Annotated in this window: 50 protein-coding genes and 3 pseudogenes (2 of these 53 cut by a window edge); 22 read left to right on the top strand and 31 right to left on the bottom strand. The window is 71.8% G+C overall.

Annotated elements, in window-relative coordinates:
* Together ACH5AC_RS15810 and ACH5AC_RS15805 are read left to right on the top strand one after the other, a co-directional pair.
* Positions 1 to 920, top strand: the 3' portion of a protein-coding gene (locus tag ACH5AC_RS15810) for a glutamine synthetase family protein (protein WP_398862365.1). Its footprint begins 436 nt before the window's first position; the window shows 920 of its 1356 coding nt (coding positions 437–1356); its start codon lies beyond the left edge, outside the window; it ends in the stop codon at positions 918 to 920.
* 36 nt (positions 921 to 956) lie between these two features.
* On the top strand, positions 957 to 2273 hold the full coding sequence (locus tag ACH5AC_RS15805) for a cytochrome P450 (protein ID WP_398862364.1): 1317 nt from the start codon (positions 957 to 959) through the stop codon (positions 2271 to 2273).
* 6 nt (positions 2274 to 2279) lie between these two features.
* Here ACH5AC_RS15805 and ACH5AC_RS15800 read toward each other — a convergent pair whose 3' ends face one another.
* Complete coding sequence (locus ACH5AC_RS15800) at positions 2280 to 2852, bottom strand: TetR/AcrR family transcriptional regulator (RefSeq protein ID WP_398862363.1); 573 nt, start codon at positions 2850 to 2852, stop codon at positions 2280 to 2282.
* A gap of 195 nt (positions 2853 to 3047) precedes the next feature.
* Here ACH5AC_RS15800 and ACH5AC_RS15795 point away from each other — a divergent pair, with 195 nt between their 5' ends.
* Both ACH5AC_RS15795 and ACH5AC_RS15790 read left to right on the top strand, forming a co-directional pair.
* Positions 3048 to 6257 (top strand): family 78 glycoside hydrolase catalytic domain, encoded by a 3210-nt coding sequence (locus ACH5AC_RS15795; RefSeq protein WP_398862361.1) that lies wholly within the window; start codon positions 3048 to 3050, stop codon positions 6255 to 6257.
* Positions 6258 to 6434: 177 nt separating this feature from the next.
* On the top strand, positions 6435 to 11612 hold the full coding sequence (locus ACH5AC_RS15790; RefSeq protein WP_398862360.1) for a family 43 glycosylhydrolase: 5178 nt from the start codon (positions 6435 to 6437) through the stop codon (positions 11610 to 11612).
* Positions 11613 to 11619: 7 nt separating this feature from the next.
* On the opposite strand, the gene ACH5AC_RS15785 is transcribed toward ACH5AC_RS15790, so the two are convergent.
* Both ACH5AC_RS15785 and ACH5AC_RS15780 read right to left on the bottom strand, forming a co-directional pair.
* Positions 11620 to 12456 (bottom strand): endonuclease/exonuclease/phosphatase family protein, encoded by an 837-nt coding sequence (locus ACH5AC_RS15785; RefSeq protein ID WP_398862359.1) that lies wholly within the window; start codon positions 12454 to 12456, stop codon positions 11620 to 11622.
* 114 nt (positions 12457 to 12570) lie between these two features.
* Complete coding sequence (locus ACH5AC_RS15780) at positions 12571 to 13584, bottom strand: LacI family DNA-binding transcriptional regulator (protein ID WP_398862358.1); 1014 nt, start codon at positions 13582 to 13584, stop codon at positions 12571 to 12573.
* A gap of 288 nt (positions 13585 to 13872) precedes the next feature.
* On the opposite strand from ACH5AC_RS15780, the gene ACH5AC_RS15775 reads away from it, so the two are divergent.
* From ACH5AC_RS15775 to ACH5AC_RS15765, 3 genes are all read left to right on the top strand, one after another.
* The gene (locus ACH5AC_RS15775; RefSeq protein ID WP_398862357.1) at positions 13873 to 17535 is read left to right on the top strand and encodes a LamG-like jellyroll fold domain-containing protein; all 3663 of its coding nucleotides are present in this window, start codon (positions 13873 to 13875) and stop codon (positions 17533 to 17535) included.
* Between the two features lie 103 nt (positions 17536 to 17638).
* Positions 17639 to 18700 carry a nitrous oxide reductase family maturation protein NosD gene (locus ACH5AC_RS15770; protein ID WP_398862356.1) on the top strand — a complete coding sequence of 354 codons (1062 nt, stop codon included), beginning with the start codon at positions 17639 to 17641 and terminating at the stop codon, positions 18698 to 18700.
* A gap of 40 nt (positions 18701 to 18740) precedes the next feature.
* On the top strand, positions 18741 to 19769 hold the full coding sequence (locus ACH5AC_RS15765) for a methyltransferase (RefSeq protein ID WP_398862355.1): 1029 nt from the start codon (positions 18741 to 18743) through the stop codon (positions 19767 to 19769).
* Between the two features lie 84 nt (positions 19770 to 19853).
* On the opposite strand, the pseudogene ACH5AC_RS15760 reads toward ACH5AC_RS15765, so the two are convergent.
* From ACH5AC_RS15760 to ACH5AC_RS15695, 14 genes and pseudogenes are all read right to left on the bottom strand, one after another.
* Positions 19854 to 20174, bottom strand: a pseudogene (locus tag ACH5AC_RS15760) (TcmI family type II polyketide cyclase); the annotation flags it as partial.
* Between the two features lie 22 nt (positions 20175 to 20196).
* Positions 20197 to 20676, bottom strand: a complete 480-nt coding sequence (locus ACH5AC_RS15755; protein WP_398862354.1) for an SRPBCC family protein — start codon at positions 20674 to 20676, stop codon at positions 20197 to 20199.
* Between the two features lies 1 nt (position 20677).
* Positions 20678 to 20935, bottom strand: a complete 258-nt coding sequence (locus ACH5AC_RS15750; protein WP_398862353.1) for an acyl carrier protein — start codon at positions 20933 to 20935, stop codon at positions 20678 to 20680.
* Positions 20928 to 22193: a ketosynthase chain-length factor gene (locus ACH5AC_RS15745; RefSeq protein WP_398862352.1), complete on the bottom strand. Its 1266-nt coding sequence runs from the start codon at positions 22191 to 22193 to the stop codon at positions 20928 to 20930. The genes ACH5AC_RS15750 and ACH5AC_RS15745 overlap by 8 nt, the downstream gene beginning before the upstream one ends.
* Positions 22190 to 23458 carry a beta-ketoacyl-[acyl-carrier-protein] synthase family protein gene (locus ACH5AC_RS15740; protein WP_398862351.1) on the bottom strand — a complete coding sequence of 423 codons (1269 nt, stop codon included), beginning with the start codon at positions 23456 to 23458 and terminating at the stop codon, positions 22190 to 22192. Before ACH5AC_RS15740 ends, ACH5AC_RS15745 begins: the two co-directional genes overlap by 4 nt.
* Positions 23455 to 23865 (bottom strand): cupin domain-containing protein, encoded by a 411-nt coding sequence (locus ACH5AC_RS15735; protein WP_398862350.1) that lies wholly within the window; start codon positions 23863 to 23865, stop codon positions 23455 to 23457. The genes ACH5AC_RS15740 and ACH5AC_RS15735 overlap by 4 nt, the downstream gene beginning before the upstream one ends.
* 89 nt (positions 23866 to 23954) lie before the next feature.
* Positions 23955 to 25130 carry a SchA/CurD-like domain-containing protein gene (locus tag ACH5AC_RS15730; protein ID WP_398862349.1) on the bottom strand — a complete coding sequence of 392 codons (1176 nt, stop codon included), beginning with the start codon at positions 25128 to 25130 and terminating at the stop codon, positions 23955 to 23957.
* 147 nt (positions 25131 to 25277) lie between these two features.
* Positions 25278 to 25943 (bottom strand): class F sortase, encoded by a 666-nt coding sequence (locus ACH5AC_RS15725; protein ID WP_398862348.1) that lies wholly within the window; start codon positions 25941 to 25943, stop codon positions 25278 to 25280.
* A 112-nt stretch (positions 25944 to 26055) separates the two neighbouring features.
* The gene (locus tag ACH5AC_RS15720; RefSeq protein ID WP_398862347.1) at positions 26056 to 26634 is read right to left on the bottom strand and encodes a hypothetical protein; all 579 of its coding nucleotides are present in this window, start codon (positions 26632 to 26634) and stop codon (positions 26056 to 26058) included.
* Between the two features lie 152 nt (positions 26635 to 26786).
* The gene (locus ACH5AC_RS15715) at positions 26787 to 28442 is read right to left on the bottom strand and encodes an FAD-dependent oxidoreductase (protein ID WP_398862346.1); all 1656 of its coding nucleotides are present in this window, start codon (positions 28440 to 28442) and stop codon (positions 26787 to 26789) included.
* A gap of 474 nt (positions 28443 to 28916) precedes the next feature.
* Positions 28917 to 30131 (bottom strand): Na+/H+ antiporter NhaA, encoded by a 1215-nt coding sequence (gene nhaA, locus ACH5AC_RS15710; RefSeq protein ID WP_398862345.1) that lies wholly within the window; start codon positions 30129 to 30131, stop codon positions 28917 to 28919.
* A gap of 414 nt (positions 30132 to 30545) precedes the next feature.
* Entirely contained in the window at positions 30546 to 31541 is a 996-nt protein-coding gene (locus ACH5AC_RS15705) for a PP2C family protein-serine/threonine phosphatase (RefSeq protein ID WP_398862693.1), read from the bottom strand.
* 179 nt (positions 31542 to 31720) lie between these two features.
* Entirely contained in the window at positions 31721 to 31843 is a 123-nt protein-coding gene (locus ACH5AC_RS15700; protein WP_398862709.1) for a hypothetical protein, read from the bottom strand.
* Positions 31844 to 31883: 40 nt separating this feature from the next.
* Positions 31884 to 32129: pseudogene (locus ACH5AC_RS15695) on the bottom strand (PP2C family protein-serine/threonine phosphatase); the annotation flags it as partial.
* Here ACH5AC_RS15695 and ACH5AC_RS15690 point away from each other — a divergent pair.
* Positions 32016 to 32390, top strand: a complete 375-nt coding sequence (locus ACH5AC_RS15690; RefSeq protein ID WP_398862344.1) for a four-helix bundle copper-binding protein — start codon at positions 32016 to 32018, stop codon at positions 32388 to 32390. The pseudogene ACH5AC_RS15695 and the gene ACH5AC_RS15690 sit on opposite strands and share 114 nt — an antisense overlap.
* Before the next feature lie 269 nt (positions 32391 to 32659).
* On the top strand, positions 32660 to 33394 hold the full coding sequence (locus ACH5AC_RS15685) for a hypothetical protein (RefSeq protein WP_398862343.1): 735 nt from the start codon (positions 32660 to 32662) through the stop codon (positions 33392 to 33394).
* A gap of 144 nt (positions 33395 to 33538) precedes the next feature.
* Here ACH5AC_RS15685 and ACH5AC_RS15680 read toward each other — a convergent pair whose 3' ends face one another.
* The 3 genes from ACH5AC_RS15680 to ACH5AC_RS15670 all read right to left on the bottom strand — a co-directional run bounded on the left by ACH5AC_RS15680 (position 33539) and on the right by ACH5AC_RS15670 (position 36191).
* Positions 33539 to 33664, bottom strand: a complete 126-nt coding sequence (locus ACH5AC_RS15680; RefSeq protein WP_398862342.1) for a hypothetical protein — start codon at positions 33662 to 33664, stop codon at positions 33539 to 33541.
* 335 nt (positions 33665 to 33999) lie between these two features.
* Positions 34000 to 34515: a hypothetical protein gene (locus ACH5AC_RS15675; RefSeq protein ID WP_398862341.1), complete on the bottom strand. Its 516-nt coding sequence runs from the start codon at positions 34513 to 34515 to the stop codon at positions 34000 to 34002.
* 1100 nt (positions 34516 to 35615) lie between these two features.
* Positions 35616 to 36191 carry a TetR/AcrR family transcriptional regulator gene (locus tag ACH5AC_RS15670; RefSeq protein ID WP_398862340.1) on the bottom strand — a complete coding sequence of 192 codons (576 nt, stop codon included), beginning with the start codon at positions 36189 to 36191 and terminating at the stop codon, positions 35616 to 35618.
* A 121-nt stretch (positions 36192 to 36312) separates the two neighbouring features.
* On the opposite strand from ACH5AC_RS15670, the gene ACH5AC_RS15665 reads away from it, so the two are divergent.
* Positions 36313 to 36468: a hypothetical protein gene (locus tag ACH5AC_RS15665; protein ID WP_398862339.1), complete on the top strand. Its 156-nt coding sequence runs from the start codon at positions 36313 to 36315 to the stop codon at positions 36466 to 36468.
* Positions 36468 to 37028, top strand: coding sequence for a hypothetical protein (locus tag ACH5AC_RS15660; RefSeq protein WP_398862338.1), 561 nt, complete (start codon positions 36468 to 36470; stop codon positions 37026 to 37028). Before ACH5AC_RS15665 ends, ACH5AC_RS15660 begins: the two co-directional genes overlap by 1 nt.
* Positions 37029 to 37044: 16 nt before the next feature.
* Here the strand turns inward: ACH5AC_RS15660 and ACH5AC_RS15655 are convergent, their stop codons facing one another.
* Positions 37045 to 37209, bottom strand: a complete 165-nt coding sequence (locus tag ACH5AC_RS15655; RefSeq protein WP_398862337.1) for a hypothetical protein — start codon at positions 37207 to 37209, stop codon at positions 37045 to 37047.
* 362 nt (positions 37210 to 37571) lie between these two features.
* On the opposite strand from ACH5AC_RS15655, the pseudogene ACH5AC_RS15650 reads away from it, so the two are divergent.
* Positions 37572 to 37844 (top strand): annotated as a pseudogene (locus ACH5AC_RS15650) (hypothetical protein); the annotation flags it as partial.
* Positions 37845 to 38211: 367 nt separating this feature from the next.
* On the opposite strand, the gene ACH5AC_RS15645 reads toward ACH5AC_RS15650, so the two are convergent.
* Positions 38212 to 39177, bottom strand: a complete 966-nt coding sequence (locus ACH5AC_RS15645; protein WP_398862336.1) for a pirin family protein — start codon at positions 39175 to 39177, stop codon at positions 38212 to 38214.
* Between the two features lie 151 nt (positions 39178 to 39328).
* Here ACH5AC_RS15645 and ACH5AC_RS15640 point away from each other — a divergent pair, with 151 nt between their 5' ends.
* From ACH5AC_RS15640 to ACH5AC_RS15625, 4 genes are all read left to right on the top strand, one after another.
* On the top strand, positions 39329 to 39820 hold the full coding sequence (locus ACH5AC_RS15640) for a MarR family winged helix-turn-helix transcriptional regulator (RefSeq protein WP_398862335.1): 492 nt from the start codon (positions 39329 to 39331) through the stop codon (positions 39818 to 39820).
* Complete coding sequence (locus tag ACH5AC_RS15635) at positions 39817 to 40260, top strand: MarR family transcriptional regulator (RefSeq protein WP_398862334.1); 444 nt, start codon at positions 39817 to 39819, stop codon at positions 40258 to 40260. Before ACH5AC_RS15640 ends, ACH5AC_RS15635 begins: the two co-directional genes overlap by 4 nt.
* Before the next feature lie 107 nt (positions 40261 to 40367).
* Positions 40368 to 40733 carry a tetratricopeptide repeat protein gene (locus ACH5AC_RS15630; protein ID WP_398862692.1) on the top strand — a complete coding sequence of 122 codons (366 nt, stop codon included), beginning with the start codon at positions 40368 to 40370 and terminating at the stop codon, positions 40731 to 40733.
* Between the two features lie 213 nt (positions 40734 to 40946).
* Positions 40947 to 41633, top strand: coding sequence for a peptide deformylase (locus tag ACH5AC_RS15625; protein WP_398862333.1), 687 nt, complete (start codon positions 40947 to 40949; stop codon positions 41631 to 41633).
* A 24-nt stretch (positions 41634 to 41657) separates the two neighbouring features.
* On the opposite strand, the gene ACH5AC_RS15620 is transcribed toward ACH5AC_RS15625, so the two are convergent.
* The gene (locus ACH5AC_RS15620; protein ID WP_398862332.1) at positions 41658 to 43079 is read right to left on the bottom strand and encodes a dihydrolipoyl dehydrogenase family protein; all 1422 of its coding nucleotides are present in this window, start codon (positions 43077 to 43079) and stop codon (positions 41658 to 41660) included.
* 143 nt (positions 43080 to 43222) lie between these two features.
* Here ACH5AC_RS15620 and trxA point away from each other — a divergent pair, with 143 nt between their 5' ends.
* Positions 43223 to 43606, top strand: coding sequence for a thioredoxin (gene trxA, locus ACH5AC_RS15615; protein WP_398862331.1), 384 nt, complete (start codon positions 43223 to 43225; stop codon positions 43604 to 43606).
* Positions 43607 to 43613: 7 nt separating this feature from the next.
* On the opposite strand, the gene ACH5AC_RS15610 is transcribed toward trxA, so the two are convergent.
* The 4 genes from ACH5AC_RS15610 to ACH5AC_RS15595 all read right to left on the bottom strand — a co-directional run bounded on the left by ACH5AC_RS15610 (position 43614) and on the right by ACH5AC_RS15595 (position 47676).
* On the bottom strand, positions 43614 to 45050 hold the full coding sequence (locus ACH5AC_RS15610; RefSeq protein WP_398862691.1) for a benzaldehyde dehydrogenase: 1437 nt from the start codon (positions 45048 to 45050) through the stop codon (positions 43614 to 43616).
* A 255-nt stretch (positions 45051 to 45305) separates the two neighbouring features.
* Positions 45306 to 45788 (bottom strand): FAD-dependent monooxygenase, encoded by a 483-nt coding sequence (locus ACH5AC_RS15605; RefSeq protein WP_398862690.1) that lies wholly within the window; start codon positions 45786 to 45788, stop codon positions 45306 to 45308.
* An 86-nt stretch (positions 45789 to 45874) separates the two neighbouring features.
* Positions 45875 to 46921: a LacI family DNA-binding transcriptional regulator gene (locus ACH5AC_RS15600; protein ID WP_398862330.1), complete on the bottom strand. Its 1047-nt coding sequence runs from the start codon at positions 46919 to 46921 to the stop codon at positions 45875 to 45877.
* A gap of 92 nt (positions 46922 to 47013) precedes the next feature.
* On the bottom strand, positions 47014 to 47676 hold the full coding sequence (locus ACH5AC_RS15595) for a TetR/AcrR family transcriptional regulator (protein ID WP_398862328.1): 663 nt from the start codon (positions 47674 to 47676) through the stop codon (positions 47014 to 47016).
* A gap of 119 nt (positions 47677 to 47795) precedes the next feature.
* On the opposite strand from ACH5AC_RS15595, the gene ACH5AC_RS15590 reads away from it, so the two are divergent.
* The gene (locus tag ACH5AC_RS15590) at positions 47796 to 48359 is read left to right on the top strand and encodes an NADPH-dependent FMN reductase (RefSeq protein WP_398862327.1); all 564 of its coding nucleotides are present in this window, start codon (positions 47796 to 47798) and stop codon (positions 48357 to 48359) included.
* A 239-nt stretch (positions 48360 to 48598) separates the two neighbouring features.
* Entirely contained in the window at positions 48599 to 50266 is a 1668-nt protein-coding gene (locus ACH5AC_RS15585; RefSeq protein WP_398862689.1) for a protein kinase, read from the top strand.
* A gap of 29 nt (positions 50267 to 50295) precedes the next feature.
* Here the strand turns inward: ACH5AC_RS15585 and ACH5AC_RS15580 are convergent, their stop codons facing one another.
* Positions 50296 to 51315, bottom strand: coding sequence for an RNA polymerase sigma factor RpoD/SigA (locus ACH5AC_RS15580; protein WP_398862326.1), 1020 nt, complete (start codon positions 51313 to 51315; stop codon positions 50296 to 50298).
* On the opposite strand from ACH5AC_RS15580, the gene ACH5AC_RS15575 reads away from it, so the two are divergent.
* Positions 51314 to 51607 (top strand): hypothetical protein, encoded by a 294-nt coding sequence (locus ACH5AC_RS15575; RefSeq protein WP_398862325.1) that lies wholly within the window; start codon positions 51314 to 51316, stop codon positions 51605 to 51607. The genes ACH5AC_RS15580 and ACH5AC_RS15575 overlap by 2 nt on opposite strands.
* A 334-nt stretch (positions 51608 to 51941) precedes the next feature.
* Here ACH5AC_RS15575 and ACH5AC_RS15570 read toward each other — a convergent pair whose 3' ends face one another.
* On the bottom strand, positions 51942 to 53390 hold the full coding sequence (locus ACH5AC_RS15570; protein ID WP_398862324.1) for an FAD-dependent oxidoreductase: 1449 nt from the start codon (positions 53388 to 53390) through the stop codon (positions 51942 to 51944).
* A gap of 300 nt (positions 53391 to 53690) precedes the next feature.
* Complete coding sequence (locus tag ACH5AC_RS15565) at positions 53691 to 54998, bottom strand: polysaccharide pyruvyl transferase family protein (RefSeq protein WP_398862323.1); 1308 nt, start codon at positions 54996 to 54998, stop codon at positions 53691 to 53693.
* A 177-nt stretch (positions 54999 to 55175) separates the two neighbouring features.
* On the opposite strand from ACH5AC_RS15565, the gene ACH5AC_RS15560 reads away from it, so the two are divergent.
* Positions 55176 to 55739 carry a hemerythrin domain-containing protein gene (locus ACH5AC_RS15560; RefSeq protein WP_398862322.1) on the top strand — a complete coding sequence of 188 codons (564 nt, stop codon included), beginning with the start codon at positions 55176 to 55178 and terminating at the stop codon, positions 55737 to 55739.
* Positions 55740 to 55958: 219 nt separating this feature from the next.
* On the opposite strand, the gene ACH5AC_RS15555 is transcribed toward ACH5AC_RS15560, so the two are convergent.
* Positions 55959 to 56099, bottom strand: a complete 141-nt coding sequence (locus ACH5AC_RS15555) for a hypothetical protein (RefSeq protein WP_398862708.1) — start codon at positions 56097 to 56099, stop codon at positions 55959 to 55961.
* Here ACH5AC_RS15555 and ACH5AC_RS15550 point away from each other — a divergent pair.
* Positions 56041 to 56156: the 5' end (the start) of an MFS transporter gene (locus ACH5AC_RS15550; RefSeq protein ID WP_398862688.1), read on the top strand. Its footprint extends 1144 nt past the window's final position; 116 of the gene's 1260 nt are visible here — the first part of the coding sequence; its start codon is at positions 56041 to 56043; its stop codon lies off the right edge, out of view. The two genes, ACH5AC_RS15555 and ACH5AC_RS15550, sit on opposite strands and share 59 nt — an antisense overlap.

Genomic DNA, 56156 nt, shown 5'->3' with positions numbered 1-56156 from the left:
ACTTCCTGCTGGAGTCCGCCCCCGGCACCCCCACCGGCTGGCGCCGCGCCCCGGAGACCACCGGCGCCGTCTACACCGCCGGACTGCGCGCCGACCCGGGCAACCACCTGCTGCGCACCCTGCGGCAACTGCGCGACCTCGGCATCGGCGTCGTCACCGGCAACCACGAGTTCGACGGCGGCCAGTACGAGATCAACCTGACCCACTCCGAGGCACTCGACGCCGCCGACCGCGCCTTCCGCTTCAAGTCGGCGGTCAAGGAACTGGCCCGCCAGGAGGGCCGGCTGGCCACCTTCATGGCCAAGCCGTTCACCGACGCGGGCGGTTCCGGATTCCATCTGCACTTCTCCTGCGAGGACGCGGACGGCCGCAACGCCTTCGACGACCCGTCCGGCACGTACGGCCTGTCGGCGACCGCCCGGCACGCCATCGCCGGCATCCTGGCGCACGCCCCCGCCCTCGCCGCCCTGGCCAACCCGACGATCAACTCGTACAAGCGCTTCGGCCCGGACACCCTCGCCCCCTGGCTGATCGACTGGGGCCTGGACAACCGCAGCGCCATGGTCCGCGTCCCGCCGGAGCGCGGGCCCGGCGCCCGGATCGAACTGCGCCTCGGTGACGCCGGCGCCAACCCGTACCTGCTGTTCGCGGGGACCGTCGCCGCCGCCCTCCTCGGTGTGCGCGCGGGCGAGGAACCGCCCGCCCCGCTGGAGGGGTACGGCTACGACACCGCACGGTCCGCCGTCCTGCCGACGAACCTGTCGGCCGCCCTGGACGCGCTGGAGGCCGACACCGCCCTGACCGACGTCCTCGGCAAGGACTTCGCCCTGTCCTTCCTCGCCTACAAGCGGAACGAGGCCGAACGCTTCGGGCGGCACGTCACCGACTGGGAGTTCACCGAGTACGCCTACCACCTCTGAGCCGGACACCGCCGCCCTCTCCAGGAGAACCGCCACATGACCAGCCCCACCGTGCCCGCCACCCCCACCACCGCCGCCGAGCTGCGCGAACGCCTCGCCGAACCCCTCCCGCTGGGCGAGGTGGACCTCGCCCACCTGGACAACTTCACCGACCCCACCAAGCCCTGGCGGATGTTCCACACCCTGCGCCACGAGGACCCCGTGCACTGGACGCCCGAGGACGCCCCCAACTCGGGCTTCTGGGCGGTCACCCGGCACGCGGACATCGCCCGGGTCGACCGCGACGCGGAGACCTTCACCTCGACGAGGTTCGTCAACCTCGAAGAGGTCGACGACGACCAGATCAAGAAGCGGGCGTCCATCCTGGAGATGGACGGGGTGCGCCACCGCGCCCTGCGCAGCGTCATCCAGCGCCAGTTCGGCGCGAACGTCATCAACGGCTACAGCGACTTCCTGCGCGGCCTGACCGCACAGACCCTCGACGCCGCACTCCCCAAGGGCACCTTCGACTTCGTCAAGGAGGTCTCCGCCGACTTCCCCATCAACGTCCTCGCCCGCCTCCTCGACGTGCCGCCGGAGGACAACCAGCGGCTCATCGACTGGGGCAACCGCATGGTCGGCAACACCGACCCCGACTACGCGGACGTCCTGCTGGGCAGCGCGGAGAGCGAGCAGTACAAGGACCTGCCCTTCCGCTCCCCCGCCGCGCTGGAGGTCTTCGAGTACGGCCGCGAGCTCGCCCGGCAGCGGCGCGGCAAGGACGGCACGGACATCGTCTCCCGCCTCGTCAACGACACCCCGCGCGACGGCGTGCCGCTCTCCGCCCAGGACTTCGACAACTACTTCCTGCTGCTGGTCGTGGCCGGCAACGAGACCACCCGCCACACCATGTCCCACGCCATGCTCGCCCTGCTCCAGCATCCCGAGCAGCTGGCCCGCCTCAAGGACGACCCGTCCCTGATCCCGTCCGCGGTGGAGGAGTTCCTGCGCTGGGCCTCCCCGGTCTACCACTTCCGCCGCACCGCGACCCGGGACGTCGAGCTCGGCGGCAAGCGGATCAGGGAGGGCGACAAGGTCGTCATGTGGTTCGCCTCCGGCAACCGCGACGAGGAGGTCTTCGGCAACCCCTGCGACTTCGACGTCGCCCGCACCGGCAACGACCACGTCACCTTCGGCAAGGGCAGCCCCCACCTGTGCCTGGGCAACCTGCTCGCCCGCACCGAGATCCGCATCATGTTCGAGGAACTGATCCCCCGCCTCGCCGGCATCCGCCTGGCCGGCGACGTCCCCCGCGTCCGCTCCAACTTCGTCAACGGCATCAAGAAACTGCCGGTCGAGGTGACCCTCGCCTGACGCCCGTCACCTCACGATGCGCTCGACCGCCGCCGTCACCAGTCGCTCCCGCTCGGCCTCCGTGAAGACGTCCGGCAGGGTGAGCTGCTCGACGATGAGCCAGTTCAGGGTGAGCATGAGCAGCTTGACGGCCATGGCGTCGCCGGGGAGGCCGGACGCCTCGTGGTAGGCGACGTTGGCGTCGACGTCGGCCCGGACCCGCTCGGTGAGGACCTTGCGCAGCTCCGGTCGGCGGGTGGCCTCCAGGCGAAGTTCCAACAGGGCGAGGTAGCCGGTGCGGAAGGAGGCCACGCGGCCGACGAGTTCACGCATCAGCTCCGCGTACGTCTCCCGGTCCCGGGCGGCGGTCCGCTGGCGGGCGAGGGTGGCCTCGTCGGGCTGCAGCCGCTCATAGACCCGGGCGCCCGCCTGGGTGAGCAGGTCGTCCCGAGTGGCGAAGTAGTTGGACGCGGTCCCGGCGGGCACGGCCGCCTCGGCGTCCACCGCCCGGAAGGTCAGCCCGCGCGCCCCTTCCCTGGCCAGCACCTCGATCGCCGCGTCGACGAGCGCGGCTCGCCGCTGGTCGTTCCGCCTCACCATCGACACCACTCCATCCGTAGTACTACGTTCACGCACTATAGGGCGAGTGCTACGGAGGGAGTCACGCGAGCCGCATCTATATCGATTCAGAACCCCGGCGGATCCATTCCCGGCCAAGCCATTGACCTCAACGAAGCGGAACCCTAGCCTCCCGGCAACACGTTTGAAACCTTTCACACGGCCGAGGGTGCGCGGATGTCCTGGGAACTGTCACGTCGAAGACTTCTCCGAATCGGTGGGGCCACGGCCGCCTCGGTCGTGCTGGGCGGTCCCCGCGCGTTCGCGGCCGACGGTCCGGCGGGCGCCGCCCCGGCCGTCGGGGGGCCGCCCGGGCCCACCGGCACCCTCGCCGATCTGCTCCCGCAGGCACTCGTCGCGGGCGCCGGTGAGCGCCCCCGGTTCAGCTGGCAGGTGCCCGACTTCGGCGCCGGTACCCTCCAGCGCGCCTACCAGTTGCAGGTGGCCGCCACCCCCGGCGGCTTCGAGGACGACCGGCTGGTCTGGGACTCGGGCAGGCGGACGTCCGCCGAGTCCGTCGCCGTGCCGTACGGCGGGCCGCCGCTGGAGCCCCGTACCGCCTACTGGTGGCGGGTCGCCAGCTGGGGCGAGAAGCGGTACGCCTGGTCGGAGCCGGCGCTGCTCGCCACCTCGGTCGAGGACGAGTGGGAGGGCCGGCCGATCTGGGTGCCGGCCGGGCCGGTCATGACCGACGGCACCCTCACCGCCCGTCTGCGGATCACCGCCGTCGCCGCCGGACTGTGGTTCCGCGCCGCGAACACCTCCAACAACTACATGTGGCAGCTGCGGGCCGGCAGCCCCGGCGTCCTGCGCAAGCACGTCTGTGTGAACGGCACGTACACCGTCCTCGGCGAGGTCCGGCTGCCGTTCGCGGTCGCCACCGGGGAGTGGCTGGACTTCACCGTCACCCTGACGGGCGCCACCTTCACCACGTCCGTCAACGGCACCGTCGTCGACACCACCACCGACACCCGCTACTCCTCGGGCAACATCGGCCTGCGCAACGGTCTCACCGAGTCCCAGGTCTACGACCGGGTCACCTTCACCGCTGCCGACGGAACCGTCCTCCTCGACGACGACTTCGCCTTCGACAGGGGCACCTTCTCCGCCGGCACGGTGTCCGGCGGCACGCTCACCCTCCCGACCGGCGCCTCCTCGCTGTCCTCCTACGGCGCCGACGACACCTGGGCCCTGCTGCGCCACGAGTACACCACCGCCCCGGGCAAGGCGACAGCCGCCGCCGTCCTCTACGTCGCCGCCGCCTCGCCCGGCCCGGCCCGGCAGTACGCGGCCAAGGTGTGGAGCAACGGCGAGGTGGTCGGCCACGCCTCCGTGCGCTCCGGCAGCGGCACCGCGTACCAGGCGTACGACATCACCTCCACGCTCCGCGGGGACGGCGGGGCGAACGCGCTCGCCGCCCTGTGCTGGACCACCTCGGAGCAGAAGTTCCTGGCCCAGCTGGAGATCACGTACACGGACGGCAGCCGTACCACCGTCGCCTCGGGCCCGCACTGGAAGGCGCGCCGCCAGGCCGGGCTGCTGCCCGCGAAGGGCAGCGCGGGCAGCAGCTACTTCACCGTCCCGCAGGAGTACTGGGACCTGCGACAGGAGCCCGTGGGCTGGACCCGGCCCGGATTCGACGACGGCGACTGGCACACCCCGGCGGTCCGCACCGCGATCAGCGGACTCGTGCCGGCCCCGATCGAGCCCGTCCGGCTCCACGACGTCACCCCCGCCTCCGTCACGAAGGTCGCCGACGGCCGCTGGCTGGTGGACCTCGGCCGGGAGATCGTCGGCGGACTGGCCCTGGAGGTCACCGGCCACGCCGGAGACACCGTCGAGGTGCGCCTCGGCGAGGAGCTCAACAGCGACGGGACGGTCAGGTACCAGCTGCGCGCGAGCAACACGTACCGCGAGGTGTGGACCCTGCGCGACGGCGCCCAGCGCTTCGAGCACTGGGGCTACCGCGGCTTCCGCTGGGCCGAACTGCGCACCGCGCTCGACCTGTCCGAGGCCGTCGTCACCGGACGCGCCTGGAAGCTCGACTGGGACGACAGCCACGCGTCCTTCCGCAGCTCCGACCCCGCTCTCGACCGGGTCTGGGAGCTGTGCCGCTACTCCATCGAGGCCACCCGCGGCGACCTCTACACCGACACGCCCACCCGGGAACGCGGCCCCTACGAGGGCGACGCGCTGATCAACCAGCTCTCCGAGTACGGCGTCCAGCGCTCCTACGCCCTGGCCCGCTGGTCGAACGACTACCTGGTCCGCAAGGGCACCTGGCCCACCGAGTACCGGCTGATGTGCGCGCTCTCCGCCTGGGAGGACTACCTCGCCACCGGTGACGACCGGCAGCTCGCCAAGGACTACGACCTGCTCGACGCGAAGAACCTCACCAGGTACCTGGACTCCCGAGGGCTGGTCCGCAAGGCGCCGGGCGGCAGCAGCCAGGATCTGGGCGACCTCGTCGACTGGCCGGTCGCCAGCCGCGACGGATATGTCTTCACCCAGGTCAACACCGTTGTCAACGCCTTCCAGTACGCGGCCTTCGACGCCCTGGCCAAGTGCGCGGCGGCGCTCGGCAAGGACGACGAGGCGGCCGCCCTGCGCTCGCGTGCCGCCACCCTCGCCACGGCCATGCGCGCCACCCTGCTCGACAGCGCGGCCGGCCGGTTCGTCGACGGCGAGGGCACCACGCACAGCGCCCAGCACGCCACCGCCTTCCCGGTCGCCCTCGGCGTGGCGGACGACCTGGCCGACGAGGTACGGGCCCGGCTCGGCAACACCCTGGCCGCCGGCGGCATGCGGATGAGCGTGTACGGGGCGCAGTTCCTCCTCGACGCCCTCTTCCGGCTCGGCCGCGCCGACGCCGCGCTCGCACTGCTCACCTCCACGGCCACCAACTCCTGGCTGCACATGCTCGACGCGCTGAAGGCCACCATCGTCACCGAGGCATGGGACCCCGCGCTGAAGTCCAACATGACGCTCTCCCACGCCTGGGCCTCCGCACCGGCCAACGCGGTCGCCCGGCATGTGCTGGGCGTCCAGGTCGACTCCCCCGGCGCGGCACGGTTCCTCGTACGGCCGAGGACCGGAGCGCTGACCGAGGTGACCGGAACGGTGCCGTCGGTGCGCGGCCCGGTCCAGGTCTCCGTGCACCGCTCGGGCGGCGCACACACGACCCGGGTGACGGTGCCGCCGAACTCGCTTGCCGTGCTGGAGGTGGAGATCGGCGACGCCGCTCCGGCGGAGTACCGGGTGACGGGAACGGCTCCCGGCGGGCGGGGACGCGTGGACGTCAAGCCGTTCACCGACCTCACCGGAACGGTGCTGCGGATCGGGCCCGTCGGCTCCGGCACGACGACGGTCGAGCGCGCGCGTCCCTGACGGCAGGGTCCCCGGGTTCCGGCCCGGGGCCCCTCGACTGTTCGACATGACGAACATCGTTCGAAACCTCTTGACGCTGCCATGACCTCCGATTGACACTCTCGCAACACGACGTCACTCCCGCGTAACAGCACCACTTCTGGGGCCACTCGGCCATGTCTCAGCAGGGAACCCGACATGACGCACACCGCACGACGCTGGGCGGGCCGACTCGCCGGACTGACCGCGGCCGCACTGTTCCTCGGTCTCACCGGCCCCGCGCACGCGGAACCGACCGCCGCCTCCGCGGAGATCACCGACGGTCTGGCCCTGTGGTACAAGCTCGACGCCGGCGCCGGCAGCACGGTGCCCGACGCCTCCGGCAACGGCCGCGACGGCACGGTGAACGGGACCGCCGCCTGGTCGAGCACCGGTCAGGGGCTCGCCTTCAACGGCTCCGACACCTACATCAAGGTGCCGAACGACCTCATGAAGGGCATGGACGCGATCACCGTCTCGATGGACGTGCTGATCGACTCCACGCAGACCACGCCGTACTTCATCTACGGATTCGGCAACTCCAGCGGCAGCAGCGGCAACGGCTACCTGTTCACCACCGGCAACTCCTTCCGGACGTCCATCGCGTCCGGCAACTGGTCGACGGAGCAGACCACCCGGCCCGCCGACTCCCACAACCTGACCCGCTCGGTCTGGAAGCACATCACCTACACCCAGACCGGCACCACGGCAGTCCTGTACGAGGACGGCGTCGAGGTCGGCCGCAACACGTCGGTCGACATCACCCCCGGCTCCATCGGCTCCGGTACCACCACCGCCAACCACATTGGCAAGTCGGTCTACTCCGGCGACAAGCTCTTCAAGGGCCGGATCCGCGACGTCCGGGTCTACGACCGCTCCCTCGCCTCCGCCGAGGTCGAGCAACTCGCCCTCCCCGTGGCCGCCCAGGGCGTCGCCGAGGACACGGCCGCGCTCACCCTCGGCGACACCAGTGCGGTCGTCGCCGACCTCGACCTTCCGAGGACGGGCCCGGCCGGTGGCTCGTCGATCAGCTGGACCAGCGACAACCCCGCCGTCGTGTCCGACTCCGGCAAGGTGACCCGCCCGGCCGCCGGTCAGCCCGACGCCCACGCCACGCTCACGGCGACCCTGAAGAAGGGCACCATGACCGGCACCAAGACCTTCGACGTCACGGTGCTCCCCGACTTCGACGACCGGACGGCCACCGAGCAGGCCGCCAAGGCCCTCACCGTCCACAACCTCGACGACGTCCGCGGCAACCTGACCCTCCCGGCGACCGGCACCTACGGCACGGACGTCGCCTGGTCCTCCGCGAACCCGGACGTCGTCTCCGCCGACGGGGTGGTCCACCGCCCCGCGCACGGCGACGGCGGCACCACCGTCGAGCTGACCGCCACCGTCACCAAGGGCGAGGCGAAGACGACCCGCGCCTTCACCGCCACCGTGCCCGAACTGCCGAAGCAGGAAGCCCTCAAGGGCTACATGTTCAGCTACTTCACCGGCGAGGGCACGGCCGACGGCGAGCAGCTCTACGCCGCCCTCAGCAAGGGCAACGACCCGCTGAAATGGCGGGAGTTGAACGACGGCAAGCCCGTGCTGACCTCCACGCTCGGCGAGAAGGGCCTGCGCGACCCGTTCATCATCCGCTCCCCCGAGGGCGACAAGTTCTACCAGATCGCCACCGACCTCAGGATCTACGGCAACGGCGACTGGGACGCCGCCCAGCGCACCGGCAGCAAGTCCATCATGGTGTGGGAGTCCACCGACCTCGTGCACTGGACGGACCAGCGGCTGGTGAAGGTCTCGCCGGACAGCGCGGGCAACACCTGGGCCCCGGAGGCGTTCTACGACGCGAAGCTCGGCGCGTACGTCGTCTTCTGGGCGTCGAAGCTGTACGACAACGACGCGCACTCCGGCAGCACGTACAACCGCATGATGTACGCGACCACCCGCGACTTCCACACCTTCAGCGAGCCCAAGGTCTGGATCGACCGCGGCTACTCGGTCATCGACTCCACGGTGATCGAGCACGACGGGACGTACTTCCGCCTCTCCAAGGACGAGCGGAACAACACCTCCTCCACCCCCAACAGCAAGTTCGTCTTCGAAGAGAAGAGCGACTCCCTCCTGGACCTGTCCTGGGACGCGGTCGCCGAGGGCATCGGCAAGGGCGCGATGAGCGCCGCCGAGGGGCCGCTGGTGTTCAAGTCCAACACCGAGGACAAGTGGTACGCGTTCCTCGACGAGTTCGGCGGCCGCGGCTACATCCCCTTCGAGACGACCGACCTCGCCTCCGGCGTGTGGACGCCGTCCTCGTCGTACGACCTGCCGTCCAAGCCCCGCCACGGCACGGTGCTGCCGGTGACCCAGGCCGAGTACGACCGGCTGCTGAGCACCTACCAGCCCGACCAGATCATCAAGAGCGTCGAGGACGTCAAGGTCGAGACGCGCGTCGGTGAGCCGCCGGTGCTGCCCGCCACCGTCATCGCCGAGTCCGCGGACGGGGTCAAGCGGCCCGTCGCCGTCACCTGGGCGGACGTCCCGGCGTCGCAGTACGCGCAGGCCGGCACCTTCACGGTCGAAGGCACCCTGCCGGGCGACGCCACGATCGACGTACGCGCCGAGGTCACGGTCTCCGAGGAGGGCCCGGACGTTCCCGCGGACCTGGTCCTGCACTACGGCTTCGACGAGACCGGCGGCAACATCGCGCGTGACTCCAGCGGCCACGGCTCCCACGGCACGTACGTCCGTACGCCGGCCTTCGGCACCGGCGTGGACGGCGGCTCGTTCAAGATGTCCGGCGGCAACAGCAGCTCCAGCTCGCCGTACGTGAAGATCCCGAACGGCGTGCTGAAGGACGCGAACAGCGTCACCGTCTCCACGTACGTCAAGTGGAAGGGCGGCGACAACTTCCAGTGGCTGTTCGGGCTCGGCCCCGACAGCAACAAGTACCTGTTCGCCACCCCCTCCAACGGCGGCGGCAAGCTGTTCTCCGCGATCACCAAGGCCACCTGGTCCGGTGAGAAGCAGATGATCGGCGGCTCCCAGCTCACCCAGAATGAGTGGAAGCACCTCACCGTCACGCTGGACGGCGCGACCGAGACGGCGATCCTCTACGTGGACGGTGCCGAGGCGGCCCGCGTGAACGGTGTCACCACCAAGCCGTCCGAGCTGTACGACTCGGCCAAGGACTACTCCGGCTACATCGGCAAGTCCATGTACTCCCCGGACCCGTACTTCGGCGGCGAGGTCGACGACTTCCGGATCTACAACCGGGCCCTGACGCCCGCCGAGGTCCTGGAGCTCTCCGGCAACACCACCGGCATCGCCGTGGCGACCCACCCGGCGCTCAAGGTGGACGCGATCGTCAACGACAAGGACAGCACGATCGTCCTGCCGCTGGCCGAGGGCGGTGATGTCACCGCCCTCGCCCCGGAGTTCACCCTCGCCCACGGCGCGGCCGTCAGCCCCGCCTCCGGCACCCTGCGCGACTTCACCGAGCCGGTGACGTACGAGGTGACCGGCTCGGACGGGAAGAAGCGCACCTGGACGGTCTCGGCACTGATCATGAAGAGCCCGGTCCTGCCGGGGCTCACCGCCGACCCGAACATCGCCCGCTTCGGCGACACCTTCTACATCTACCCGACCACCGACGGCTTCCCGGGCTGGAGCGGTACGCAGTTCAAGGCGTACTCCTCCAAGGACCTGGTCCACTGGGAGGACCACGGCGTCATCCTGGACCTCGGCCCGGACGTCTCCTGGGCGGACAGCAGGGCCTGGGCGCCGGCGATCGAGGCGAAGAACGGCAAGTACTACTTCTACTACTCCGCCGACACGAACATCGGCGTCGCGGTCTCCGACTCACCCACCGGCCCCTTCAGGGACCCCCTGGGCAAGCCGCTGATCGCCCGCGGCGCGTACACCGGCCAGATGATCGACCCGGCGGTCTTCACGGACGACGACGGCCAGTCGTATCTGTACTGGGGCAACGGCCGGGCGTACGTCGTGCCGCTGAACGACGACATGGTGTCGTTCGACGCCTCGAAGGTCACCGACATCACCCCGAGCGGCTACAACGAGGGCACCTTCGTCATCAAGCGCAAGGGCACCTACTACTTCATGTGGTCGGAGAACGACACACGGGACGAGAACTACCGGGTCGCCTACGCCACCGGCCCCTCCCCCACCGGCCCGTGGACCAAGCGGGGCGTGATCCTGGAGAAGGACCTCTCGCTCGGCATCAAGGGCCCCGGCCACCACTCGGTGGTCCATGTCCCGAACACCGACGACTGGTACATCGCCTACCACCGCTTCGCCATCCCCGGCGGCGACGGCACCCACCGCGAAACGACCGTCGACAAGCTGGAGTTCGACGCCGACGGCCTGATCAGGAAGGTGGTCCCGACCCTCACGAGCATCGCCCCGGTCACGGTCGTCCACGCGGGGCCGGACGCACACGGCACCGAGGGCGAGGCGATCCCCCTCACCGGCACCCTCTCCGGAGCCGGCACCCCTCGGTGGACGGTCGAGGACGGCGCGCCCTGCACCCTCTCCGCGCCGGACATGATCACGACCGCCCTCCGGTGCACGGACGACGGCAGCTTCGAGGTGACACTGACCGGCGGCCGCAGCAGCGACACGCTCACCGTCACGGTGGACAACGCCGCCCCCGTGATCACCTCCGCCGCGGGACCGAAGGACCCGGTCGAGGCCGGCCGGCGAGCGGCCGTCACCGTGCGGTTCACCGACCCGGGGTCCCGCGACAGCCACACCTGCCTCGTCGACTGGCGGGACGGCACCGAGCCGACGTCCGGCACCGTCACGGCGTCCGGCTGCGAGGCCGCGCACCGCTATGCCGCGGCCGGCATCCACCGTCCGGTGATCACGCTGACGGACGACGACGGCGCCTCCGACAGCACCACGCTCCCCGAGCTGATCGTGTACGACCGCACCGCCGGCCCGGTCGTGGGCGTCGGCGTCATCGCCTCCCCGGCCGGAGCGTATCCGGCCGGGCCCACCCTGACCGGTCCGGCCGCCTTCGCCTTCGGCGCCGCATACCGGGAGGGGGCGACCGTACCCACCGGAGGCGCCGCCTTCCACTACGCCGCCGGCAAGCTGACGTTCCTCTCGACCGCCTCGGACTGGCTGGTGGTCACCCCTTCCGCGGCCCACTACCAGGGTTCGGGCACGGTCAACGGCACCAGCGGCTACGGCTTCCGCATCACCGTCACCGACACGCCGGACACCTTCCGCATCAGGATCTGGAACAGGACCACCGGCCAGGTCGTGTACGACAACCTCACCGGCAGCCCGGCCCGCGGTGTCACGATCGGCTGACGCTCCCTCAGGTCAGGTCGAGGTCCGCATACAGCAGGTGGTGGTCCGAGTGCGGGGTCGGCTGCACATGGTGGCCGAGCGGGACGACGCCTCGCAGGAAGACGTAGTCGAACTTGCTCTGCCAGTCGGTGGTCGCCTTGCAGGTGCCGGTGGAGGAGGGACGGCACTGGGGGTCCGTGTCCGCCGCCAGTGCCCGTATCCCGTTGAGTTCGGGGGCGCTCGGCACGGCGTTGAAGTCGCCGAGGACGATGGCGCGGTCGTGCCGGGCGACCTCTGCCGCGAGGACACCGGCCTGGTCCGCTCGGACCGCCTCCTGACGTCGTTCGGCGAGGTGTGTGTTGAAGACCCGGACGGTCCGGCCGCCCACGGTGGTGGTGACGGCCATGTACCCGCGGTCCTCGGATCCGCCGTCGGGGTACTCCACGTTGACGCGGTCCGTCATCGGCGCCGCCGAGAGGACCGCCTGGCCGTAGGCCCCCGGGCTCCACGGCAGTCCCCCGCAGCGGCTCCAGTTCTGCAGCACCGACCCGTACTCGACGTGGTAGACGAGCCCGTAGCGGCTCTCCAGACGGTCCCGGATCCTGTCGACGTCACCCACGCACGCCTCCTGCAAGCCGATGACCTGGGGCGCGAACTCGGCGATCTCCGCCGCCCGGTCAGCGTTGCTCTCCTCGCAGGGGTTGCAGATGTTCCACGTCATGACCCGGTTCGGTACGACGTCCCTGACGGCTTCGGCGGGCAGTGACCCGTCGGAGAGGGCATCGCCCGGTGCACTGGGGCCGACGAGCACCACCCAGGCCGCGATCACGGCGCCCACGACCAACCACGTGCCCCTTCCGAGCACTGACGCCTCCTCGAAGTGGATACACAGGCATCTGACGTCTCCGGGCACAAGGCTAGAGGAGCGGCCTGTCAGCAGCCTGTCAGCGACCGGTCACTGGCCGGCGGGGGTGTGCGGTCAGGCCGTCGTGGCGGGACCGGTGCTGGCCCGCAGGGAGATGGGGGGCGTGAGGAGGTGGTGCCGGGGGGCCGCGTCGGGATGGTCGAGCCGTTCCACGAGCAGTTCCACGGCGAGCCGGCCCATGTCGGCCGCCGGCACGTCCGCCGCGGTGAGTTGCGGGGTCACGGTCTCCGCCCAGCGGTCGGCCACGACACCGGTGACGGAGAAGTCGCGCGGCACATGGCGGCCCGCCCGGGCGAGCCCCCGGTAGAGGCCGCCCAGCGCGGCCTCGTTCAGGGTGACCAGGGCGGTGGTGGCCGGGTCGTCGTGCAGGATCCGTTCCGCACATGCCTGGCCGGAGGCGGCGTCATCGCCGCAGCAGTACGTCCGGACGGTCAGCCCGCGCTCGGCCGCGGCCTTGGTGAATCCGTCCAGGCCGCGGTGGGCGGACTCGTAGCCGGCCCGCAGCAGCTGCTCGGGGCGGTTGACGAAGGCGACCCTGCGGTGGCCGAGGTCCGCCAGGTGATGGACACACGCCGCGGCCAGCGCGGTGTGGTCCAGGCCGACCCACCAGCCGCTCTTCGGACGGGCGGTGCGGCCGATGGCGACGGCGGGGAAGTCCAGCTCGGTCAGATGATCGACCCGGTCGTCCGCCAGCCTGATCTCCATCAGGATCGCGCCGTCGACGCGCCGCTCCCCCAGCAGCCGCTGGAACGAACGGTCGCTGTCCACACCGCTGGGAGACAGCAGCACGTCGTAGTCGTGGGCCGCGGCGGCCTCCACCACGCTGCCGATGAAGTCCAGTTGCATTCCGGTGTAGTGGTTCCCGGCCGGCGGGAAGACCAGGCCGATCGTGCTCGTCCGGCCGTTGGCGAGGGCGCGGGCACTGGCGCTGGGCCGGTAGCCCAGCTCGTCGACGACCTGCTGGATCCTTCGGCGCGTGTCCTCCGAGACCGGGCGCTTGCCGCTCAGCGCGTAGGACACGGTGCTCCGCGAGACACCGGCCCGCTTGGCGATCTCACCGATGTTCACGGGAACTCCTTGCTGGGAAGAGCGGAGGATCCGGCCGTCGAACCGGTTCCCCCAAAGCGAAGGTAGGAACAGGCCCTGACGCCTGTCAACACCCCCGACTTTACTGCGGTAGCCGGTCAAACAGGGTGAGTTGGAGGGATTGCTGGCCGCGTTCCCCGGTGCTAGCTTCGCCGAACCGGTTCGATGAAGTGATCCTTCCGGCAGCCATGGGCCCGTTCCGCGTGTTTCCCGGGCGCCGGGAGCCCCTTCGAAGAAGTCCCACCGCCCCAAGGATTGAGGACGCGATCCATGCCATCCGCTGACAGATCCGCCCGGCGCCGCGCCCCTGCCGCCGTTGCACTGACTCTCGGCGCGGGCCTGCTGGCCGCACCCGCGGTCCCCGCCCAGGCGGCCGAGGCGCCCGCGCCCGCCGCCCGCTACACCTTCGACCAGGACGACCTCGCCTCCGGACGGATCACCGACAGCTCCGGCAACGGCCTGACGGCGAGTCTGGTCAACGGCTCCACCGCCCAGTCCGTCGCCGGCCCGGACGGCGGCAGGGCACTGGCTCTGCCCGGCGGCGCACCCGCCTCCGACGGCGCCTACGTCCGTCTGCCTCGCGAAGTGGTCGGCGCCGCGGCCGACCTGACGGTCTCCGCGCGCGTGAAGTGGAGCGGCGACAGGTCGCCCTGGCAGCGGATCTTCGATCTGGGGACCGACACCACCAGGTACCTCTTCGCCACCCCCTACAACAACGACGGTGTGCTGCAGACCTCCGTGACCACCGGCGGAGGGGGCGCGGAGGCACAGGTCCGCGGCTACGCGATGCTTCCCGCGAACGAGTGGCGGACGGTCACCGTCACCCTCGACAGTTCCGCCCGCCGGCTCACCACCTACCTCGACGGCGCGGTGGTGTCCTCCGTCGAGACGGGTATCAAGGCCAGGGACGTGCTGGACGGTTCGGCCACGGCCGCCGGCTACATCGGAAAGTCCTTCTGGCCGGATCCGCTGCTGAAGGGCGCGATCGACGACTTCACGGTGTGGCATGCGGCGCTCAGCGCTGAGCAGGTGGCCGGCCTGGTCGGCGCCGTGCCGACCGTCCGGGAGCTGTCGAGGACGTCCTTCGAGGTCCGTACGGCGACCGGGACCGCCCCGTCCCTCCCCGCAGCCGTCCGCTCCTCCTTCTCCGACGGCTACGACCGCGACACGCCGGTCACCTGGGACGCCGTACCGCCCGAGAAGTACGCCCGGCCGGGCACGTTCACCGTGGCGGGCGCGGCGGCCGGGCGTGCCGTGGAGGCGGCCGTCACCGTGGTCCGCGAGGGACAGCTCACCGTCGATCTCGGCTCGGACACCGGCGCGTTCCACGGCGGCGCCTCCGGCACCCTCTACGGCGTGTACGGGCCGGACGTGCCCACCAACAACCTCATGGAGGGCATGGGCCTGCGCACGGTCTCCACCAAGGCGCAGGACGGTCCCCAGCACCCCGGTGCGGACGCGCTGGAGGTGGTCCGGCCGCTGGCGGACTCCACCGACGGTGACGTCTACATCTACATGACCGACATCCACCGCGGTTTCCCGTACCAGTGGCCGGGCGACACACCCGAGGAGAAGCTCAAGCTCTACAAGGAGAAGATCGCTCAGCAGGTCGACCAGGTCCTGCGGTTGCCGCAGGAGTACCAGGACAACATCGTCTTCGTGCCGTTCAACGAGCCCGAGGGCAACATGTTCGGCACCGGCGAGTGGAGCTACAACAGGGTCAGCTGGCTCAACGACCCCGACGACTTCTTCGCCGCCTGGGACGACGTGCACGGGCTCATCAAGGCCAGGATGCCCGACGCCCGCATCGCCGGGCCCAACACCAGCGTCCTGTACGACCAGGTGAAGGGCTTCCTCACCCACACCCTGGCCGCCGGCACCCTCCCGGAGGTGATCACCTGGCATGAGCTGAGCCACCCGGAGGCGGTGCGCCAGAGCGTCGCCAAGTACCGGGCCTGGGAAGGGGAGTTGTTCAAGGGCACCGACCACGAGGGCACCCAGCTCCCCGTCAACATCAACGAGTACGCCTTCAACTACCACACCTCCGTCCCCGGCCAGATGATCCAGTGGGTGTCCGCGATCGAGGAGTCCAAGGTGGACGCCGACATCGCGTACTGGAACATCGACGGCAACCTCTCCGACTCGGCGGTGCAGTCGAACCGCGGCAACGGCCAGTGGTGGCTGCTGCACTCGTACGCCTCGATGAGCGGGCACACGGTGAAGGTGACCCCGCCGTTCCCCGGCGAGAACTACACCCTGCAGGGCGTCGCCACACTCGACGAGGACAAGCGGCAGGCGCGGCTGATCCTCGGCGGGTCCACCGGCAAGGGCCACATCACCTTCACGAACGTCCCGAAGGAGGTCTTCGGGGACCAAGTGCACGCCTGGGTGCGGGAGATCGAGTGGAGCGGGCAGGTCGGCGACTCGCCCGGTCCGAAGCTGCTGACGGAGACGGACCTGACGGTCGGGGACGACGGCACGGTCGTCGTCGGCTTCGGCGACGGCGGGCTGCCCGCGCTGAAGGAGTCCTCGGCGTACGAGATCGTCCTCAGCCCGGCCGGCCGGGCGAAGGGCACCCAGTCCCCGCCCGTACGCTGGCAGGCGTCGTACGAGGCGGAGGACGCCGCCCACACCGGGTCCGGCTACTCGAAGAACGGCCCGGAGGGGTCGCCGCGCGACGTGTCGAAGTTCTACACCTCCGGCGGCTACAACGTGGGCGGCCTGCGCACCGGTTCGGACGTCACGCTGGACTTCACCGTGGACGTGCCCGAGGACGGCACGTACGACCTGAGTGTCTTCGCCAACTCCCTCAACACCTTCGACAGGGTGCGGGAACAGGGCCCCACCAATGTCTTCCTCCGGGTGGACGGCAGGGCGGACAGCGAGCAGGAGCTGTACCTGCCGCTGGGCTACAAGTGGGTGGTGTGGGACCACACCGACACCAAGGTCGAACTGACCAAGGGCCGGCACACCCTGACGCTCGCCGCGAGGAGCGCGGACGGCGAGCGCGTCACCAAGGGCGACGCCATCGTCGACCGCCTCACCCTCGCGCTGCCCGAGGCGTCCGCCGCGACCCGGGTGTACGAGGGTGAGCTGGCCTGGCTGAACGGCGGGGCCCGGCCGGTGTACGACCTGCCGAAGCGGGCGGGAACCCCGGCCGGCGGCTCGGGCGCGGTCCGGCTCGCGAAGAACCAGACGGCCACGTTCTGGGTGTACTCCCCCGCCGACCGCGAGGCCACCCTCGGCGTCGACACCCTCGGCGGCACGGGCGCCGGGCTCTCCGTCAACGGGCACGACGTGCTGCGCCTGGCCAAGGGCAGGCACAGCGTGGCGGTGTCCCTCTCGGGCGGCGTCAACAAGGTGACGGTGACCGGCGGTTCCTCGCCCACGCTCGTCGACCGTCTCACCGTCACCCCCACCGACGGCGCCCTGGAAGCGCGCACCTACGAGGCACAGGACGCGGAGCTCGCCGGCTCGGCCGCGCTGACCGCGCTGTCCCTGGCGACCGGCGGTACGGCGATCACCGGGATCGGCGGCGAACCGGGCAACGGCAACACGGCGACGTTCACCGTCACCGCGGACCGGGCCGGCCTGTACGCGCTGCGCATCCGCTACTCCAACCCCGAGCAGTCCGAGGCCACCCACTACAACCCGGACCCGCTCGCCCGGCACGCCGACATCACCGTCAACGGCGGCGAGACACGGCGCGTCGGCTTCCCGCACAGCTTCCACCGGAACAACTTCTGGGAGCTGACCGTCCCGGTCCACCTGGCGAAGGGACGGAACACGATCACCTTCCGCTCCGAGGAACTCCCGAACTTCGACGGCACCAGCTACGCCTCGGACACCTTCCCCGGCGTGCTGCTCCGCTCCCAACACGCGCCGCTGATCGACCGCATCACCGTCGTGCCCTACGCGCGGGAGCTCCGATGAGGTGAGCCGCCCGTGGCCCGTCGCGGTCGACGGGCCACGGGACACGCCGTCGGATGGCCTATACGGACCGTCTCCCCCTCCCCATGACCATACTGTCGCAAATATGAGGAAAATCCATATTGCGTACCTGGCATGCACAGCTGCGCTCATCGGCTCGGGAATGGGTGCCGCTCCGTCGGCCGCGCAGCACACGGTGCACGTGGTGCTGCCCGGCCAGTCGATCCAGAAGGCGGTGGACACCGCCGCCCCCGGAGACACCGTCCAGCTGATGGCCGGCACCTACCACGAGAGCGTCCGGGTGAGCACGCCCGGACTGACGCTGCGCGGCCTGGGCACGAGCACCGTGATCCGGCCGGACACCGCGACGGCCGCCACCCACAGCTGCGCCGAGGACGGCAACGGCATCTGCGTGGTCGGAACCGAGGACCGCGACGTCGAGGACGTCACCGTCGCCTCCCTGACGGTGACCGGCTTCACCAGGACGGGCCTGTTCGCCGCCGCCACCGACCGGCTGACCGTGCGGAACGTGACCGCGGTCGGGAACGGGGTGTGGGGCATCGCCCAGGAGCACTCGGTCCGCGGGGTGTTCCGCGGCAACACGGTGCGGGACAACGGCGACGCGGGGCTGTTCCTCGCCAACTCCGTCAAGACCGAGGAAGGCGCCACGGACACGCAGGGCACGGTGGTCGCCCACAACCGCATGGAGGGCAACCGGATCGGTGTCACCGTCCGGCGCCTGCGCAACCTCACCGTCGCCGACAACCACATCGCCGGCAACTGCGCGGGCGTCTTCGTCGTCGGGGACGAGAACACGCCGAAGGCCGGCGCCCTCACCGTGAACGGCAACCACGTCGTGGCCAACAACAAGTCGTGCCCGAAGACCGAACGCCTGGAAGGGCTGCAGGGATCGGGCATCGTCGTGACCGGTGCCGAGGACACCCTGGTGGCCCGCAACGTGGTCCGGGACAACGTCGGCGGTTCCTCCCTGTCGGGCGGCATCGTCCTGTTCAAGAGCTTCGTGGGCACCGCCAACGAACGGATCCGGGTCAGCGACAACGTCCTGCGGGGCAACTCCCCGGCGGACCTGGTGAACACGGACACCGGGCAGACCAACACCTTCGAGAACAACCGGTGCGCCGCGTCGAAGCCCGCCGGCCTGTGCTGACCACGACCACCCGGATCCGCAAGAGGAAGGAGAGCGGCACATGACGACCGCTCGGACCAACCCGCCGCCCCCCATGCGGCTGAGGGAGTTGGTGTTCGGCGCGGCGTGCGCCGCAGCACTGCGCGCATCCGCCCGGCTGGGAGTCGCCGACGCCCTCGGCGACGAGCCCATGACGGTGGAGGACCTCGCCGCCGGGGTGAAGACCGAACCACGGCCGCTGCTGAGGCTGTTGCGGGCGCTGTCCTGCTACGGCGTCTTCGCGGAGCAGCCGGACGGGAGATTCGCCCACACCGAGATGTCCCGGCTGCTGCGCGAGGACGACCCGCACAGCCTGCGCGACATCGCCCTGTGGTGCACCGAGCCGTGGACCTGGGACGCCTGGCCCCTGCTGGACGAGGCGGTGCGCACCGGCCGCAACGTGGTGGAGGGCCTGTACGGCAAGGAGTTCTTCACCTACCTCAACGAGGACGCCCCCGAGTCGGCCGAGGTCTTCAACCGGGCCATGACCACCTCCAGCGAGCAGTCGGCACGCGATGTCGCGGCCCTCCTGGACCTGTCGGGCAGTACCTCGGTGGCGGACATCGGCGGCGGCCAGGGGCATGTGGTGGCGAGTCTGCTGGACAAGTACCCCGAGATGCGCGGCGCCCTGCTCGACCTGCCCCGTGTGGTCGACAACGCCGTTCCCCGGCTGCGTGAGGGGGGAGATCTCGCCCCCCGCGTCCGTATCGTCCCCGGTGATGTGCGCGAGGCCGTGCCCGTGGCGGCCGATGTCTACATCATCAAGAACATCCTGGAGTGGGACGACGAGAGCACGGCCAGGACGTTGGCCAACGTCATCGGCGCGGGCGGCCCCGGAGCCCGGGTGGTGGTGATCGAGAACCTCGTCGACGACACCCCCTCGATGCGGTTCAGCACCGCGATGGACCTGCTGCTGCTCCTCAACGTCGGCGGGGCGAAACACACGACGGCGAGCATGCTCGGCCGGCTGACCGGCGCCGGGCTCGTCGTCGACGACGTACGGCCGGTCAACCCGTATCTGCACGCCTTCGACTGCCACGTCCCCACCTGACCGGGCCGCACGGCCCCGGCCGCCGGGGCCCCGGGGGGGGGGGCCCGGCGGGCGGGGGGGGGCGGCGGCGTGGGCGCCTGCCGGGTCGCGCTCCCACAGGTAGAAGCGCTGCGCCATGGCGTCCTTCGGGGAGCGCCAGGTCTCGGGGTCGTACGCGCTGACGTACGCCGAGAGCCGCTCGCTGACGAGCCGGAACTCGGGGTGCCCGGTGACCTTGGCGATGGCGGGGCCGGGGTCCTGCTCGGATTCGATGAGGTGCAGGTACACATCACCGAACTGGAACAGGCTGCGCCGGGTCACCCCGACGAGGTGGGGCAGCTCTCCCCGGTCCGACTCCGCGAACACCTTGGCGATGTCAGGGGCCGAGCCGGGGGCCATCCGGGCGACGATCAGGGCTTGGTGCATGGTCCGCTGTCCTCCGTACGGCTCAGTCGGTCAGGCCCGGCGCGGAGCCCCGTTCGGCGGCCGCCTTCTCGACGCGGTCGCGGATGCGGGCCATCTGCACCTTGGAGTTGCGGTTGATGTTGTCCGTCATCCAGGCGTCGTCGACGGGTGCGTCGGGCTTCATCTCGAAGTCCTGCGTCCACACCATCCGGGTGCCGTTCGGTGTCCTCTCGTACCGCCAGAGGATGTTCATGTACGAGAAGGGGCCGGTCTCGACCCGGTGGGCCCGGACGGTGAGGTTGTCGCGATCGGTCTCCCGCTCCGAGACCCAGCTCCACACGGTGCCGTTGTCGTCGGGGTGCATGGTCAGCCGGAACGTGGTCCGGTTGTCCTCCCGGGACAGGATCTCGACGGAGGCGTACTCGCTGAACAGCCGGGGCCAGCTCTCCAGGTCGTTGGTCATGTCCCAGACCAGGTCGACGGGCGCGGCGATGGTGATCTCGTTCTCGGTGTGTCCGGCCATGTCAGGCTCCTGCCGGGAGTGCGCCGTTGACGAGGTCCAGGAACTGCCGGGCGGTCTTGGAGCGTTCCGCGTCCGGAGGCATCGGCGCCCCGTAGCGGTTCTCCAGTTCACCGACGATGCCGAGCAGACCGAGCGAGTCGACGCCGAAGGTGTCGAAGCCGGAGTCGAGGCTCTGCTGGAGCTCCTCGGGGGCCACGGTGACGCCGGCGGCCTTCTTCATCAGCTCGGCCAGCTCTTCCACGGTGATGCGGTCACTCATAGGGTTCCTCTCCTTTGCCGTGCGGTCGGCGCCGCAGCAGCAGCGCCGAGTTCGAGCCCATGAGTCCTCGGCTGAGGACCAGCGCCGTGCCCAGCTCGGCGACGCGCGCCCGGCCGGTCACGAGGTCGAGGTCATGACAGATGTCGAAGACATGGGGCGTGGGCGGGATCAGGCCGTCCTCCATCGCGAGGACCGCCGCCGCGGTGTCCAGCACGGGCGCGGCGCCGTATCCGCGGCCGATTCCGGTCTTGGGTGCCGTGACGGGCACCCGGGTGCCGTGCGGGCCCAGGGCGTCGGCGATCGCCAGTGCCTCGGCCCGGTCCGCCTCGGGCACCCCGAGCGCGTCCGCGAAGACCACGTCGATCTCCTCGGGCGCACAGCCCGCCTCCTCCAGGGCGCCCCGGATGGCCTGGGCGAGCCCCTCGCGGGACTCCGCCCAGCGGGAGGCACCGGTGAACGTGGCCGCGTGTCCCGCGAGGACGGCCCGGACCGGCGCACCGCGCTCACGCGCCGCGACCGCGTCCTCGACGACCAGCATGGCGCCGCCCTCCGCGGGCACGAACCCGCAGGCGGCACTGGTGAAGGGACGGTAGGCCCGCTCGGGGTCCTCGGCGGTGCTCAGCTCCTGGTAACCGAGCTGGCAGACCATCGAGTACGGGGCGAGCGGCGCCTCGGTCGACCCGGCCACCATCACGTCGGTGCCGCGCCGGATCGCCCGCGCCGCGTGGGCGAGCGCGTCGAGGCCGCCGGCCTCGTCGGAGGCGACCACACCGCACGGTCCCTTGAAGCCGCGGCGGATGGAGATCTGGCCGGTGCTGGCGGCGTAGAACCAGGCGATGGACTGGTACGGGCCGACGAAGCGGCTGCCCTTGCTCCACAGCCGCTGCAGTTCGCGCTGCCCGAACTCGCCGCCGCCGGAGGCGGCCGCGGTCACCACGCCCACGGAGTACGCGGACGCCTCGCTGTCGCTGCGGCCGAGGCGTGCGTCCTCCAGCGCCAGGTCCGCCGCGGCCATCGCGAAGTGCGTGAACCGGTCGGTCTGGACGAGGAACCGTTCCTCGACGGCCGCGCCGGCGTCGAACTCCCGGACTTCCCCGGCCACCCGCAGCGGCAGGTGCTCGCACCCCTCGCGGGTGACCGGTCCCAGGGCGCTGATGCCCTCCTTGGTGGCCTTCCAGAACGTCTCGGTGCCCGTTCCGTTGGGCGCGATCACACCGATACCGGTGACGGCCGCGCGCCGCGGATGTCGTGCGCTCATCGTGTGCCCTCCCTCGACCGGGTCAGGATCACCGCGGACTGGAAGCCGCCGAACCCGCTGCCCACGGAGAGCACGCTGCTCAGGGGCCGCTCGCGGGCGACCCGCGGGACGTAGTCCAGGTCGCACTCCGGGTCCGGTGTCTCGTAGTTCGCGGTGGGCGGTACCACCTGGTGGGCCAGGGCCAGCACACAGGCCACCAGCTCGATCGAGCCGATCGCGCCGAGGGAGTGGCCCACCATGGACTTGATGGAACTCATCGGCGTGTCGTAGGCGTGCTCGCCGAGCGCCCGTTTCACGGCGGCGGTCTCGTGCCGGTCGTTCTGCTGGGTGCCCGACCCGTGCGCGTTGACGTAGTCGATCGCCGTGGGGTCGAGCCGGGCGTGGTCGAGGGCGTGCTCGATGGCCCGGGCCATCTCCAGGCCCTCGGTGGTCAGGCCCGTCATGTGGTAGGCGTTGCCGAAGGTGGCGTAGCCGGCGAGTTCGCAGTACACGGGTGCGCCCCGGGCCCGCGCGTGCTCCAGCTCCTCCAGAACGAGGACGGCACCGCCCTCGCCCATGACGAACCCGTCGCGGTCGGCGTCGAAGGGACGCGAGGCGTGGGCGGGGTCGTCGTTGTTCGCGGAGGTGGCCTTGATCGCGTCGAAGCAGGCCATGGTGATCGGGGAGATCGGCGAGTCCGAGGCGCCCGCTATGCAGACGTCGGCCCTGCCCTCCTCGATGGTGTGGACGGCGTATCCGACGGCGTCCAGCCCGGAGGTGCAGCCGGTGGAGACGGTCTGCACCGGCCCGCGCGCCTCGAACCGCTCGGCCACCGTGGCGGCGAGCGTGCTCGGTGTGAACGCGCGGTGCAGATGCGGTTCCGCCCGCCCGGGGTCCACGTCCCAGCGCTGTCCCCGGTGGCTCACCAGGACGTAGTCGTGTTCCAGCCGGGTGGTGCCGCCGACCGCGGTGCCCAGGCTGACCCCGACCCGCCACGGGTTCTCCCGGGCCAGGTCGAGGCCGGCGTCCCGGACCGCTTCCGCGCCCGCCACCAGCGCGAACTGGATGTACCTGTCGCATCGCGCGATCTGCTCCGGCTCCAGGTCGTGGGCTTCCGGGTCGAAGTCGCACTCGGCGGCGATCCGGGAGCGCAGGCCGGCCGGGTCGAAGAACGTGATGCCCCGGGTCGCGGTACGTCCGTCCGCCAGAAGCCGCCAGAACGCCGGTACTCCGATACCGCCCGGGGCGACGACGCCTATGCCGGTGACCGCTACGCGCCTGGTCATGATCGGACACGATCCGGATCGGACACCGGGTGCTCCGAGGTGGCGTCGGTCCCCTCGGTGTCGACGTGGCCGAGCGGCGGGCTGGGGGCGAGCGGGCCCAGGTGGAAGACGATACGGGCCTCCACGTTCCCGACGTTGCGGAAGCGGTGCCGCACATGGGCGGGGATCATCAGCGCCTGCTCGGGCCTCAGGGGGTGGGGTTCGCCGTCCAGGTCCACCTCCAGCTGCCCGCACACGACGTAGACGAACTCCTCGGAGTACGGGTGGTAGTGCTCTGAGATGCGGTCGCCGGGCGGCACGGTGGCCACGCCCATGAAACCGCTGGTGGCGCCGACCGTGGCCGGGGTGAGCATGGCGCGCAGGTCACCGCCGCGCCGGGTGTTGGGCTCGATGTCGCTGAAGTCCACGAGCCTGGGGGTTGGTTTGACCACGAGGTTCCTCCGATCATGTGCGGCGACGGCTGGGGCCGGCCGTCGCGGGCCCCGGCGTCGGTGCATCAGGCCGCGGGTGCGCGGCGGTCGGTGATGAGGTCCATGAGGGTGAGCGTGAGGAGGCGGGCGCAGGCGCTGTCCGTCAGGGCGGTGGCGCCGTCCGTCAGGGCGGGGCCGTCCGCACCGAGCGCGTCGGTGTCGAGGAGCTCCAGCAGTTCGCGCGCCCGGGTGGGGTCCCCGAGGCCGAGCACCTGGCCGGGGTCGGCGTCGATTCCGGCGCGCAGGTCGACCAGCCGTACGACGACGTCGTCGCGCTGGAAGATCGTGCTGCGCAGCACGGGGCTGTCCGGGTGGTCCGCCGCCGCGTCCTGCTGGGCGAGCAGTTCGGCCAGCCGCATGCCGAGGCCGTCCCGGGCCGGGTAGTACAGGGCGTGCCGCTTGGCGTCGGCGCTCTCCCGGCCCGTCGTCACATGGTGTACGGCGGGCAGGGCCGCCCGGGTGAAGAAGACCCGCGCGGACTCCTGGTCGTCAAGGTCCCGGTCCTGTTCCAGATACGGGTTGATGGCCTCCTCGACGGCCCGTACCTCCGGCTGCCGGGCGACGTGGCGCAGCGCGGCGAGCAGGTCGCCCCGCACCTCGATGGCCCGCACGACGCGGTTGCCGTGCATGAAGAGGGAGGTGCGGCACAGCCGGGTGGTGTCGTCGACCCGCGGCTCGGGGGAGGCGTAGTCCGCGAGGATCTTCGCGACGGTCTCCTCGCTGCCCGGCTTGACGGTGAAGGTGAGCGCGTGGCGGATCACGCCGTCACCGATCCTGGGCGCCGTCTGGAGCCGGCGTGTGCCGGACCCGGCCGCCGGGGTCGGACCGCCGGTCTCGCGAACGATGTGGAAGCGGAGGGACCTGGTGTCCCGGACGCAGCTGTGCAGGGGCTGCACCATCCGGACGTGCTCCTCGCTGTTGACCCAGGTGAGGAACGGCGGGGCGCTCTCCCACTCGCTCGTGATGAGCCACTGCGAGGGGTTCTCGATGGACTGGCAGAGCTGGTCGCTGACGTGTCCGGGCACGGAGGCGACCTGGTTGCACAGCTGCTCGTACGCTTCCAGGAACTGCTGCTGGGCTCCTTCGTGGACGTCGACCAGCAGCACGACACGGAGCCGTGAGCCGTCGAACACGGACTGGGAGATCCGCTGCGACACCTGTCGGGTGCGTGCTGCGACAGCGTCTTCGGACGTAGTGGTCATCCGGGTACATCTCCTTCGCGGGGGCACAGGCGAACGCCGCCGCGGGGAAGCAACGACAGCGTTTCTCGATCCTGTGCCCGGCCCCAGGACAGCGCGACTTGTGGGCACTGCGCGGGTGAACGGCCGCGTGGCAGGTGGTGGACATCCTCACCTGAGGTGGGCGAAGACCACCAGGTTGTCGGTGTAGTCCTTGACCGTACGGTCGTAATCGCCCGCACAGGTGATGAGCCGCGCCTCCGCCCGGGCTGTGTCGCCGTAGACCCGCTCGTCGGGGAAGTGGCCCTTGTCGAACGTCTCCACGCTGTCGACGACGAAGGTCGCTCGGCGCCCGTCGGCCCGGTCCACGTGGAAGACGTCGCCCGTTTCCAACTGTCTGAGGTTCACGAACACGGCAGCGGATGTCGCCGTGTCGAGGTGCCCGGCGATGATCGACGCGCCCACCTCTCCCGGTGAGGGTCCTCGGGCGTGCCAGCCGACGAGGTTGGTGTCGTTGGCGGGCGGGGGTTCGAGTTGCCCCGAGGGGCCGATGGCCAGGTCGGTGAAGGGGGCGTCGACCGAGATCTTCGGGATGAGCAGGCGCACGGGACGCGACCGGGACAGTTGCCGCGTCGCGGGCTGCCCCGCCGGCGGAGCCGACGCGGCCGCCCGGGCAGGGGCCGGGGGGACCGAGGTGCCGGACGGCTCGCCGCCGCCGGTCAGGGTCATCGCCAGCACCAGGCAGGCCACAGCCGACATCACCAGCACATGGCTGCGCGGCCCTTGCTTCACCGCAGGCGTGTCCCCGTCGGCGGGGGGAGAGGGACGGACTGTCATCTGGATACCACCTCATCTGGGCACGCCGGCGAAGCGTCGGGCCGGCCGGGGAACCCCCGGGCCGCCACGCGGCACGCGCGTGGCGGCCGCGGGCTATCGCGTCCGGCATGGATCAGACCGCGCTTTCGGATGTCTTCCTGCGGCGTACCGCGTACAGACCGGTCGCGGCGACCGCCAGGACGGCCGCTCCGCCGGCGGTCACACTCGGCGTCGCCAGTGCGCCACCGCCGGTGTGCATGCCGCCGCGCGGCTTGCCGTGGTCACCGCTCGTGGAGTCCTTGCCGTATCCGCTGCCCTTGTCCTTGTAGGTCTCCGGGTCGTACTTGGGGTCCCATGCGGTGCCCCAGCCGTCCGCGTTGACCGCGGTCAGCGCGCCGCCCCCGGTGTGGACCCCGCCGTGCGGCTTGTCGTGCCGGCCGTCCTTGCCGTGCTCCTTGCCGTGCTCCTTGCTCCAGTCGTCCGCGCCGACCACCGTCAGCGCGCCGCCCCCCGTGTGCACCCCGCCGTGCGGCTTGTCGTGCCGGCCGTCCTTGCCGTGCTCCTTGTCCTGGTCCTTGCCGTGGTCCTTGCCGTGTTCCTTGCTGTACGAGGAGTCCTCGTGATCGCTCCCGACGGCATAGGCGCCAGGTGCACCGAGCACCAGGACGGCCGAACCCGCCGCGGTGACCAGCAGGGTGCGCACAGAACGCATCTGACTTCCTTTCCTTCGAAGGCGGGCGGGGCTGACGCTTCATCAGCCGACTTGGATCCCGCATCGACGTGATCCACCGTCAGCCGCGGACACCGCGCCCGCCACTCGGAGCGATCAGCTGGGTGACGCAGCGTCCGCCGCGCGGGCGGACGTCATCCGACGGCCAGGACCGCGCTCAGGGCCCGGCGCAGGTCTGACGCGGCGTCCGCTACGGGCCCGGGCGATCGCCAGGCGACGAATCCGTCGGGGCGGACGAGCACCGCCCCACCAGGCCCGATGCCATGGGCGGCGGACCAGTCCGCATCGTCCTCGGGCGTCAGGTCGGCTTCGGGTCCGCCGCCGATCCGATAGGACGTCAGCGGTAGGGACATCTCCTCCGCCAGATGGAGGGCACTCCGATGCCAGCCGCTCGGGTCGCCGGCGTCGCAGAGAAGGACGAGGGAGGTCTCGTAGAGGTCGAGCGTGGACATCCGTTCCGTTCCGCGCCGCAGCCACAAGTGGGGTGCCCGGCTGCCCGGTTGGGCGGTCAGGTCGAGGCCGTCCGGGACGACCGGGGCCGCGGGATCGGCGCCGACGACCGCGCCCTGCGGATAGCGGTAGCCGAGGGCCACGTTGAGGATGCCGCGCTGCGGGGCACCGCCCGCGCCGGGCGGTGGAGCGAAGCCGGGGTGGCTGTGCTCGACCGACCGGGCGGCGGCCCGGGCGCTGGTCGCCTCGGCCACCGGGCGGCGCTCGGCGTCGTAGCTGTCCAGCAGTCCCTCACCGGCCCAGCCGCCGATCACCGCGGCCAGCTTCCAGGCGAGGTTGTGGGCGTCCTGGATGCCCGTGTTGGAGCCGAAGGCGCCGGTGGGCGACATCTCGTGGGCCGAATCGCCGGCCAGGAAGACGCGCCCTGCCCGGTAGCTACGGGCGACGCGCTGGGCGGCGTGCCAGGACGCCCTGCCGGTGATCTCCACGTCCAGGTCCATGTCCCCGATGGCGCGGCGGATGTGCGCGACGCACCGCTCGTCGGTGAACTCCTCCAGCGTCTCGCCGCGTTCGGGGTGCCAGGGGGCGTGGAAGACCCAGTTCTCGCGGTTGTCCACCGGCAGCAGAGCGCCGTCGGCGTCCTGACCGGTCAGGTAGCAGACGATGAAGCGGCGGTCGCCGACGACGTCGGCGAGCCCACGGGAGCGGAAGGTGACGCTGATGTTGTGGAACAGGTCGCCGGGGCCGCTCTGCCCGATGCCGAGCTGCTGGCGCACGGGGCTGCGGGGGCCGTCGGCCGCGACCAGGTAGTCCGCGCGGATGGTGGTGTGCTCGCCGGTCTCCCGGCTCTTGACCACGGCCGTCACGCCGTCGGGATCGCTGTCGAAGGACATCAGTTCGGTGGCGTAGCGCAGATCGCCGCCGAGTCGCGTGGCGTGGTCGAGGAGGACCGGTTCCAGGTCGTTCTGGCTGCACAGGCACCATGAGCTGGGGCTGAAGCGGGCCAGTCCGCCGCCCGGGTCGATCTCCCGGAACAGCCACTCCCCCGCGTCGCCGACCAGGGTGGGTGTCTGCAGGATGCCGTGGTTGTCGGCCAGCGTGGCGGCGGCCTCACGGACCGCGGGCTCGACTCCCGCCACCCGGAACAGCTCCATCGTGCGTACGTTGTTGCCTCGGCCACGAGGGTGGATGGAGGTGGCGGCGTGCCGTTCCACGAGGGTGTGGCGCACCCCCAGGCGGCCGAGGAACAGCGAGGTCGACAGGCCGACCAGGGAGCCGCCCACGATGAGAACCGGGACCTGATGGGTCGTATGGTCGGTTGGATGGGCTAGTGGGGTCATCGTTCGCCTCCAGCGCGTCGAGTTGCGGATTGCGGCCGGTCCGGCCGGACCTCATCCATGCCCCGCGCGACCCGTTCGGGCCGCCGCATCACCCGCTTAACCCGCTGGATTCGCCATGTCGGGCGCACGGCGGCCGGAGCGCCGGGGGAGGCTGCCGGTGCTGCCGATCAGTCCCCAGGTGACGGCTGCGGCCACGATGACGGCGGCAGTCTCGGGCACAGTCGGTCTGGTCCCTGAGAGGTGCAGTTCAGGAGGGGCCTGCTTCCTGACCGGACTCCGGTGACGACCGCCGCAGGACGACGAGCCGAAGGCGGCCGCGACGAGGATGTGGAACACCGACCACGCGGTGGCCTCGCCGAAGCCGACCCTGTGCGGGCGCGCGGCGGCCAGGAGCAGGTCGACGGCGAGCAGGGCGAGGATCAGGCCGATGGTGACGGCCCAGGTGAGTGCGTGATATCCACACCGGTCCGCCGTTCATCGCTCCGGCCGGTCCTCGCTCGGCGGGCCCGAGGTGGCGGCGTGGGTGCCGGTCGGGGCGGTGAGCAGCAGCATCACGCCTGCCAGGGCGGCGACGGTGGAGGCGGTGAGGATACCGACCTTGGCCTGGGCCACCAAGGCGGCGTCGGTGAAGGCGAGGTCGGTGATGAACAGCGAGACGGTGAACCCGATACCGCCCAGTGCGGCGGTACCCAGGATCTCGCGGGGGTGCATGCCCGCAGGCAGCGCAGCCCAGCCCAGCCGACGCACCAGGTAGGTCACCCCGCCGATGCCGACGATCTTGCCGAGGACAAGCCCGGCGATGATCGCCCAGGTCACCGTCCGGCCGAAGGCGTCGCCGAGCGCGCCGCCACGCAGGTCGACCCCGGCGTTGGCCAGAGCGAAGACCGGCACCACCAGGAACGCGCTGACCGGGTGCAAGGTGCGCTCCAGGTCGTCCAGGACGCCCCGACCGGCCACGGGTCGGGCCGGGGTGAGCAGCCCGAGCGCGACCCCGGCGAGCGTGGCGTGCACGCCGGATTCCAGGGTGGCGAACCAGACCAGCACCCCGACCGGAACGTATGCCCAGGGCAGGTTCACCCCGAGCCTGCGCATGCCGGCGGCGACCAGCAGTCCGGCCACCGCACCGGCCAGCCACCAGAGCTCGAGGCTTTCGGTGTAGAAGATCGCGATGACGCCAATGGCGAGGATGTCGTCGACGATGGCGACGCTGAGCAGGAACAGCTTCGCTCCGGTGGAGGCGCGGGGGCCCAGCAGCGCCAGGATCCCGATGGCGAAGGCGATGTCGGTGGCCATCGGAATGCCCCACCCCCTGCCCGCTTCCCCACCGCCGACAGCGGCCACGTACAGCAGCGCCGGGAGTACGACCCCGCCGACAGCGGCCAGCGCGGGCAGCATCGCCGCACGGCGCTCGCGCAGTTCTCCGACGACCAGTTCCCGCTTGATCTCCAGGCCGATGACGAAGAAGAACAGGACCATCAGTCCGTCGTTGACCCAGTGCCGCAGATCGTGGGTCACCTTTGCTTCCCCGCCGCCGAGGCTGACCTTCTGCTGCCAGAACTGCGCGTAACCGTCGGCCGCCGGGCTGTTCGCCCACACCAACGCGCTCACCGCAGCCGCGACGAGGACGATCCCGCCCGCGCTTTCCGCGTGCAGGAAGGCCCGCGATGGGGAGGCGACCGCAGCCGCCACGCGTCTGATCGGACCAGCCACGGCCTCTGTCGCACTCCTTGTCCACGATCGCCCTGTCGTTCGCGACGGCGAAACACACGCTCCCCTCGACTCTCACAGAGATCGTCGACGGCCGCACCCGCACCCCGCTGACCGGCGCGGGGCGTAGGCCGGGGCGACACAGACTCGAGCACCTGCCCAGGCGCCCGACCGACCGGGTGTTCCCGGCCCGGTGGGCATCGCTGCGCGGTTCCGCCCGTGTCCGGCCGGCGTAGGCGCGTTCCCGGGCGGTGCCGATGCGCCGCCGTCAGCGCCATGGCCTGGGGCAACGGGCCGGCCGTCCCGCCGTGTCCGTCGGCTGTCCTTCCAGCTCACGGCCGTGCTCACCGCAGCCCTCGCCACGCCGACAACGGCGGGGAACCCGCCCGCGGCCGGTCAGCGGTAGCGGAGGAGGAGCATCGCCGCGTCGTCCTGCAGGGGGCCGCCGACGTGCTGGATCAGATCCTGCCGCAGCATCTCCAGCGCGGTCTCGGGGTCGGGTTCTTTGAGGAGATGAGCGTGTTCGGGCAGCGGGTAGAACCGGCCGTCACCGTCCCGTGCCTCGGTGACCCCGTCGGTGAAAAGCAGCAGTTGATCCCCGGGCAGGAAGTCGGCCCGGAAGGGCACCGGCTCCGACGGTCCGTGGGCCCCCAGGCCGAGGGGCAACGCGTACGCGGCCGGTTCGGGCGATGCCGCCGAACCGTCGGCACGGAGCAACAGGGGCGCCGGATGGCCGTAGTTGAGGAAGGTGACCTCACGATCCCGCACCTCGGCCAGGATCGCGGTGACGAACTTCTCCCCCTCCAACTGCCGGTCGGCCGAGCGCGCCAGCCTGCGCCCCACGCCGAGCAGATCCTCCTCGTCCAGAGCCGCTTCACGAAAGGCACCGAGAACCACGGCCGCGGTCTCCACCGCCTCCAGTCCCTTGCCCTGCACATCGCCCACGATCACCCGCACGCCCTGCGGTGCGGCGACCACCTCGTACAGGTCGCCTCCGATGCGCGCCTCGGCCACCGCGGCCATGTAGCAGACGGCCGCGCGGAGCTGACCGGCCAGCCGCGGCACCGGTTTGAGCAACACCCGCTGGGCCGCCTCGGCGATCGACCGCACGTTGGCCAGTTCGGTCTCCCGCTGTCTGCGCATGGACACGGCGACGAGTCCGGCCCCGGTGACGCCGATGACCGAGGCGAGGCTCACATAGCCGCGCGCGGCATCGAGGAGGTCGTCGTACACGCCCAGTCCCGCGGTGAGCACCAGCGCGATCACACCGATGAACACGGTGCGTCGCGGGCCGCCGACGAGCGGGGCGAAGGCCGGCCCCAGTGACAGCAGCGGCAGCAAGCCCACTGCGGGCCCGATGGCGATGTCGACAACCGTCACCGCCGCCATCATGACGAACGGCAGGCCGGACAGAACCGCGCGTCGGCCGTTGTCCTCGGACACATCCCCCTCCAGCACCCCGTGGCGGCTCCTCACAGGAACGAGGTCCATCGTCTCAGACAGCCGGGCGACGCCTCCGGCTCCGGCACGAATCCGCGTGGGACGACACAGCTGTGGTGGATCGGCCGTGCTCACCCGCACGGACGGACGAGGAGGAGGGCGACATCGTCGCTCGGGGTGGAGCGGTCGGCGTGGTGGAGGAGGCTGTCGGCGAGGTCGTCCAGGCTGGGGGCCTTTTCCCGGGACGAGTCCATCGGTGTACAGGACGAGCACGGCGCCGGGTGGAAGGGAGGTCTCCGTGACTGGGTAGTCGGCATCGGCGTCGATGCCGAGCAACAGCCCGGTGGGGACGTCCAGGGTTTCGGTGCGGCCGTCGGGGTGGCGCAGCAGGGGAGGGGGGTGGCCGGCGGTCGCGAGGTGAACCTGGTGGTGGGCGAGGTCGAGCCGGGCGATCAGGCAGCTGGTGAACAGGGCCGCGTCGAGATCGGCGAGGAGGCGGTTGGTTCGGGCCAGGAGGTCGCCGGGGGCCGTGCCGACGGTGGCGTGGGTGTGGACGGCGGTACGGACCTGCCCCATGAGGGCGGCAGCCTCCGTGTTGTGGACATCTGCAACGCCACCGCGTCCGTGCTGTCCCGGCACACCGGCTACGACGCCAACGTCACCCGAGCGATCCTGACCGCGTGCGCCTGCGCCGACGAATGCTCCGCGCATGCCGACATGCACGAGCACTGCCGCCTGTGCGCGGCAGCATGCCGCTCCTGCGAACAGGCATGCAACGACCTCATCCAGGCCCTCGGCTGACTCGTGGGGCCGGACCTGGGGCCGCCGGCACGGTGATCCCGGCGGCCCCGGCGTATGCCCTCACGTCGCGCCCCGGCGCGGCAGCGCGCTGCTCGGCTTCCCGTCCTCGATGGATCGTTCTGCCCCATGCGGTGTGGCCCGGGCGCTGGTAATCGGCCGCAATCTGCCCTCTTTCGGGTGAGGCGGTGCTGGGTTTCTTGAGAGGGCGGCTGCAACTGGTGATCTCTCAGGACGTCGGTCGGTGACGTCGAGAAGACTGGGGTCTGCTCATGAGTCGGGACACGCACGCTGGCGCAGGGGCGGATGCAGCCGACTCGCAACGCCGCACGCTGACCATCGCCGGCGGGCTCATGCTCGGTGGCTTCCTTCTCAACGCCATCCTCACCGCCGCACTTCATCCCTCCGGAGCGGAAGACGACCACCCTGCAATCTTCACCGAGTACGCGAACAGCGACGCCTGGGTCGCCGTTCATCTCGGCCAGTTCAGCGGCGTCCTGGTGACGCTGAGCGGCCTCCTCGTGCTGTACCGCGTCCTGCGCTTCGCCGACGGGTCCGCCCTGGTCGCTCGGCTCGCGGCCGCGGCAGCTGTGGCGACCGCCGCAACCTGGGCTGTCCTTCAAGGGCTGGACGGAGTGGGACTGAAGCAGGCCGTCGACTCCTGGGTCAGCGCCTCGGGATCCGAGAAGCAGATCCGCTTTGCCAACGCCGAGACCGTGCGCTGGCTGGAATGGGGATTCCAGAGCTACTTCCGCATCCTGCTCGGGCTGAGCCTGGCGCTCTTCGGGACAGCGATTCTCACCAGTCACCGGATCGCCGGCTGGCTGGGCTGGACCGCCCTCGTCGCCGGCGTGTGCTCGGTGATCTTCGGCATCGACGTGGGCTACAGCGGCCTGGCCAGTGGGCTCCAGGACGTCCTCGGTATCGCCATTTTCGTCCTCGTCCTGATTTTCGCCACCGGAGTACTCGTCACCGGACTGCGCGAGCGCGATCAACACCGCAGTTGAACGAAACACACGCACCAGCGGTCACCGTGCCCCATCTCCAAGAGCGAACGGCTGACCCACTGGTATGCGGACACCCGACGCGGCGTGTCCGCTCCCGATAGCACAGGAGCCTGACGCGGGCCGTCGAACAGGGCACCCATCGACTCAGTGCACATGCGGTCCGCCGGTCATCTGCGGCTTGCCGCGCGGAAGGAGCCCGAGGACTACCGCGGCGCTGACGGCGGCCGCCACCACGCACACCGTGAACGGGTCGGTGAATCCGCCGACCATGAAACACGCTCGATGCCGGATGCCGCGACTGTGATGACGACCGCCACGCCGATCGAGCCGCCCACCTCGTGGAAGGTGTTGACGACTCCGGACGCCAGCCCCGCCTCGCGGTGCTCCACCATCGCGAGTGCCGTGGTGGTGGCGGTGACGAAGACCGCGCCGATGCACCCAGAACGGCGTGTACGAGTCGAAGGACGGCGGCAAGACCTTCACCAAGCGCCTCGCCGTCGAATCGAACGGCGGTCACTGATCCCTCCGGTACAAGCGCTCCCCGCACACTGATGCCGTCCCGGCGCCCAGCAAATCGAACCCGGCGCAGGGACGGCGATTGCGCATCAGTGGCTGTGACCGTCGTCGGCGTGCCCAGCGTCCTCGGTCTTCACGGCGCTCTGATCGTCGCCCGGCGAGGATTGCGGCGCGGGCGCCTGGCCCACCGGCTCCGCACCGTGGCCGGCCTCGCCCTCCTCCGGCTCTGAGGGCGCCTCCTCACCGTGACTGTGACCGCCGCCCCCACTCGACTCCCCCGCCATCCCGTCTGCGATGCCACGCAGGCCGACGAACGCGAGCGCTGCCGTGACCACCACCAGCACGCCCGTAGGACCGACGATGCTGCGCCAGCGCGCCGGCTCGTGCCGCAGCACGTACGCGATGAAGGACAGCGTGAGGCCGAAGGGGATCAGCATGGCGCCGCGCTCGGGGAAGTCCTCGAAGTGCTGCAGCCCGCCACTGAGCATGCCGATACCGAACGACAACGCCAGCGAGGCGGCCACAAGGCCCAGCACTCGGGACGCTTTCGGCCGCTGCTTTGTGAGGACGAACTCGCTGAGCACGGTGGCGCAGAGGAAGACCACCGCTCCGATGACCGCGATGACGGTGTAGCGCGCGGGGTCCCAGCGGATGGTGCACGATGGCCCCGCTGATCAGGCCCGCGCCGACGAACGTGGCGGCATAGCCGAGATAGTTGCCGAGCACTGGCGTCCGTTTCGGTGCCCGGCGGCGACCGCCCCGCCGCCCGCCGGGCCGCGAGAACGGCTCTCGCCGCGGCTCACTGTCGGCCGTTGGTACGGAGGGGACGGGTTGCCGCTGTCGGGGCGCGTGGTCGTACGGCTCGTACGTCTGCGTCGCCTGCGGAGGCGCAGGCATGGCGGTGCGGTGGGCAAGGTGGGGCTGGGACACGGGTGACGCCTTTCAGCGCGGGGCGACGGCCGGTGCACAGGGGCAGCGGACCGGACCGTCGGGGCATGGGTGAGGAACGTGAACGCGTGCCGGGCCAGGCGGGCCCGGCACGCCGAGAGCGCCGCTCGGATGGCGCGCCTCTGATCACCGATGCTCTAGATTCGCAGTACCAGCGACCGTGGACTCGCCGACCGACACCGATCCGGGGTTCTGTCGGTGCTCATGACTTCGGTGTCCGCATCGCGGCTGCACGACGCCGAGTTGTTCGGCGGGACCAACCAGGATGCGGTCGGGGCAGACGCGAAGCAGTCGGCGGCCCGCGCGTCACGGGCCGACCCGAGGTGCTGATGCAGATCGGCTTGCGTCAGCCCCGTGGCCGCAGCTGGAGCCGTGTGTGCGGGGGCGGGCCCGGCCTCGTCCGAGACGTACGTGGTGTGGCGCGCGTGCTGGACGGCATCCGATGCCGCCACTCCACCGTGTGCCCCGGCATGGCTCAGGGTGTGCAGGACGCCTACGCCGAGCAGCAGCAAGGTCAGCAGCACGAGGCGCAGGACTCGGTCGCCCGCCTGCGCACCGTTGTCCATGTGCCCCGGCCGTCGTCTGCGCCGCGCCCCTGGCGAGCGTTCCTGTCCGCCCGGTGGCACAGCGTACCGATGCCATGGCGTTGGTGCGGTCCGGGGTTTGCCCGGCAGTCGTCCGAGGGGGCGGACTTCACCTCCTGGGCCGACCGCCAGGAGCATCCAGCAAGGGCACCGGCTCGCCGCGCCCCGGTAGGTCAGTCCTGGGGACGCAGGCCGGCCAGGGTCACCGTGACAAGCCGCCGCACCGCGGCCTTCGATGACAGGCTTCCGGCGCCGGTGAGGGCGTGCAGGCAATATGCCGCCAGCTCGTCCGGCGCGACATCGTCGCGGACCTCGCCCGCCTGGACCCCCTCGGCCAGCAGCCCGCGGATGAAGTGGCGCAGATGCTGCTCGGCGTGCGCCACATGATCGCCTCGGTGCAGGACGGCCGACAGCTCTCCCCCATGCCCGTACCGCTGCTGCTGAATGAAGGCGTAGCGCTCCAGCACCGCCTCGAGCCGCTCGCCGGGGGTTCCGGGACGGTCACCAAGTTCGGCGAGCTCGGCCAGATGGCCGGCGATCTGGCGCGCGTGCCACGCCGCCAAGATCGACTCGACGTCCGGGAAGTACTTGTAGAGCGTGGCCCGGCCGATGCCGCTCTCCTCAGCGATCCGCGACATCGTCACGCCCCGCAGCCCCTGCTCGACCACGAGCGTCGCCGTGGTCTCCAGCACCGCGTCGCGTACGGCGCGCTTGTGCTCCTCGATGGTCTCGTTCCACAGCTTCGGCACGCGCTCAGTGTACGCGGCGACGACTTCGATACAGCACGGCTTGACGTAGACACAGTGTCTCGATAAGGGTTGCGTACGGGGAGGGACAGCCCTCCGCACCCGCCTGAACCAGGAGATCCGCATGACCGCCTCGTCGTCCGAATCCGCGCCCGGGACAGCACCGCCCACGCCGCGCTGGGTGAAGGTATCCGGCGCCCTGGCCCTGGCCGTCGTCGCCTTGGTCCTCGTCCTGCACCTGACCGGCTTTGTGGGACCCGGCATGCACGGCGGCCACTGATGGCGATGCCGTCCGGCCTGCGCAAGGTCGCGCTCACCGCGCACGTCGCGTCCTCGGTCGGCTGGCTCGGGTCGGTCGCCGCCTTTCTGGCCCTTGCCATCGGCGGCCTGACCCACGAGGACCCCCAGGGCGTGCGGGGCGCCTACCTGGCAATGGACGTGACGGCCTGGTACGTGATCGTCCCGCTGGCATTCGCCTCCCTGCTGACCGGGCTCGTTCAGTCCCTGGGCACTCCATGGGGGCTGCTGCGCCACTACTGGGTGCTGGCCAAGCTCGTGCTGACCATCGTGGCCACCTTCCTCCTCCTGCTGCACATGCAGGTGGTCGAAAAGGTGGCGGACATGGCAGCGGGTACACCCCTGTCCGGCTCGGACCTTGAAGGAATGAAGGTGCAGCTGGTGTTCGACGCCGCGGCAGCCGTCGCCGTGTTGCTCACGACCACGGCTCTGTCCATCTACAAGCCGCGCGGCATCACCCGCTACGGATGGCGGGTGCAGCAGGACCAGCGCACCGACCGGCGCGGCGGGGCAGTGGACGCGACGGCTCCGGCCCGGGCCTGACGAGGCCGACTACGGCTCAGTACGCAACGGTCGCAGCGGCCGCAAACATCGGCAGCGCCAGAAACAGCCGGTCGGCGCCGGCCCGAGCGCGCTGCTCGGTGATCCACGAGTCCGTCTGGTCACCGGTGACGGCGCCGGACGAGCAGGCGCCTTCGGCCGGTCCGAACAGCAGCGGCAGCATCGTCGGCCCAGGCAGTGAAGACGCCCGTGTGCACCTCGACCGTCACCTCGCCGAAGCCGCCATGGCCGGTTCCCCGGACGGGGCGGTGCGTAGCGAGTCCATCAGTGGGTGCGACCCGCGACGTGCGGAACACCGGTGACGGCCGCGGAGCACGGGACGCACCACCGTACACAGTCCGGCGGGTGACCGGTGGCAGGACGGCGGGGAGCAGTTCGTGCCACAGCAGGTACCAGCGGTCGGCGCTCAGCGGGCGGGGTGCGGTCAGGTGGGTGGTGGCGCGCTCCTGTTGGAGCAGGGAGGCGGTGTGGGCGGCCAGTGGGGACCGGGCGACGACGGCTACCGCGAGAGCCGGCGTCCATGGCGCCCTGCTCCGGCTGCCCGGCATCGCCCTCGCCCTGGCCGCCCTCAGCTTCCTCGGTCTGGGCGCCCAGCCGCCCTCCCCCGAGTGGGGCCTGCTGCTCGCCGAGAACCAGCCCTACGCCGAACGCGCCCCCTGGGCCGTGCTCGCCCCTGCCGCCGTACTCGCCCTGCTCGGCGCGCTGGCCGTGACCGACCTGCCCAAGAACCTGGTAGTCCCTCTCTGCGCAGCGCTTTTCGGATCGCACACAAGCGGCACCGCCGACAGACAGCGGTGACATCGCACTCTTGCGCAACCTCAACAAGGCGGCACTGTGAGCAACGCCGGCCCTCCGCAACGCCTGACTCGACCGCCAGCCAGGTCGACATCGGTCCGGACGCCACCGAACCTGCAAACACCTCCGCAAGTCCCGCAGTCGGGAAAAGAGCCCCTCGCCCGGGCCTGACGAGGCGTCAGCAAAGTCAGCATTGGGTCAGCAAGAGTCCTGCCACAGCCGCGCACAGACAGCCACACTGTGGAATCGCCAAATGCACCGACATGAGCCAGCGGCCGTTCGGACAGCTCCCGGCAAGCAGGTGGAAGACAGCGAGAATTACCCGACCGCCTTCCGCCCCGCGCCCCCAGCGCTGACGCATTTCCGCAGGTCAGCGCACCCTTCCCCGCGGCTTCAACGGCACCGGTGGTAGCTCCGGTGCGGGCAATGGAGCACCGTCGTACCCCTTGACCTCCCCGAACCGCGTCCCTTCCACCCAGTCCTGACGCGCCTGTGCGATCTCTTCCTGGGACCGTCCGATCCAGTTCCAGAACATGATCAGCTCCTCCTCGAAGGGCTCGCCGCCCAGGAGCATCAGGGCGGCGTCCGAGTCGGCGCGCAGGGGGAGTTCGCCGCGGCCGCAGCCGAGGTAGAGCATGGAGCCGGGGAGGACGGGGACGCCGTCGACGTGGGCCTCGCCGGACATGGAGAGGACCGCGTACTCGAAGTCCGGCTCCAGGGGCAGGCGTACGTCCGCGCCGCGGGTGAGGGTCAGGTCCGCGCCGACGATCGGGGTGTACGCCGTGCCGGGTGAGGTCGCGCCGTCCAGGGAGCCGAGGATCAGCGTCGCCTCCAGGCCGGGCGCGGTGACCATCGGAAGGTCGGCGTGGTGCTCGAAGCGCGGGGCGGTGTGCCGGTGCCCGTCGGGCAGGGCGACCCACAGCTGGGCGCCGTGCAGGAAGCGGGCGTGCGGCTTCGGGCTCTCCTCGGAGTGGCTGATGCCCCGGCCGGAGGTCATCAGGCCCAGTTCACGCGGGCGGATCGTCTGGAGGCTGCCGGTGGAGTCACGGTGGAGCACCTCGCCCTCGTGCAGCCAGCTCACCGTCTGCAGGCCCATGTGCGGGTGGGGCGGCACCTGCATACCGGGCTCGTCGGCGATGTCGTCCGGGCCGTAGTGGTCGACGAAGGCCCAGGCTCCGACCATGCGGCGGCCGAGATTGGGCAGCAGTCGTCGGACCTCGGTCGACTCGCCGAGCGGCACTCGTCGAGGGCTCAGGAGTTCTCGTACCGGCTCGCTGACGACGAACCCGCGGCCGCCGCACACGCTGGGCACCGCCTGACGGTCAAGGTTGCTCATGGCCCTCAACCTAGTCGCCGTGCGCGCCGGGCGGCAGGCCATGGCCCGGCCAGGAGGGGTGGGGCGCGGCGGACCCGACGCCGACAACTTGCAGATTTGGCCGCAGCCCAATAGTAGCCATGTACATAGTAGCCATGTAATGTATCGCTTCATGAGCAAGGGCTCCCCGGGCCCCACGCCCGGCTTTCTGGTGTGGCGGCTCGCCAACAAGTGGCGGGTCGCCGTCGATCGGGCGATGGCACCGCTCGGGCTGACCCACGCGCAGTACGCGGTGGTGGCGTCGCTGTACGCCATGCAGCGCGCCGGCGAGCGGCCCAGTCAGCGGCGGCTCGCCGACCGTACGGGACTGGAGCCGCTGTACGTGTCGAAGCTGGCGCGCGCCCTGGAGTCGGCCGGGCTGATCGAGCGCACCCGCGATCCCCGCGATCCGCGCGCCGTGCAGCTCGCCCTCACCGGGCGGGGCCAGGACCTCACACGGCAGGCCGTCGAGGTGGTCCAGGGACTGCTCGAGCAGTTGCTGGAGCCGCTCGGCGGCCTCGACGGCCCGCGGACGCGCGCCTTCACCGAGGAACTGCTGACCCTGCTCGACGCACCTCTCGATCCATCCGTGCGCGACGACGAGGACACCCGGAGGACCACATGACCAGTACCTCACCCACCGCCGACAGCCGCGCCCTCGGCCTGGCCCACTACGCCGCCCGCGGGGTCCTGGAGCAGGTCCTGGCCCGGCACGGCATCACGTTCCAGCAGCAGATCGCCCTGCGTGCGGCCGTCACCGCCGAAGTCCCTCCGACTCCGGACGAGCTGGTCGTCCAGGTCCGGGGCTCACTCAAGGCCGAGGCGCCTGAGCTGCGCGCCACCGTCGACGCGCTGCTGGACAAGAAGCTGCTCACCACGGAGGGGCCGCGGTTGCGCCCCACGGATGCCGGGCGGGAGCTGCTCGCCGGCGTCGGCGCCGAGACCGGACCGATCACCGCCCGCATCTGGGGCGGAATACCGGCCGAGGACCTGGCCGCCACCGGCCGGGTGCTGGCGCTGGTCACGGAGCGCGCCAACGCGGAGCTGACCGCGCTGACCTCCTGACCGGCCGAGGATCGGCCAAGGACCGGCCAAGGACCGACCGAGGGCAACTGGTGGAATATTCAACCAACAGGCGCGGTTGACGGCCTCGAAGGAGGTCACGAGTGGACATGACACACAACAACGCCACCGGCTCCGCGTACTACGCGCACGGAACACCGGCGGAGCGCTGGGAGCGCGCACGGCTGTTCTTCGACGCCAAGGACTACACCGCGGCGGCCCGCGTGCTCGACGGGCTCGTCGAGGAGGTTCCGGAGCAGACCGGGCCGCGGCTGCTGCTGGCGCGCGCGTACTACCACTCGGCCCAACTGCGCCGTGCCGAGGCCGAGTTGCGGGTCATCGTCGAGCGTGACCCGGTGGAGCACTACGCCCGGCTGATGCTCGGCCGCACCCTCGAACGCCAGGGGCGTGCCGAGGAGGCGGAGACGCACCTGCGTGTCGCCTCGGCGCTCTCGGGTGACTTCGAGCAGATCTGACACACGGCGGCGACGACAGAAGGCGACAGCGAGGCCCGGCTTCCGCGAACCAAGGAAGCCGGGCCTCACGCACGCTCATCCCCCGCCAGCGGAATGCCCGGCAGCGGGACGAAGTACCCGAGCGCCGGGATCCGCGCGGGTTCCCGCCACTGCCCGTGACCCATGTCACACGTCCGCCCCTCGTCGCGTCCGTCGCCGTGGCATGCTGGCGCGATGGCATCTCCCCGCAGTCGTACGCCGGCCGCCCGTGGTCGTACGTCATCTCCGCGCAGCCGTACGTCCCTTGCCGACCTCGTCGAGGAACTCCTCGCCACTGGAGGCCCGTTGCCCATCGTCGCGGCGGGCGACCCCGTGCTGCGTGCCGGAACCGAGCCCTACGACGGCCAGTTGAGCCCGGCGCTGCTCGCCCGCTTCGTCGAGGCGCTGCGGGTCACGATGCGTGCGGCGCCGGGTGTGGGGCTGGCCGCACCGCAGGTCGGAGTGGCGCTGCGGATCGCGGTGATCGAGGATCCGGCGCCGGTCCCGGAGGAGGTGCGGGTGGCCCGGGGCCGGGTGCCGCAGCCGTTCCGGGTGCTGGTCAATCCGTCGTACGAGCCGGTCGGCGGCGAGCGCGCCGCGTTCTTCGAGGGGTGTCTGAGTGTGCCGGGGTGGCAGGCGGTGGTGGCCCGGCACGCGCGGGTGCGGCTGACCGGTGCGGACGAGCTCGGCCGGCCGGTGGACGAGGAGTTCACCGGATGGCCCGCCCGGATCGTCCAGCACGAGACGGACCACCTGGCCGGCATGCTCTATCTGGACCGGGCCGAGATCCGTTCACTGTCGTCGTCCCGGGCCATGACGGAGCGGTGGGCGCAGGCCACCCCGGAGCGGGCCGCCCGGGAGCTGGGTTTCGAGCTGCCCTGAGCGGCAACCGCCGTACACCGCGGGTCAGTTGTCGCGGTACGCCTCCAGCAGGCGCAGCCAGACCTCGCTGATCGTCGGGTAGGACGGGACCGCGTGCCACAGGCGGCCGACGGGCACCTGGCCGGCGACCGCGACGGTGGCGGAGTGGATGAGTTCGCCGACGCCGGGGCCGACGAGGGTCACCCCGCGCAGGATCTCCTCCTCCAGGTCGACGACCATGCGGGCACGGCCCTTGTAGCCGTCGGCGTAGAGGCCGGCGCCCGCGACCGACGACAGGTCGACGTCGACGGCGCGCACCCGGTGGCCGGCCTGTTCCGCCTCGGCCAGGGAGAGGCCGACGGCCGCCGCCTCGGGGTCGGTGAAGACGACCTGCGGGACCGCGTGGTGGTCGGCGGTGGCCGAGTGGGCGCCCCACGGGTCGGACTCCGGGAGGGGCACGCCGGAGGCGCGGGCGGCGATGGCGGCGCCGGCGATACGGGCCTGGTACTTGCCCTGGTGGGTGAGGAGGGCTCGGTGGTTGACGTCGCCGACCGCGTACAGCCAGTCGGTGCCGGTGACGCGCAGGGTGTCGTCGACGTCCAGCCAGGAGCCGGGCTCCAGGCCGACCATGTCGAGGCCGATGTCGTCGGTGCGCGGGGCTCGGCCGGTGGCGAAGAGGATCTCGTCGGCCTCGATCCGTTCGCCGCCGTCGGTGACGACCGTGACGGTGCCGTCGTCGGACCGGGTGACGGACTCCACCGAGGTGCCGGTGCGCACGTCCGCGCCCGCCTCGGTCAGCGCCTCGGCGACCAGTTCCCCGGCGAAGGGCTCCATGCGCGGCAGCAGGCCCTTGCCGCGCACCAGGACGGTGACGTGGGCGCCGAGCGCCTGCCAGACGGTGGCCATCTCGGTGGCGACCACTCCCCCGCCGACCACGAGGAGCCGGCCGGGCACGGACTGTGCGCTGGTGGCCTCGCGGCTGGTCCAGGGCCGGACGTCGGCCAGGCCCGGCAGGTCGGGCAGGGCGGCGCGGCTGCCGCTGCAGACGGCGACGGCGTGCCGGGCGGTGAGGACCTTGTCGCCGACGGTGACCGTGCGGGAGCCGGTGAGACGGCCGTGGCCGCGGTACAGGTCGGCGCCGGTGCCCTCCAGCCAGGACACCTGGCCGTCGTCCTGCCAGTCGGAGGTGTGGTGGTCGCGGTGGGCGAGGACCGCGAGGGCGTCGAGGGGGCCCTGCACCGACTGGCGCAGACCGGGCACGCGGCGGGCGTCGGCGCGGGCGATCACCGGGCGCAGCAGGGCCTTGCTGGGCATGCACGCCCAGTACGAGCACTCGCCGCCGACCAGTTCGCTCTCCACCACCGCGGTGGACAGGCCGGCCGCGCGGGTGCGGTCGGCGACGTTCTCCCCCACGGGACCCGCGCCGAGTATCACGACGTCGTACGCGATGGTTTCCGTTTCCGTCATGGGGTCAGTCTGATGGGTGGTGTGTGCCGAGGCCACACGGGTAGGGGCGCGGAATACGCCGTCGGCCGTCCGTGTTGTTCGGGCGGCTTCACCCCATGCCGGGAAGAACCTGGCAGGAAGCACCGGGAAGAGGGATTCACGCCATGAGCAGCACCGTGGAGCTCACCAAGGAGAACTTCGACCAGACCGTCACGGACAACGAGTTCGTCCTGATCGACTTCTGGGCGTCCTGGTGCGGGCCGTGCCGTCAGTTCGCCCCGACCTACGAGAAGGCCGCACAGGACAACCCCGATCTGGTGTTCGGCAAGGTGGACACCGAGGCGCAGCCGGAGCTGGCCGCGGCCTTCGGCATCCAGTCCATCCCGACGCTGATGATCGTCCGCGACCAGGTCGCGATCTTCGCCCAGCCGGGCGCGCTGCCCGAGGCCGCCCTGGCGGATGTGATCGGGCAGGCGCGCAAGCTGGACATGGACGAGGTCCGCAGGCAGATCGCCGAGGACCAGGCGAAGCAGGCCAAGTCCGAGTGAGACCTGCCTAGAACGGGTACGTCGCCGTGTCCCCGCGCACCGTCGTCCAGCGGGTGTCGGTGAAGGCTTCCAGGTTGGCCTCGCCACCGAAGCGGGCGCCGGTGCCGGAGGCGGCGACCCCGCCGAAGGGCGCGACCGCCTCGTCGTTCACCGTCTGGTCGTTGATGTGCACGATGCCGGTGGGGACGCGCTCGGCGAGGGCGAGGCCGCGGGCGGTGTCGCGGGTGACGATGCCCAGGGAGAGCCCGTAGGGGCTGTGGGCGGCCAGGGCGGCGGCCTCCTCGTCGGTGGTGAAGGACCGGACCGGCGCGACCGGGCCGAAGACCTCCTCCGCGTAGGCCGGGGTGCCTTCGTCGGCGCCGGCCAGGACGGTGGGCCGGTAGAAGAGTCCGTCGTGGGTGCCGCCCGCGGCGAGTTTGGCGCCGGCCGCGGTGCTGGCCTCCACCAGGCCGTGCACCTTGGCCAGTTGGCCGTCGTCGATGAGCGGGCCGAGGTGGACCTGGTCGCGGTGCGGGTCACCGACGGCCAGTGTGTCGGCCTTGGCGGCGAGCCGTTCGACGTACTCCTCGTAGAGGGAGGCGTGGACCAGGTGGCGGCCGGTCGTCATGCAGATCTGGCCCTGGTGGAAGAAGGAGCCCCAGGCGGCGGTGGAGATCACCGCGTCAAGGTCGGCGTCCTCCAGCACGATCAGCGCGGAGTTGCCGCCGAGTTCCAGATGCGCGCGCTTGAGGTGGCGTCCGGCGGACTCGCCGACGGCCCGGCCGGCGGTGGTGGAGCCGGTGAAGGAGAGCACGGGCACACGGGGGTCGGCGACGAGCGTCGCGCCGGTGTCCGGTCCGCCCGGCAGGATGTGCAGCAGCCCCTCCGGCAGGCCGGCCCCGGCGAACACGGCCGCGAGGGCGAGACCGCCGCAGACCGCGGTGCGCGGGTCCGGTTTCAGGACGACCGCGTTGCCCAGCGCGAGCGCGGGGGCGACCGAGCGGATGGACAGGATCAGCGGGGCGTTGAACGGTGCGATGACCCCCACGACGCCCACGGGCACCCGGCGGGTGTACGACAGCCGGGGCGCCTCGCTGGGCAGTATCTGTCCGCCGGGGCGGGAGGCGAGCGCGGCGGCCTCGTAGCACTCCTGGGCGGCGACATGCAGTTCGAAGTCGGCCTTGCCGGGGATGGAGCCGGACTCGCGGACGATCCACTCGCGCAGTTCGTCGGCGTGCTCGGTGAACAGGTCGCCGGCCCTGCGCAGCACGGCGGCGCGGGCGAAGTGCGGGGTGCGGGCCCAGGCGGTGCGGGCGGCGTCGGCGGTTTCGGTGGCCGCGGCGACGTCGTCGGGGCCGGCCAGGGTGATCGTGGCGAGGGTGTCGCCGGTGGCGGGTTCGGTGACGGGGTGTTCGGGGCCGGTCAGGGGGCGGGACTGCCAGGTCTTGCGGTCGAGCAACGGCATGACGGCTCTCCGTTCGGTGACCCGGGGCTCAGGTGGGGAGGGGAGCCCCGTGTTGTGGGCCGCCGGTTCGGCGGCGGCGTGGCGGGAGACGGTGATCCGGCGCAGCCGGGCGAGCTGCATCCGGTGGTCGATCGCGCCCCCATATGGTTGAGCGTGCAACATCCTAGTCATGAGGCACAGGCCCGAGTAGCTGTCCGGCGCCCGTAGAGACGGGAGACACGCTTCGCCCGCATGCGGTGCAGGGCGCAGCCGCGTTCATGTCGCCCGTGGATCAACTCCTCGCAGAACGGCCGGACTTCGCGAGGATGCCGAGCCAGGCGTGCGGGTGGTCGTGGGCGTACGACCTGCTGGAGCCGCCGGGAAGGCCCTCGTGCCGGAAGCGCACAACGGGGCTGTCGCTCTTCGGTTTCTCGACCGAGGGCTTCCGCGGCGAACAACAGCGGGGGCGCGTCGGCGAGGGGAGGGGCGATCAGGTTCCTTCACGAGTTCGGTCCGGGCGTGGATGGTGCCGGTGCGGCCGCCCGTGGGGGACGGAAAGTCGACGCGGTGGCGTTCACGCTCGAGGCACAGCTCGATGCCGCGGTGGACCGACCCCTCGCGGTCCAGGCGGTCGGCGGTGCCGGCCTCCCGCCGCGTGTCGACCGTGCCCTGCTCCAGCATTCCGGCGCGCCGGCGCTGTTCGACGTGGGTACGGGTCCCGCTCTGCAGGAGCGCGCAGTCGACGCGCGCGCGGTGCAGCAGGCGGGCGAGGAGCGGTCCGGCGGGGCCGCGGCCGATGATGCCGGCGTCGTGCGCAGGGGCTGCTTCCCTGGTGCGAGGGCGGATCAGCTGGACTCGCGGGGGACCACCGTGACCCCGAGGGCCGCGCGGGGCTCGATCGGGGCGGCGGGGTCGCGCACCGCGCGGTCGACCAGTGCGGCCAGTTCGCGGCCGGACGGCAGATCTATGTGGACGGTGCTGAGCCGGGGCCGGAGCAGTCTGCCCAGCAACAGGTCGTCGGCGCCGACGACCGCCGTGTCCTCGGGCACGCGGATGCCCGCGTCGCGCAGGGCGCTCATCACCAGGATGGCGTACTCGTCGTTGAACGCGAACACGGCGTCGAGGTCGAGTTCGCGCCAGTGGGCGGCGAGGGCGGCCGCGGACTCCTCGGTGTAGGCGAGGTCCAGCGTGGTGACGGTGGCGTCGGTGCCGCGCAGGGCGGCGCGGGTGCCGTCGAGGCGGGGCCGGGAGAAGATGTCCAGGCCGCGTTCCCGGGGCACGACGACGCCGATGCGGCGGCGGCCGCGCGCGTACAGATGGCGGGCGGCGGCCGCGCCGACCGCGCACTGGTCGAGCACGATCCCGTGGGCCCCCTCGACGTGGTCGGGGGCGAGGGTGACGACGGCCCGGGCGCCGGAGCGCTTGAGCACGGCCACGCCCTCGGGGCCGATGCCGGGTCCGGGCACCAGGACGGCGACGGGTCTGAGCTCGGCCCAGGCGCGGGCCGCCTCGTCGCCGCGCAGGCCGCAGGCGCCGTACTGGACGACGGTGTAGTCGAGGCGGCTGAGGGCCTGCTGGAAGTCGTGCACGAACTGGCTGTAGAGCGGGCCGGCGGGCACCTGCGGGGCGGGCATCAGGACCATGCGGCTGTGTCCGGCGCGCAGGCTGCGGGCGGCCGCGTGGGGGACGTATCCCAGCTCGCGGGCGGCGGCGCGGACCCGGCGGCGGGTGGGCTCGCTGATCCGTACGGCGCTGGTTTCGTTGAGGACGTAGGAGACGGTCGCGCGGGAGACGCCGGCCAGGCGGGCCACGTCGGCGCTGGTGGGCACGGAGCGCGGCGCCGGCGACGACGGCGGCGCGGGCGTGTCGGGTATCTGCACCACGTACGGCATCTTGGCAGAACCAGGGGCCCGGTTCCCGGTACGGGGGAACACGGGTCGCGGCCGTGCCCCCGGCGTCCTGGACGGAACCCGCACCGACCTGCTCAGACGTCGGCCGGGGCCGCGGTCACCCGGTCGACCAGGTCGATCCAGCCCGTCTCCAGGCGCTCCAGGGGCATGCCGCACTGGCGGGTCAGGTGGTGGACCCGGGCGGGGTCGAGATGGCCCAGCAGGGTCAGGGCCAGCAGGGCGCAGTCGGCGTCCGGTACGGCCTCGCGCAGCAGCAGGGTGACATGGGCGGCGTTGACGCGCAGGGCGGGGTGGGAGTAGCGGCGGGGCGGGTCCGGCTGTGCGGCCAGGTGCAGGTCCAGCTGTTCGTGGACCTGGCGCAGCTGTGCCAGGCCGAACGCCTTCAGACGGTCCACCGGCGGTGCTCCGGGGCCGAGCGGTGGCGGGCCGCTGAGGAAGTCGGCCTGCAGCCGGCGCGCGGAGTGGTCCAGCAGGGCCGCCAGCAGGCCGGTGCGGTCGCCGAAGCGGCGGAAGACGGTGCCCTTGCCGACCTGGGCGGCGGTGGCCACGGCCTCCATGGTGAGGTTCGCGGCGCCGTGTTCCCTGACCAGCCGGGCGGCGGCGTCCAGCAGGCGGGCCCGGTTGCGGGCGGCGTCGGCGCGCAGGCAGGGCTCGTCCTCCGGGGCGCCGAGTTGGATCAACTCGCCGCCGCCGAGAGGTTCCTGGGGGTGAGGGAAGGGCGGCGGAACGACGGACATGAAACCCAGGGTAAACCATGGGGAATGAAACTGGACCGCGGTCCGGTTGAGGTGGTAGACCAATTAAACGGACCTCGGTCCGGATCATTCGGCAGTGTTTCATCCTCTGGGAGTACGTCATGTCTGTTCGCATCCTCGCGCTCGTCGGCAGCCTCCGCGCCGGTTCGCACAACCGTCAGCTCGCCGAGACGGCCGTCAAGCTCGCCCCCGAGGGCGTCGAGGTCGTGCTCTTCGAGGGCCTCGCCGACATCCCCTTCTACAACGAGGACATCGACATCGCGGGCGCCGTCCCGGCCGCCGCCGCCAAGCTGCGGGAGGCCACGGCAGGCGCCGACGCGGTGCTGCTCTTCACGCCCGAGCACAACGGCACCATCCCGGCCGTACTGAAGAACGCCATCGACTGGCTGTCCCGCCCGTACGGCGCCAGCGCCATCTCCGGCAAGCCCGTCGCCGTGGTCGGCACCGCGCTCGGCCAGTACGGCGGCGTATGGGCGCAGGACGAGGCCCGCAAGTCCGTGGGCATCGCCGGCGGCAAGGTGATCGAGGACATCAAGCTGTCCATCCCGAGCTCCATGAACCGCTTCGCCGAGACCCACCCGGCCGACGACGCCGAGGTCACCGCCCAGCTGACCGAGGTCGTCGCCCGCCTGCACGGATACGCCGGCGACTCCGCCGCCGCCTGAACCCGGCAGCCCACCAGCACGCCTCCCAGGGGGCCGGAGCACCGCGCTCCGGCCCCCTGGGGCGTCGAACGCATCGGTGGCCGCCCCCGGCCGCGACCTGACCGCCGCGGAGGAGGGAAATCCGCCGCGGGAGCCCACCGAAGTGCTTGAATCCCTGAACACGGGCCGCACCCAGGACTAGCCTCGTGATCCCCTTCGCGGGCGAACTGGCGTACGGCTACGACGACTTCAGGAGTTCAGTGTCCGACCAGCGGCCAACACCACCGGGCCCCGCGGCGCACGAAGCGGCCGCGCTCCGGCAGAGCGGTGCGTCCCCCCTGCGGCCCGGCGACCCGCTCCGGGTCGGCCCCTATGTGCCGCTGGCGCTGCTCGGCAGTGGCGGGATGGGGCGGGTGTATCTGTCCCGGACTGTCGATGACGGGCCCGGGCTGTACGCGGTGAAGGTGATCCGGCCGGAGTACGCCGAGGACGTCCGGTTCCGGCGGCGCTTCGCGCAGGAGGCGTCGGTGCACTCCCGGATCGGCCCGCCCCACGCCCCGAGACTGTGCGGGACCGGCTTCCACGACGAACTGCTCTGGATGGCCACCGAGTACGTCCCCGGCATCGATCTCGCGGCCGTGGTCCGGGAGGACGGCGCGCTGGCGAGCGCCGCCGTGTGGGAGCTGCTGGCGCGGCTGGGGCGCGCGCTCGCCGCGCTGGCCGCCGCGGGGATCGTGCACCGGGACCTGAAGCCGTCCAACGTGCTGCTGTCGGTGCGGGGCGCGCAGGTCATCGACTTCGGGATCGCCAAGGCCGCCGACGCCAGCGCGATCACCGGCACGGGCAACCGGGTGGGCACCCCCGCCTACATGTCGCCGGAGTATCTGCGCACCGGCCACTGCGACACCGCGTCCGACGTGTTCTCGCTCGCCGGGACGCTGGTCTTCGCAGCGACGGGACACGCCCCGTTCGGCGACGGCACCGGCGTCGACGTGATGCACCGGGTGGCCTTCGAGGAGCCGAACCCGGAGGTGCTCGCCGCGATCGGCCCGGAGCTCAAGGCACTCCTGTCGGGCTGCCTCGCCAAGGAGCCCGCCGCCCGCCCCACCCCGCGGGACCTGATCGGCATCGCCGAGGCGCACACCCCGGTGTCCGGCTGGCCCGAGCCGCTGCACAGCAGGGTGCTGGCACGGCAACGGGCGTACGCGACCCTGCACCGGCTGCCGGTGACACGGGCGGCGCTGCTGCGGCCCCCGGGCCCCCGGCACGGCGCCGCCCCCGAACCGGTGCCTCCGCCGGCGCCGGCGGGCTTACGAGGCCGACGCCCCCGCAGGAAGCACGTGCTCGGCGTCGCCGCCTGCGTCACGCTCGCCGCCGTGACCGCCGGCATCGTCGCCCTCACCGGACAGGACGCCCCCGCGACGGCCGACGCCCCGGAGGCCGTGGCGCCACCGCCCGACTCCCTGCCCCGCACCGCCCCCGGGAGCACCGGGCGGCCGTCGACGCCCGGCCTGTCCGACGGCGCGTCTCCCGCGGGCGAGCCGAGCGGCCCCGCCGAGACCGGCGCCGACCAGCCCACCGCCCACCCCTCCACGGCCGCCCCCACCGCCTCAGCCACCCCCGGGACGCCCACGCCCACCCCGTCCGTGAGCACGTCACCGTCCGAACCGGTGGTCCAGCCCTGGAACTCCGAGTGCACCCACTACTTGGGCAGCGGCCGCACCCGCCTCGGTGACAGCGGCAAGCGGGTCCAGCAGGTGCAGTGCATACTGGCCCACCGCGGCTACGGTCCCGGCGTCGGTGACCCGGACGGTGAGTTCGGCGCCGACACGGAGAGCGCGGTGCGTGCCTTCCAGGGCGACAAGGGGCTGACGCCCGACGGGGTCGTGGACCACGGGACCTGGGTGGCGCTGCGCGGCAACGACTGACCGGCGCGGGCCCGCCACCGCCACTGCCGTCACCCCACCCAGTCCAGCAGGCGCTCCCTGGTCGCCGGTTCGCGCAGCCGGGACAGCGACTCCTTCTCCAACCGGCGGACGCGTTCGCGGGTCAGGCCGACATGGCGGGCGACCTCCTCCAAGGTGCGGGGGTGGCCGTCGTGGAGGCCGTGGCGCAGGCTGAGGATCAGGGCCTCGCGGGGCGCCAGGGTGCCGACGGCCTCCCTCAGCTCCTCGGCGAGCGCCCGGAATTCGGCGAGGTCGGGGCCCTGGAGCACCTCGGTGTCGGGGATGAGGTCACCGACCACCGTCTCACCGGTGTCGTCCACCGGGGTGTCCAGGCTGACCGCGTCCCGTCCGACCCTGCGCAGCCACACCACCCGGTCCTCGGCGAAGTCGCTGTGCCCGGCGATCTCCTGGACCGTCGGCTCGCGTCCCAGGTCCTGCCGCAGCCGCCGTTCCACCTTGGCCAGGCGCCGCAGCTCCTCCACGACGTGCAGGGGCAGCCGTACCGTACGGGCGTGCCGGGCCAGCCCGCGCTCGATGGCCTGGCGGATCCACCAGGTGGCGTACGTGGAGAACTTGAACCCCTTGGTGTGGTCGAACTTCTCCACCGCGCGGATCAGGCCGAGGTTGCCCTCCTGGATCACGTCGAGCAGCGGCAGCCCGCGCTGGGCGTGCCGCTTGGCCATCGCGACGACGAGCCGCAGGTTGGCGCGGATCATATGGTCCTTGGCCGCCTGGCCGTCGCGGACCGCCGCCTCCAGCTCCCGGCGCCGGCCGGGTGTCGGCGCGGGTTCGCCCACGTCGGCCTGTTCCAGCTCGTGCGCCGCCCGCGTCCCGGCCTCGATGCGCCGCCCGAGGGCCACCTCCTGCTCCGCGCTCAGCAGCGGCGTCGCGGCGATCCCGGCCAGATAGCGGCCCAGCAGATCGGGGTCGTCGTCGGGCTCGGGCATCCGGCGGCGCAGCCGGGCCGCGTGTGTGGCGGCCCGCCGGTCCTCGCGCGGGTCAGTGGACAGTGCCCGTGTGCCGGGAGGCATGACCGTGGTTCCTCCGCCCTTGTGTGCCGTCTGCTCCGGGTACCCGGAGCGCCCGCACGAGAACGTCGTGCGGCGTCGCCGTCCCGGAGCGGAGCGCCGCGATGTCCCCGCGCCGACCGTCGACGCCCGTGCCCACGCCCTGGCCGGTGACGGAACCACCAACGACCAGCCGGCACCGGCGGAGCTGGTGGACTCGCTGGGCACGGCCGTACGCGAAGGACGGTCCGCCGCGCACGGTGCCCGTCCCCGCCGGCCGGTCCTGCCGGCTGCCCGGCGCGCCCGGACCCCGTGACCGTCGCGGCGACGGTGACCGGGACGGTGAGGAAGACCAACGGGACTCTGGGACGACCAGCGGTCCAGGACCCGGACCCACGCCGTGTGGATCACTTCCGACGGCAAGTGGGACGGGGGCGGTGTGAGCGGCAACGACTTCGGCGGCGACGCGGCGGCGGCCACCCCCTTCGACACCGCGCCCGGCGGTCGCTGGGACGACAACGAGTCCTCGGCCCCTGTCGTCACCTTCCCGTCGTCCGCCCGAAGGGCGGGCCGCGCGGCGTCCGGCGTGTGCGATCGCAAGGCGCCGGAGTGCCCGCGTGGCGGGCGGGAACTTGACGACAGGCCCCAGGTCAGCGCCGCCGGGGTACGGGTTCCCGGGGTTCCAGGCGCAGATGGGCGCCCTGGCGCAGGAGGGCGCGCTGGACGGCGTGGTAGGGCACCTCGCGGGGGCTGCGGCCGAGGCGGACGGACAGCGCGGCGCAGACGCCGGCCGCCTGGCCGGTCGCCATCGCGATCGGCATGACGCGGTAGGAGGAGTGCGCCACGTGGGTGCCGGAGATGCAGCGGCCGGCGACCAGGACGCGGTCGAGGTCCTGGGGCAGCAGACAGCGCAGCGGGATGTCGTAGAAGCGTCCGCGGGGGACGCGCTTGAGGACGGTGCCGCTGCCGCGGGGGTTGTGGATGTCGACGGGGTACGCGCCGTGCGCGATGACGTCGGGGAAGGCGCGCGCCGCGAGGATGTCATGGCCGGTCAAGTGGTAGTCGCCGAGGACGCGACGCGTCTCCCGTACGCCGATCTGGACGCCGCTCTGCGCCACGTACGACTTCCTGAAGCCGGGCACGCGCTGTCGCAGGAAGCGGTCGATCTGTTCCATCTGCCGGCGGGCGGCGTACTCGGCGCGGCTGAGGTCCCACACGTCGGTGCCGAGCGCCCGGGTGACCCGGGTGCTGTTGACGCTGACCTCGCGGGGGTGCGGGGTGCCGAAGAAGAGGATGTCCTCGCGGGACAGGCGCAGTTCGCCCGCCTCGGTGGCCTGCTGGACGAGGTCCCACAGGCCGTGCACGCCCCGCCACTGGTCGGGATTCTCGCTGACGTACTCCGCGAACCGCGGCTGCAGGAAGTCGACGACGCGGAACATGAGGGTCATCGGCTGCACCAGACCGTCCTCCGGTCGGCCGATCTCGTACGGCGCCCCGCAGGCGGCGGCGATGTCGCCGTCCCCGGTGCCGTCGACGACGACACCGGCGTCGATCACGACCGGGCCCGACTTGGTCTCGAAGACCACCCGCCAGCCGTCGTCGAGGGGCAGCGCGGCGGAGGCGAAGGAGTGGAACAGCATGCGCACCCCGGCCTGGTCGAGCAGGTCGAGGAGGACGAGTTTGTAGATCTCCGGGTCGAAGGGCACGGTGTAGCCGGTGTCGGGGGACGGCGGCACGCAGCCGCCGCGTGCGGTCAGCCGGTCGAGGAGCAGCCACAGGAACCCGGCCACCACCGGTTCGCCCTCGCCGTGGTCGGTGGGCAGCAGCCTGCCGTGCCCGCCGCCGTCGAACACGGCCTGCTTGTGCTCGTTGTGGAACGACATCAGCGGCATGACGAGGGCGACGGTCGCGTTGCCGCCGAGGAAGCCGTAGCGCTCCACGAGGACGACGTCGGCCCCGGCGTCGGCGGCCGCGTACGCCGCGGCGGTACCGGCCGGGCCGCCACCGACGACCAGGACGTCGGTGCGACCCCCGTGGTGGGCCGGGCGCGGCGGGAGGGTGACGGTCCGGGAGTCTCGCGGTGGTTCCAGGATGGGCATCGGATCTCCCGTCGACTGGGTCGGATGAGCACGGGCACGCGGTTGTGGTCCGGGGGCGGGGGTTCAGGGGGGCCGGGGTCGGGCTCCCAGGGCAGGGGACCGGGCTCCCGGGAACGCCGAGGCGAGAGGGCCCCAGATCCCGAAAGACCGAGGCGCCCGGCAGGGCCGAGGCTCCCAGAGGGCCGGGGCGGGGTCCCGGAGGGCGGCCGGGGTTTCGGGAGGCCCCGGGGGCCGGGTTCCCGAGGGTCGTGGGGTGCGAGGGTCCGGGGTCCCCGGGTGCCGGGCCCCGGTGGCGGGTGGTCACGCTCCCGTGCCCGGGTTCCTCGGGGCGGCCGCGGTCGCGGTGGGGGTGAGCAGGCGCAGGTCGGGGGCGCCGGGGCGCGGGGCGCCGTCCGTCGGTCGTACGGCGGTGTCGGCCGGGTCGCCGTCCAGCCGTCGTACGGCGGTGTCGGCCAGGTCGCTCTCCCCCGCGCCGTCGAGGAGGGTGCCGCAGCGGGCGCAGGTCTCCTGGGCCAGTCCCTGCAGGTCGGCGACGCGGCTGCGCAGGTCGGAGCGGCGCTGCGGGAACTCGTCCCAGAGCCGGTCCACCTCGGCGAGCAGCAGCCCCGCCTGCTCCCGGGCCACCCCGACCAGCGCGGGCGCGCCCATGCGGCGGGCGAAGTCGAAGACCTTGCCGGAGTACGGCAGTGGCAGCACGGGCAGCCCGGCGAGCGCGGCGAACATCACGAAGTGCAGACGCATGCCGACGGCGAGGTCGAGCCGGCTCATGAAGCCGAGGACCTCGCCGGGGCGGTAGACGTGGTGCAGGATGCGCCCCTGGTCGGGGGCGGTCATCCGGGACAGCACCCCGTGGGCGTGCCGGACGTCCTGGCGCTCCATCGGCACGAAGACGACATGGGCGTCCAGGCGTCGTACGAGGAAGTCGGCGACGTCGGCGAGCAGCGCGTGGTAGTCGCCCTCGTCGAGTTTCTCCGCCGCCCGGCCCGGCTCACGCACGGACATCCCGACCAGCCGGGCGTCCAGGGGCAGGCCCTCCTGCCGCATCATCGCCTCGGTGAAGGGCTCGGGGGGCAGCAGCAGCGCGGGATCAGCGGTGACGGTGAGCTCGCGTTCGACGCCCACCTCCTCCAGGACCAGTTTGGACTCCTCGTCGCGCACCACGAGGTCGTCCATGTCCGGCAGCACGCTCCGCACCGCGTCCCGGTCGTCCGGGTCGCGCAGCGGACCGGCGCCGACCGCGTAGCCGAAGGTGGGCACGCCCCGTTCGTGCGCCGCGCGCACCAGGCGCAGATAGCGCCGGGCCTCCCCGTCGTAGAGGATCCCGCCGCCACCGAGAACCAGCAGGTCCAGGCAGCCCAGCGCGTCTAGCACGGGTTTGCGCGGAACGCCCTCCCAGTCGACGACCTCGTCGGCGTCGGCCTGGTGGGAGCGGGTGTGCTCGGCGTTGCGGCTGAGCACGACGAGCCGGGCGTCCGGCCGGTGGGTGCGCAGACAGCGCAGGACGCACATCAGGATGGCCTCGTCCCCGATGTTGCGGCCGCCGAAGGAGCCGAGCAGACCGATGCGTGGGGCCGAGGGCAGGGGCGCGGGGCGCCGGGTTCCGGTCATCCGGACCTCCTGTCCGAGGAGCCGAGGAGTCAAGGAGCCGAGATGGCGGCTCTCCGAGTACCCGCGCCGCGCGAGCGATGTCTGCCCGCCGGCCGTGGGGTGTGGCGCCCGCCGCACGGGGGACCCGAGGCGAGGCGGGCCCGTCCGGGCCACGCAGCCAGTCAGGAGGTGAAGGACATGGCACATGGCGGGAACGTCATCGACGAGCTCGTGACCGACCACCGGGAGGTCGAGGAGATCTTCGGCCGGATCGAGGCGCTGCCGTCCGGTGACAAGAACCGGAAGCTGCACGCCGACCGGGCCACCATGGAGCTGGTGCGGCACTCGGTGGCCGAGGAGGAGTACCTGTATCCAGCCGTGCGTGAGCATGTGGCGGGCGGGGACGCGCTGGCCGACAAGGAGATCGACGACCACTCCAGGGCCGAACGGATCATGAAGGACCTGGAGCGGTGCGAGGCGGACGATCCCGAGTTCGACCGGCTCATGGGGCTGCTCATGAACGAGATCCGCTCCCATGTGGCCGACGAGGAGGAGAACCTCTTCCCCAGGCTGCGGGCGTCCTGTGACGCGAAGACGCTCGACACGCTGGGCGACAAGGTGCGCCAGGCGAAGAAGATGGCCCCGACCCGGCCGCATCCCTCGGCTCCGGACAAGCCGCCCGCCAACAAGATGCTGGCGCCGGGCGCCGGGCTGGTGGACCGTCTGCGCGACGCCCTCACGGGCCGCGGCAAGAAGGGGTGACGACGGGTCCGACCCGACCCTGAACCGACCCTGTGAGCAACCGCACTCGGCCCGCCAAGTGCGGGCCCAGCAGGGTGATTTGGCAGGTACGCGGGTGAGGGGGCCGGGGTGATCGGCGACGACTCGGTGGTTCCGTCTGCCACGATGGGCCGCGCTTCCCCCGACCCCCACCTCCGGCGCCCCGCCAGGCGTCGCGGATCGCGCCGTGCCTACTGCCTCTCACCCCGTTTCCTCCGCCTCCGACTCCCGCACCTCCGCCGCCGCCTCGCACTCGCCGTGGCGGTCGCTGCGGTACCGCAGCATGCGCTGGTGGTCCGTCGCGAACTTCGTGTCGAACGCCGGTACGTGGATGCAGCTCACGGTGCAGAACCTGCTGGTCCTGCAGATCACCGGCTCCGCGGCCGCGACCGGTCTGTC

Origin of the sequence: Streptomyces sp. NPDC018693 (assembly GCF_044391385.1) — a bacterium.
Classification (GTDB): domain Bacteria; phylum Actinomycetota; class Actinomycetes; order Streptomycetales; family Streptomycetaceae; genus Streptomyces.
This window is presented reverse-complemented; position numbering and strand designations above follow the sequence as displayed.

Excerpts from the sequence above, each read along its gene's own strand:
- ACH5AC_RS15805 (WP_398862364.1), top strand. The coding sequence starts at position 957 with ATGACCAGCCCCACCGTGCCCGCCACCCCCACCACCGCCGCCGAGCTG.
- ACH5AC_RS15800 (WP_398862363.1), bottom strand. The coding sequence starts at position 2,852 with ATGGTGAGGCGGAACGACCAGCGGCGAGCCGCGCTCGTCGACGCGGCG.
- ACH5AC_RS15795 (WP_398862361.1), top strand. The coding sequence starts at position 3,048 with ATGTCCTGGGAACTGTCACGTCGAAGACTTCTCCGAATCGGTGGGGCC.
- ACH5AC_RS15790 (WP_398862360.1), top strand. The coding sequence starts at position 6,435 with ATGACGCACACCGCACGACGCTGGGCGGGCCGACTCGCCGGACTGACC.
- ACH5AC_RS15775 (WP_398862357.1), top strand. The coding sequence starts at position 13,873 with ATGCCATCCGCTGACAGATCCGCCCGGCGCCGCGCCCCTGCCGCCGTT.
- ACH5AC_RS15770 (WP_398862356.1), top strand. The coding sequence starts at position 17,639 with ATGAGGAAAATCCATATTGCGTACCTGGCATGCACAGCTGCGCTCATC.
- ACH5AC_RS15765 (WP_398862355.1), top strand. The coding sequence starts at position 18,741 with ATGACGACCGCTCGGACCAACCCGCCGCCCCCCATGCGGCTGAGGGAG.
- ACH5AC_RS15755 (WP_398862354.1), bottom strand. The coding sequence starts at position 20,676 with ATGGCCGGACACACCGAGAACGAGATCACCATCGCCGCGCCCGTCGAC.
- ACH5AC_RS15750 (WP_398862353.1), bottom strand. The coding sequence starts at position 20,935 with ATGAGTGACCGCATCACCGTGGAAGAGCTGGCCGAGCTGATGAAGAAG.
- ACH5AC_RS15745 (WP_398862352.1), bottom strand. The coding sequence starts at position 22,193 with ATGAGCGCACGACATCCGCGGCGCGCGGCCGTCACCGGTATCGGTGTG.
- ACH5AC_RS15740 (WP_398862351.1), bottom strand. The coding sequence starts at position 23,458 with ATGACCAGGCGCGTAGCGGTCACCGGCATAGGCGTCGTCGCCCCGGGC.
- ACH5AC_RS15730 (WP_398862349.1), bottom strand. The coding sequence starts at position 25,130 with ATGACCACTACGTCCGAAGACGCTGTCGCAGCACGCACCCGACAGGTG.
- ACH5AC_RS15725 (WP_398862348.1), bottom strand. The coding sequence starts at position 25,943 with ATGACAGTCCGTCCCTCTCCCCCCGCCGACGGGGACACGCCTGCGGTG.
- ACH5AC_RS15720 (WP_398862347.1), bottom strand. The coding sequence starts at position 26,634 with ATGCGTTCTGTGCGCACCCTGCTGGTCACCGCGGCGGGTTCGGCCGTC.
- ACH5AC_RS15715 (WP_398862346.1), bottom strand. The coding sequence starts at position 28,442 with ATGACCCCACTAGCCCATCCAACCGACCATACGACCCATCAGGTCCCG.
- ACH5AC_RS15705 (WP_398862693.1), bottom strand. The coding sequence starts at position 31,541 with ATGATGGCGGCGGTGACGGTTGTCGACATCGCCATCGGGCCCGCAGTG.
- ACH5AC_RS15700 (WP_398862709.1), bottom strand. The coding sequence starts at position 31,843 with ATGGACTCGTCCCGGGAAAAGGCCCCCAGCCTGGACGACCTCGCCGAC.
- ACH5AC_RS15685 (WP_398862343.1), top strand. The coding sequence starts at position 32,660 with ATGAGTCGGGACACGCACGCTGGCGCAGGGGCGGATGCAGCCGACTCG.
- ACH5AC_RS15680 (WP_398862342.1), bottom strand. The coding sequence starts at position 33,664 with ATGGTCGGCGGATTCACCGACCCGTTCACGGTGTGCGTGGTGGCGGCC.
- ACH5AC_RS15665 (WP_398862339.1), top strand. The coding sequence starts at position 36,313 with ATGACCGCCTCGTCGTCCGAATCCGCGCCCGGGACAGCACCGCCCACG.
- ACH5AC_RS15660 (WP_398862338.1), top strand. The coding sequence starts at position 36,468 with ATGGCGATGCCGTCCGGCCTGCGCAAGGTCGCGCTCACCGCGCACGTC.
- ACH5AC_RS15655 (WP_398862337.1), bottom strand. The coding sequence starts at position 37,209 with ATGCTGCCGCTGCTGTTCGGACCGGCCGAAGGCGCCTGCTCGTCCGGC.
- ACH5AC_RS15645 (WP_398862336.1), bottom strand. The coding sequence starts at position 39,177 with ATGAGCAACCTTGACCGTCAGGCGGTGCCCAGCGTGTGCGGCGGCCGC.
- ACH5AC_RS15640 (WP_398862335.1), top strand. The coding sequence starts at position 39,329 with ATGAGCAAGGGCTCCCCGGGCCCCACGCCCGGCTTTCTGGTGTGGCGG.
- ACH5AC_RS15635 (WP_398862334.1), top strand. The coding sequence starts at position 39,817 with ATGACCAGTACCTCACCCACCGCCGACAGCCGCGCCCTCGGCCTGGCC.
- ACH5AC_RS15630 (WP_398862692.1), top strand. The coding sequence starts at position 40,368 with ATGACACACAACAACGCCACCGGCTCCGCGTACTACGCGCACGGAACA.
- ACH5AC_RS15625 (WP_398862333.1), top strand. The coding sequence starts at position 40,947 with ATGGCATCTCCCCGCAGTCGTACGCCGGCCGCCCGTGGTCGTACGTCA.
- ACH5AC_RS15620 (WP_398862332.1), bottom strand. The coding sequence starts at position 43,079 with ATGACGGAAACGGAAACCATCGCGTACGACGTCGTGATACTCGGCGCG.
- trxA (WP_398862331.1), top strand. The coding sequence starts at position 43,223 with ATGAGCAGCACCGTGGAGCTCACCAAGGAGAACTTCGACCAGACCGTC.
- ACH5AC_RS15610 (WP_398862691.1), bottom strand. The coding sequence starts at position 45,050 with ATGCCGTTGCTCGACCGCAAGACCTGGCAGTCCCGCCCCCTGACCGGC.
- ACH5AC_RS15600 (WP_398862330.1), bottom strand. The coding sequence starts at position 46,921 with ATGCCGTACGTGGTGCAGATACCCGACACGCCCGCGCCGCCGTCGTCG.
- ACH5AC_RS15595 (WP_398862328.1), bottom strand. The coding sequence starts at position 47,676 with ATGTCCGTCGTTCCGCCGCCCTTCCCTCACCCCCAGGAACCTCTCGGC.
- ACH5AC_RS15590 (WP_398862327.1), top strand. The coding sequence starts at position 47,796 with ATGTCTGTTCGCATCCTCGCGCTCGTCGGCAGCCTCCGCGCCGGTTCG.
- ACH5AC_RS15575 (WP_398862325.1), top strand. The coding sequence starts at position 51,314 with ATGACCGTGGTTCCTCCGCCCTTGTGTGCCGTCTGCTCCGGGTACCCG.
- ACH5AC_RS15580 (WP_398862326.1), bottom strand. The coding sequence starts at position 51,315 with ATGCCTCCCGGCACACGGGCACTGTCCACTGACCCGCGCGAGGACCGG.
- ACH5AC_RS15570 (WP_398862324.1), bottom strand. The coding sequence starts at position 53,390 with ATGCCCATCCTGGAACCACCGCGAGACTCCCGGACCGTCACCCTCCCG.
- ACH5AC_RS15565 (WP_398862323.1), bottom strand. The coding sequence starts at position 54,998 with ATGACCGGAACCCGGCGCCCCGCGCCCCTGCCCTCGGCCCCACGCATC.
- ACH5AC_RS15560 (WP_398862322.1), top strand. The coding sequence starts at position 55,176 with ATGGCACATGGCGGGAACGTCATCGACGAGCTCGTGACCGACCACCGG.